This is a genomic window from Neorhizobium sp. P1_A6 (genome assembly GCF_056406795.1).
Map to the genome: position 1 here is coordinate 1 of NZ_JBFTZM010000021.1, position 54,971 is coordinate 54,971.

61 protein-coding genes and 1 pseudogene (1 of these 62 running past the window's edge) are annotated in these 54,971 nt (G+C 62.3%); 35 read left to right on the forward strand and 27 right to left on the reverse strand.

The window, feature by feature from the left end:
• Positions 1-161 precede the first annotated feature (161 nt).
• Positions 162-1,778 carry a citramalate synthase gene (gene cimA, locus AC1D3C_RS26870; protein WP_477485022.1) on the forward strand — a complete coding sequence of 539 codons (1,617 nt, stop codon included), beginning with the start codon at positions 162-164 and terminating at the stop codon, positions 1,776-1,778.
• Positions 1,779-1,875: 97 nt separating this feature from the next.
• Here cimA and AC1D3C_RS26875 read toward each other — a convergent pair whose 3' ends face one another.
• A complete protein-coding gene (locus tag AC1D3C_RS26875) occupies positions 1,876-2,868 on the reverse strand; it encodes a phosphotransferase family protein (protein ID WP_477485023.1) in 993 nt (330 codons plus the stop codon).
• 190 nt (positions 2,869-3,058) lie between these two features.
• On the opposite strand from AC1D3C_RS26875, the gene rsgA reads away from it, so the two are divergent.
• Together rsgA and AC1D3C_RS26885 are read left to right on the forward strand one after the other, a co-directional pair.
• On the forward strand, positions 3,059-4,081 hold the full coding sequence (rsgA, locus tag AC1D3C_RS26880) for a ribosome small subunit-dependent GTPase A (protein ID WP_477485024.1): 1,023 nt from the start codon (positions 3,059-3,061) through the stop codon (positions 4,079-4,081).
• Between the two features lie 227 nt (positions 4,082-4,308).
• Complete coding sequence (locus AC1D3C_RS26885) at positions 4,309-4,467, forward strand: hypothetical protein (RefSeq protein WP_172729950.1); 159 nt, start codon at positions 4,309-4,311, stop codon at positions 4,465-4,467.
• Between the two features lie 56 nt (positions 4,468-4,523).
• On the opposite strand, the gene AC1D3C_RS26890 is transcribed toward AC1D3C_RS26885, so the two are convergent.
• The 4 genes from AC1D3C_RS26890 to AC1D3C_RS26905 form a co-directional block, all read right to left on the reverse strand.
• On the reverse strand, positions 4,524-5,213 hold the full coding sequence (locus AC1D3C_RS26890) for a pentapeptide repeat-containing protein (RefSeq protein WP_477485025.1): 690 nt from the start codon (positions 5,211-5,213) through the stop codon (positions 4,524-4,526).
• A 96-nt stretch (positions 5,214-5,309) separates the two neighbouring features.
• The gene (locus tag AC1D3C_RS26895) at positions 5,310-5,594 is read right to left on the reverse strand and encodes a YciI family protein (protein WP_038541598.1); all 285 of its coding nucleotides are present in this window, start codon (positions 5,592-5,594) and stop codon (positions 5,310-5,312) included.
• 27 nt (positions 5,595-5,621) lie between these two features.
• Positions 5,622-6,215, reverse strand: a complete 594-nt coding sequence (locus AC1D3C_RS26900; RefSeq protein ID WP_477485026.1) for a TetR/AcrR family transcriptional regulator — start codon at positions 6,213-6,215, stop codon at positions 5,622-5,624.
• A 186-nt stretch (positions 6,216-6,401) separates the two neighbouring features.
• Entirely contained in the window at positions 6,402-7,274 is an 873-nt protein-coding gene (locus AC1D3C_RS26905) for a protein-L-isoaspartate O-methyltransferase family protein (protein WP_477485027.1), read from the reverse strand.
• A gap of 152 nt (positions 7,275-7,426) precedes the next feature.
• Between AC1D3C_RS26905 and rarD the strand changes: the two genes are divergently transcribed.
• Both rarD and AC1D3C_RS26915 read left to right on the forward strand, forming a co-directional pair.
• Entirely contained in the window at positions 7,427-8,341 is a 915-nt protein-coding gene (gene rarD, locus AC1D3C_RS26910) for an EamA family transporter RarD (RefSeq protein ID WP_038585275.1), read from the forward strand.
• A gap of 20 nt (positions 8,342-8,361) precedes the next feature.
• The gene (locus AC1D3C_RS26915; protein ID WP_038541588.1) at positions 8,362-8,691 is read left to right on the forward strand and encodes a DHCW motif cupin fold protein; all 330 of its coding nucleotides are present in this window, start codon (positions 8,362-8,364) and stop codon (positions 8,689-8,691) included.
• Between the two features lie 17 nt (positions 8,692-8,708).
• Here AC1D3C_RS26915 and AC1D3C_RS26920 read toward each other — a convergent pair whose 3' ends face one another.
• Positions 8,709-9,326, reverse strand: coding sequence for an LOG family protein (locus AC1D3C_RS26920; RefSeq protein ID WP_038541585.1), 618 nt, complete (start codon positions 9,324-9,326; stop codon positions 8,709-8,711).
• Positions 9,327-9,483: 157 nt separating this feature from the next.
• Here AC1D3C_RS26920 and AC1D3C_RS26925 point away from each other — a divergent pair, with 157 nt between their 5' ends.
• From AC1D3C_RS26925 to AC1D3C_RS26945, 5 genes are all read left to right on the forward strand, one after another.
• The gene (locus AC1D3C_RS26925; protein ID WP_477485028.1) at positions 9,484-11,316 is read left to right on the forward strand and encodes a LysM peptidoglycan-binding domain-containing protein; all 1,833 of its coding nucleotides are present in this window, start codon (positions 9,484-9,486) and stop codon (positions 11,314-11,316) included.
• A gap of 648 nt (positions 11,317-11,964) precedes the next feature.
• Entirely contained in the window at positions 11,965-12,651 is a 687-nt protein-coding gene (locus AC1D3C_RS26930) for a hypothetical protein (protein ID WP_477485029.1), read from the forward strand.
• 340 nt (positions 12,652-12,991) lie between these two features.
• Complete coding sequence (locus tag AC1D3C_RS26935; RefSeq protein WP_477485030.1) at positions 12,992-14,881, forward strand: ABCB family ABC transporter ATP-binding protein/permease; 1,890 nt, start codon at positions 12,992-12,994, stop codon at positions 14,879-14,881.
• 42 nt (positions 14,882-14,923) lie between these two features.
• On the forward strand, positions 14,924-15,064 hold the full coding sequence (locus AC1D3C_RS26940) for a hypothetical protein (RefSeq protein WP_477485031.1): 141 nt from the start codon (positions 14,924-14,926) through the stop codon (positions 15,062-15,064).
• 98 nt (positions 15,065-15,162) lie between these two features.
• Positions 15,163-16,185, forward strand: coding sequence for an LLM class flavin-dependent oxidoreductase (locus AC1D3C_RS26945; RefSeq protein WP_477485032.1), 1,023 nt, complete (start codon positions 15,163-15,165; stop codon positions 16,183-16,185).
• 138 nt (positions 16,186-16,323) lie between these two features.
• On the opposite strand, the gene AC1D3C_RS26950 is transcribed toward AC1D3C_RS26945, so the two are convergent.
• Positions 16,324-17,169, reverse strand: a complete 846-nt coding sequence (locus tag AC1D3C_RS26950; protein ID WP_477485033.1) for an SDR family oxidoreductase — start codon at positions 17,167-17,169, stop codon at positions 16,324-16,326.
• Between the two features lie 93 nt (positions 17,170-17,262).
• On the opposite strand from AC1D3C_RS26950, the gene AC1D3C_RS26955 reads away from it, so the two are divergent.
• From AC1D3C_RS26955 to AC1D3C_RS26970, 4 genes are all read left to right on the forward strand, one after another.
• Entirely contained in the window at positions 17,263-18,189 is a 927-nt protein-coding gene (locus tag AC1D3C_RS26955; protein ID WP_477485034.1) for an AraC family transcriptional regulator, read from the forward strand.
• A gap of 117 nt (positions 18,190-18,306) precedes the next feature.
• The gene (locus tag AC1D3C_RS26960; protein ID WP_038548987.1) at positions 18,307-19,005 is read left to right on the forward strand and encodes a phosphatidylserine decarboxylase; all 699 of its coding nucleotides are present in this window, start codon (positions 18,307-18,309) and stop codon (positions 19,003-19,005) included.
• Positions 19,006-19,021: 16 nt separating this feature from the next.
• The gene (gene pssA, locus AC1D3C_RS26965) at positions 19,022-19,861 is read left to right on the forward strand and encodes a CDP-diacylglycerol--serine O-phosphatidyltransferase (RefSeq protein WP_038541566.1); all 840 of its coding nucleotides are present in this window, start codon (positions 19,022-19,024) and stop codon (positions 19,859-19,861) included.
• A gap of 173 nt (positions 19,862-20,034) precedes the next feature.
• Positions 20,035-20,163 carry a hypothetical protein gene (locus AC1D3C_RS26970; RefSeq protein WP_255759033.1) on the forward strand — a complete coding sequence of 43 codons (129 nt, stop codon included), beginning with the start codon at positions 20,035-20,037 and terminating at the stop codon, positions 20,161-20,163.
• A 6-nt stretch (positions 20,164-20,169) separates the two neighbouring features.
• Here AC1D3C_RS26970 and AC1D3C_RS26975 read toward each other — a convergent pair whose 3' ends face one another.
• From AC1D3C_RS26975 to AC1D3C_RS26985, 3 genes are read right to left on the reverse strand one after another with little or no spacing between them, the layout of a single operon-like run.
• A complete protein-coding gene (locus AC1D3C_RS26975; protein WP_477485068.1) occupies positions 20,170-20,787 on the reverse strand; it encodes a LysE/ArgO family amino acid transporter in 618 nt (205 codons plus the stop codon).
• Between the two features lie 40 nt (positions 20,788-20,827).
• The gene (locus AC1D3C_RS26980) at positions 20,828-21,595 is read right to left on the reverse strand and encodes an SOS response-associated peptidase (protein ID WP_477485035.1); all 768 of its coding nucleotides are present in this window, start codon (positions 21,593-21,595) and stop codon (positions 20,828-20,830) included.
• Between the two features lie 44 nt (positions 21,596-21,639).
• Positions 21,640-21,966 (reverse strand): YnfA family protein, encoded by a 327-nt coding sequence (locus AC1D3C_RS26985; protein ID WP_477485036.1) that lies wholly within the window; start codon positions 21,964-21,966, stop codon positions 21,640-21,642.
• Positions 21,967-22,132: 166 nt separating this feature from the next.
• Between AC1D3C_RS26985 and AC1D3C_RS26990 the strand changes: the two genes are divergently transcribed.
• The 10 genes from AC1D3C_RS26990 (at position 22,133) to AC1D3C_RS27035 (ending at position 28,142) form a co-directional block, all read left to right on the forward strand.
• Positions 22,133-22,411: a type II toxin-antitoxin system RelE/ParE family toxin gene (locus AC1D3C_RS26990; RefSeq protein WP_038585245.1), complete on the forward strand. Its 279-nt coding sequence runs from the start codon at positions 22,133-22,135 to the stop codon at positions 22,409-22,411.
• A gap of 15 nt (positions 22,412-22,426) precedes the next feature.
• Complete coding sequence (locus AC1D3C_RS26995; protein WP_477485037.1) at positions 22,427-22,744, forward strand: HigA family addiction module antitoxin; 318 nt, start codon at positions 22,427-22,429, stop codon at positions 22,742-22,744.
• 35 nt (positions 22,745-22,779) lie between these two features.
• Positions 22,780-23,196 (forward strand): NUDIX hydrolase, encoded by a 417-nt coding sequence (locus tag AC1D3C_RS27000; protein ID WP_477485038.1) that lies wholly within the window; start codon positions 22,780-22,782, stop codon positions 23,194-23,196.
• Between the two features lie 47 nt (positions 23,197-23,243).
• Positions 23,244-23,675: a TIGR02301 family protein gene (locus AC1D3C_RS27005; protein WP_477485039.1), complete on the forward strand. Its 432-nt coding sequence runs from the start codon at positions 23,244-23,246 to the stop codon at positions 23,673-23,675.
• Positions 23,676-23,776: 101 nt separating this feature from the next.
• A complete protein-coding gene (locus AC1D3C_RS27010) occupies positions 23,777-24,034 on the forward strand; it encodes a hypothetical protein (protein WP_007752665.1) in 258 nt (85 codons plus the stop codon).
• A gap of 40 nt (positions 24,035-24,074) precedes the next feature.
• Positions 24,075-24,824, forward strand: coding sequence for a hypothetical protein (locus AC1D3C_RS27015; RefSeq protein ID WP_477485040.1), 750 nt, complete (start codon positions 24,075-24,077; stop codon positions 24,822-24,824).
• A 305-nt stretch (positions 24,825-25,129) separates the two neighbouring features.
• Positions 25,130-25,972: a CAF17-like 4Fe-4S cluster assembly/insertion protein YgfZ gene (gene ygfZ / locus AC1D3C_RS27020; protein ID WP_477485041.1), complete on the forward strand. Its 843-nt coding sequence runs from the start codon at positions 25,130-25,132 to the stop codon at positions 25,970-25,972.
• A 35-nt stretch (positions 25,973-26,007) separates the two neighbouring features.
• The gene (locus AC1D3C_RS27025) at positions 26,008-26,592 is read left to right on the forward strand and encodes a YfbR-like 5'-deoxynucleotidase (protein ID WP_477485069.1); all 585 of its coding nucleotides are present in this window, start codon (positions 26,008-26,010) and stop codon (positions 26,590-26,592) included.
• A complete protein-coding gene (locus AC1D3C_RS27030; protein ID WP_477485042.1) occupies positions 26,589-27,113 on the forward strand; it encodes a tyrosine phosphatase family protein in 525 nt (174 codons plus the stop codon). Before AC1D3C_RS27025 ends, AC1D3C_RS27030 begins: the two co-directional genes overlap by 4 nt.
• 120 nt (positions 27,114-27,233) lie before the next feature.
• The gene (locus AC1D3C_RS27035) at positions 27,234-28,142 is read left to right on the forward strand and encodes a mechanosensitive ion channel family protein (protein ID WP_477485043.1); all 909 of its coding nucleotides are present in this window, start codon (positions 27,234-27,236) and stop codon (positions 28,140-28,142) included.
• An 87-nt stretch (positions 28,143-28,229) separates the two neighbouring features.
• Here the strand turns inward: AC1D3C_RS27035 and AC1D3C_RS27040 are convergent, their stop codons facing one another.
• Positions 28,230-28,922, reverse strand: coding sequence for an RES family NAD+ phosphorylase (locus tag AC1D3C_RS27040; RefSeq protein WP_038585220.1), 693 nt, complete (start codon positions 28,920-28,922; stop codon positions 28,230-28,232).
• Positions 28,919-29,308, reverse strand: coding sequence for an MbcA/ParS/Xre antitoxin family protein (locus tag AC1D3C_RS27045; RefSeq protein ID WP_038585217.1), 390 nt, complete (start codon positions 29,306-29,308; stop codon positions 28,919-28,921). Before AC1D3C_RS27045 ends, AC1D3C_RS27040 begins: the two co-directional genes overlap by 4 nt.
• Positions 29,309-29,442: 134 nt before the next feature.
• On the opposite strand from AC1D3C_RS27045, the pseudogene AC1D3C_RS27050 reads away from it, so the two are divergent.
• The 4 genes and pseudogenes from AC1D3C_RS27050 to AC1D3C_RS27065 all read left to right on the forward strand — a co-directional run.
• Positions 29,443-29,883, forward strand: a pseudogene (locus AC1D3C_RS27050) (HIT family protein); the annotation flags it as partial.
• Between the two features lie 189 nt (positions 29,884-30,072).
• Positions 30,073-32,862 (forward strand): DUF2339 domain-containing protein, encoded by a 2,790-nt coding sequence (locus AC1D3C_RS27055; protein WP_477485044.1) that lies wholly within the window; start codon positions 30,073-30,075, stop codon positions 32,860-32,862.
• 20 nt (positions 32,863-32,882) lie between these two features.
• Positions 32,883-33,521, forward strand: a complete 639-nt coding sequence (locus tag AC1D3C_RS27060) for an HD domain-containing protein (protein ID WP_477485070.1) — start codon at positions 32,883-32,885, stop codon at positions 33,519-33,521.
• A 12-nt stretch (positions 33,522-33,533) separates the two neighbouring features.
• Positions 33,534-34,385, forward strand: coding sequence for an MOSC domain-containing protein (locus tag AC1D3C_RS27065; protein ID WP_477485045.1), 852 nt, complete (start codon positions 33,534-33,536; stop codon positions 34,383-34,385).
• 248 nt (positions 34,386-34,633) lie between these two features.
• Here the strand turns inward: AC1D3C_RS27065 and AC1D3C_RS27070 are convergent, their stop codons facing one another.
• Positions 34,634-35,857 (reverse strand): MFS transporter, encoded by a 1,224-nt coding sequence (locus AC1D3C_RS27070; protein ID WP_477485046.1) that lies wholly within the window; start codon positions 35,855-35,857, stop codon positions 34,634-34,636.
• A gap of 158 nt (positions 35,858-36,015) precedes the next feature.
• Here AC1D3C_RS27070 and AC1D3C_RS27075 point away from each other — a divergent pair, with 158 nt between their 5' ends.
• The gene (locus AC1D3C_RS27075) at positions 36,016-36,633 is read left to right on the forward strand and encodes a TetR/AcrR family transcriptional regulator (RefSeq protein WP_477485071.1); all 618 of its coding nucleotides are present in this window, start codon (positions 36,016-36,018) and stop codon (positions 36,631-36,633) included.
• Between the two features lie 256 nt (positions 36,634-36,889).
• On the opposite strand, the gene AC1D3C_RS27080 is transcribed toward AC1D3C_RS27075, so the two are convergent.
• Positions 36,890-37,753, reverse strand: coding sequence for a hypothetical protein (locus tag AC1D3C_RS27080; RefSeq protein ID WP_477485047.1), 864 nt, complete (start codon positions 37,751-37,753; stop codon positions 36,890-36,892).
• A gap of 5 nt (positions 37,754-37,758) precedes the next feature.
• Positions 37,759-39,162 (reverse strand): AAA family ATPase, encoded by a 1,404-nt coding sequence (locus AC1D3C_RS27085; RefSeq protein WP_477485048.1) that lies wholly within the window; start codon positions 39,160-39,162, stop codon positions 37,759-37,761.
• Positions 39,163-39,892: 730 nt separating this feature from the next.
• On the opposite strand from AC1D3C_RS27085, the gene AC1D3C_RS27090 reads away from it, so the two are divergent.
• Entirely contained in the window at positions 39,893-40,792 is a 900-nt protein-coding gene (locus AC1D3C_RS27090; RefSeq protein WP_477485049.1) for a DMT family transporter, read from the forward strand.
• A gap of 103 nt (positions 40,793-40,895) precedes the next feature.
• Positions 40,896-42,155, forward strand: a complete 1,260-nt coding sequence (locus tag AC1D3C_RS27095; protein WP_477485050.1) for an MFS transporter — start codon at positions 40,896-40,898, stop codon at positions 42,153-42,155.
• A 19-nt stretch (positions 42,156-42,174) separates the two neighbouring features.
• Here AC1D3C_RS27095 and AC1D3C_RS27100 read toward each other — a convergent pair whose 3' ends face one another.
• On the reverse strand, positions 42,175-42,549 hold the full coding sequence (locus tag AC1D3C_RS27100) for a GFA family protein (protein ID WP_477485051.1): 375 nt from the start codon (positions 42,547-42,549) through the stop codon (positions 42,175-42,177).
• Positions 42,550-42,577: 28 nt separating this feature from the next.
• Positions 42,578-43,330 (reverse strand): DNA repair protein RecO, encoded by a 753-nt coding sequence (gene recO / locus AC1D3C_RS27105; RefSeq protein WP_477485072.1) that lies wholly within the window; start codon positions 43,328-43,330, stop codon positions 42,578-42,580.
• Between the two features lie 187 nt (positions 43,331-43,517).
• On the opposite strand from recO, the gene AC1D3C_RS27110 reads away from it, so the two are divergent.
• The gene (locus tag AC1D3C_RS27110; RefSeq protein WP_051899676.1) at positions 43,518-43,907 is read left to right on the forward strand and encodes a hypothetical protein; all 390 of its coding nucleotides are present in this window, start codon (positions 43,518-43,520) and stop codon (positions 43,905-43,907) included.
• Between the two features lie 10 nt (positions 43,908-43,917).
• On the opposite strand, the gene AC1D3C_RS27115 is transcribed toward AC1D3C_RS27110, so the two are convergent.
• The 7 genes from AC1D3C_RS27115 to AC1D3C_RS27145 all read right to left on the reverse strand — a co-directional run bounded on the left by AC1D3C_RS27115 (position 43,918) and on the right by AC1D3C_RS27145 (position 48,489).
• Positions 43,918-44,415 carry a PAS domain-containing protein gene (locus tag AC1D3C_RS27115; RefSeq protein ID WP_038541494.1) on the reverse strand — a complete coding sequence of 166 codons (498 nt, stop codon included), beginning with the start codon at positions 44,413-44,415 and terminating at the stop codon, positions 43,918-43,920.
• Positions 44,416-44,582: 167 nt separating this feature from the next.
• Complete coding sequence (gene era, locus AC1D3C_RS27120) at positions 44,583-45,539, reverse strand: GTPase Era (protein WP_038541491.1); 957 nt, start codon at positions 45,537-45,539, stop codon at positions 44,583-44,585.
• A gap of 10 nt (positions 45,540-45,549) precedes the next feature.
• A complete protein-coding gene (rnc, locus tag AC1D3C_RS27125; protein ID WP_038541489.1) occupies positions 45,550-46,269 on the reverse strand; it encodes a ribonuclease III in 720 nt (239 codons plus the stop codon).
• Positions 46,266-47,015 (reverse strand): signal peptidase I, encoded by a 750-nt coding sequence (gene lepB, locus AC1D3C_RS27130; RefSeq protein ID WP_038541486.1) that lies wholly within the window; start codon positions 47,013-47,015, stop codon positions 46,266-46,268. The genes rnc and lepB overlap by 4 nt, the downstream gene beginning before the upstream one ends.
• An 83-nt stretch (positions 47,016-47,098) precedes the next feature.
• Entirely contained in the window at positions 47,099-47,500 is a 402-nt protein-coding gene (acpS, locus tag AC1D3C_RS27135) for a holo-ACP synthase (RefSeq protein ID WP_037080909.1), read from the reverse strand.
• A gap of 40 nt (positions 47,501-47,540) precedes the next feature.
• Positions 47,541-48,101, reverse strand: a complete 561-nt coding sequence (locus AC1D3C_RS27140; RefSeq protein ID WP_046600223.1) for a DUF2062 domain-containing protein — start codon at positions 48,099-48,101, stop codon at positions 47,541-47,543.
• Between the two features lie 232 nt (positions 48,102-48,333).
• Positions 48,334-48,489, reverse strand: a complete 156-nt coding sequence (locus tag AC1D3C_RS27145) for a DUF3563 family protein (RefSeq protein WP_065814410.1) — start codon at positions 48,487-48,489, stop codon at positions 48,334-48,336.
• A 288-nt stretch (positions 48,490-48,777) separates the two neighbouring features.
• Here AC1D3C_RS27145 and AC1D3C_RS27150 point away from each other — a divergent pair, with 288 nt between their 5' ends.
• A complete protein-coding gene (locus tag AC1D3C_RS27150; RefSeq protein WP_477485052.1) occupies positions 48,778-50,256 on the forward strand; it encodes an FAD-dependent oxidoreductase in 1,479 nt (492 codons plus the stop codon).
• A gap of 2 nt (positions 50,257-50,258) precedes the next feature.
• Here the strand turns inward: AC1D3C_RS27150 and AC1D3C_RS27155 are convergent, their stop codons facing one another.
• The 3 genes from AC1D3C_RS27155 to rpoZ form a co-directional block, all read right to left on the reverse strand.
• Positions 50,259-50,696 carry a VOC family protein gene (locus AC1D3C_RS27155; RefSeq protein WP_477485053.1) on the reverse strand — a complete coding sequence of 146 codons (438 nt, stop codon included), beginning with the start codon at positions 50,694-50,696 and terminating at the stop codon, positions 50,259-50,261.
• Positions 50,697-50,867: 171 nt separating this feature from the next.
• Positions 50,868-53,084, reverse strand: a complete 2,217-nt coding sequence (locus AC1D3C_RS27160; protein ID WP_477485054.1) for a RelA/SpoT family protein — start codon at positions 53,082-53,084, stop codon at positions 50,868-50,870.
• A gap of 158 nt (positions 53,085-53,242) precedes the next feature.
• Complete coding sequence (gene rpoZ, locus AC1D3C_RS27165) at positions 53,243-53,650, reverse strand: DNA-directed RNA polymerase subunit omega (protein WP_037080919.1); 408 nt, start codon at positions 53,648-53,650, stop codon at positions 53,243-53,245.
• A gap of 289 nt (positions 53,651-53,939) precedes the next feature.
• On the opposite strand from rpoZ, the gene AC1D3C_RS27170 reads away from it, so the two are divergent.
• Together AC1D3C_RS27170 and AC1D3C_RS27175 are read left to right on the forward strand one after the other, a co-directional pair.
• Positions 53,940-54,515: a LabA-like NYN domain-containing protein gene (locus AC1D3C_RS27170; RefSeq protein WP_477485055.1), complete on the forward strand. Its 576-nt coding sequence runs from the start codon at positions 53,940-53,942 to the stop codon at positions 54,513-54,515.
• A gap of 98 nt (positions 54,516-54,613) precedes the next feature.
• Positions 54,614-54,971: the beginning of a bifunctional transcriptional activator/DNA repair enzyme AdaA gene (locus AC1D3C_RS27175; RefSeq protein WP_477485056.1), read on the forward strand. 707 nt of this gene lie beyond the right edge of the window; only the first 358 of its 1,065 coding nucleotides appear in the window; the start codon lies at positions 54,614-54,616; its stop codon lies off the right edge, out of view.

Genomic DNA, 54,971 nt, shown 5'->3' on the forward strand with positions numbered 1-54,971 from the left:
TTTAGGATTGCAGCAGCCGGCTCGAATGCGGCCATCTCTTGCGGTCATTGTTTGGGGAAGGCCGTGCATCCTTCGATCTCCCCCCTTGAGGGGGAGATGCCCGGCAGGGCAGAGGGGGGTGATGCCGCCAACAGCATAATCTTGCTCCAGGAGGAGCACCCATGACACGTGAACGCATCTATCTCTTCGACACCACGCTGCGCGACGGGCAACAAACCCCCGGCGTCGATTTTTCCGTCGAGGACAAGATCGCCATTTCCAACCTGCTGGACGAGTTCGGCCTCGATTATGTCGAGGGCGGTTATCCCGGCGCCAACCCGACCGATACCGCTTTTTTCTCGGAGAAACGCACGGCGAAGTCGAAATTCGTCGCCTTCGGCATGACCAAGCGGGCTGGCATCTCCGCCTCGAACGATCCGGGGCTGGCCGTGCTGCTGCAGGCGAAAAGCGACGCCACCTGTTTCGTTGCCAAAAGCTGGGATTACCATGTGCGCGTGGCGCTCGGCTGTTCGAACGAGGAAAACCTCGAAGCGATCCGCGACAGCGTCGAGGCCGCCCGCGGCGCTGCCAAGGAAGCCCTGGTCGATTGCGAACATTTCTTCGACGGCTACAAGGCCAATGCCGAATATGCGCTTGCCTGCGCCAGGACGGCCTATGAAGCGGGTGCGCGCTGGGTGGTGCTCTGCGACACCAATGGCGGCACCCAGCCGGGCGAAACCCGCGCCATCGTCGAGGCGGTGATCGCGTCGGGCATTCCCGGCACCTCGCTCGGCATCCACGCCCATGACGATACCGGCCAGGCGGTGGCCAATTCGCTCGCCGCGATCGAGGCGGGCTGTCGGCAGATCCAGGGGACGCTGAACGGCATCGGCGAGCGCTGCGGCAATGCCAATCTCGTGACGATCATCGCGACGCTTGCCCTGAAGGACGCTTACGCCACACGGTTCGAGACGGCGATCGATGCCGAGCGGTTGACCGGCCTCACCCGCCTCAGCCACGCCTTCGACGAGCTCTTGAACCGCTCACCGAACCACCAGGCCCCCTATGTCGGCGCTTCTGCCTTCGCCACCAAGGCCGGCATCCATGCCTCGGCGCTGCTGAAAGATCCGCGCACCTACGAACACGTGACGCCGGAAAGCGTCGGCAACCTGCGCAAGGTCATGGTCTCCGACCAGGGCGGCAAGTCGAACTTCATCAACGCGCTGAAGCGCCGCGGCATCGAGGTCGGCAAGGATGATCCGAAGCTCGACCAACTGATCTCGATCGTCAAAGAACGCGAGGCGACCGGTTATGCCTATGAGGGCGCCGATGCGAGTTTCGAACTGCTCGCCCGCCGCACGCTCGGCACCATTCCGGAATTCTTCTCGGTCGAAGGTTTTCGGGTGATGGTCGAGCGCCGGTTCGACTCGCATGGCAAGATCAAGATCGTCTCCGAAGCGGTGGTGAAACTCGTCGTCGACGGCCAGACGCTGATGTCGGTCGCCGAGGGCGACGGCCCGGTCAACGCGCTCGACCGGGCGCTGCGCAAGGATTTCGGCAAATACCAGCACGAGATCGATGACCTGGTGCTCGCGGACTTCAAGGTGCGTATCCTCAACGGCGGCACCGAGGCGATCACCCGGGTGCTGATCGAATCCACCGACGGCGACGGCGTGCGCTGGTGGACGGTCGGCGTCTCGGAAAACATCATCGACGCCTCGTTCCAGGCGCTGATGGATTCAGTCATCTACAAGCTGATGAAGAACCGGCAGCTGGCAGGCAAGATCGCGGCGGAGTGAGGTTGGGAGAGCGAGGCTAATGCCGCCTCGCCATCTCCCGACAGGCGCTACCAGGCGCCGTTCTGAACTCCGCCGCGCCGCGCTGGTCCGGCGTCGTTCAGCTCACCGCAGAACCTCGGCCGGCCATCTCGCCCAGGTCCCGGAGAAGACCGCCGGGGCCGGTCTCGGCCGTCGCATCGACGCCGAGCTTGGTCAGCCAGCACCACATGCTGGTCCGATGGAAAAGGGTGTAGAGCCACAGCGACCGGTCGATATTCGGATGATCGGTCCTGCCATAACCTTCGAGGATCGGCCGATGGCTGCGCGGGTCTTCGTGCGCGGAACAGAACAGGGCCTTGGCCAGATCGAAAAGCCTGTCCCCTGCCCGCGCATTGCCGAAATCGACGAGCCCGCTCAGCCGAAGACCTCCGGCACCGTCGCGCAACGCGAGCACATTGCCCTGATGGAAATCGTCGTGGCAGAGCACGGCACCGCCGCTTTCCGCCAGGAGATCGAAACTGCCTTCGGCGAGGCGCTGCAGGTTTTGCCCGAGCTCCGCATCGCCGCCGAGATCGCGAAAACGTCGGAACACGTCTTCGAACGCCGCCGTCATATAGTCCGCATTCATCAAGCGCGGCTTGTCGACCCCGTTGCCGCGAATGTAGCCATAGGCGGGCATCGGCACTGCGTGGACCCGCCTCAGCAGCTCCCCCATTTGCCGGTAAGCGCTGTCGATATCCGGGGCGATATCCGGCTCGGCCATCCAGTGACGCAGCGAACGACCGGGCAGAAACGTCAGCAGAGCGTAGCGCAAAGGCAGGAGCGTGCGCGTGTCGTCGACCCGCAGCCACCTGGGGACGGGTGGCGTCAGCCCTTCGAGCCAGCCTGCCACGAGGCTCTCCTTCGACGGCAGCCATTCGGGCTCATCCGGATAGATTTTCAGGACGAGCGGGCCGTGGTCCGATCCAGCAAGGTCGATCCGATAGACCTCAGTACTGCCACCATCGAGCCGGCTGAAACTGCCGGCGGCAAAACTGCGATCAAGGCTCTTGACGACCCGATCGACGGTTTCGCTGTCGAGTTCCAAGGTCGTTCTTCGTAGCGGTGCCATTTCCACTGTCCAATGATTGCTATATTGCGTTACGAACTATCGACACCGTTGGAGCGCGGATGAATATCCTCCGTCAACCAGCGGCAGCAAGTCGAGCGGTCGCGACAGGGCGGCTCCTCCATAGAAGCACACGATCTCAACCTGCGGAAAGCCTACCCATGACGGCGTCCCCGAATTTTCGTACCGAACCTTGACCGGCTCCAACCCACCCTCATCGCTTGAACTGCTCGGCTGGTCCGATTTCTTTGCGGCTCAAGTCGAGCCGGGCGAGACCGAACTCCTAGTCCGGCGCATTGCCTCGGTTCATCGGGCACGCATCGACGCAATCGACGTCAGCGGACCGGTCGGGATCGAACTTCCGCCCAATAGCAATACCGCGGATTTTGCGGTCGGCGACTGGGTTCTTGCCGACCCGCTGACGGGCATGCTCGTGCGCCGGCTCGACCGAAAGACCGTGTTTCAACGGCGCGCGGAAGGCGGGCACGGCCAGCAGCTTGCCGCAGCCAATGTCGATACGCTGTTCATCGTCACCTCGTGCAATGCCGATTTCAACCCCGGACGGCTGGAACGCTACCTGATCATGGCCAACCAGGCCGGGACCGATCCGGTGATCGTGCTGACCAAGGCCGATACCGTCGAAGATGCAGGCCCGTTCGTGCAGCAGGCCAAGGCGCTGCAGCGCGACCTGCCGGTGGTTGTTTTGAATGCGCGCACAGCGGATGCCGTTGCCCTGCTGAAGCCCTGGTGCGGCGTAGGGCAGACCGTAGCGCTGGTGGGCTCCTCCGGCGTCGGAAAGTCGACGCTGGTCAACACGCTCGCCGGTCATGCGTCCGACACGATGCAGAAGACCGGAAGCATTCGCGAACGTGATGCAAAGGGTCGTCACACCACGACGGCACGATCGCTGCATGCGATTGCCGGCGGCGGCTGGGTGATCGATACGCCGGGTATTCGGACGCTCTATGTCAGCGACGTTACCGACGGCATCGATACGCTGTTTGCCGAAATCACCGATCTGGCGCCGAATTGCCGGTTTCGCGATTGCACCCACGCCCACGAACCGGGCTGCGCCGTGCAGGCGGCCGTTGCCAAAGGCGAACTTTCCGCCGATCGCCTGGAACGCTGGCGCAGCCTGCTTGCGGAAAACCGCGACAGAACGCCCGTGCTGAGCGGGCCGAAGGGCAACAAGATCGTCCGCAAGAAGAAATACTGAAGGTTTCGCGCGGGAATACCGTCCCTGCAGGAGTTGGCAGGCGGCCCCGAATCCTGTGACCCGATCCGGGCCATTGTATTTCAGGGGCTTTCGTACCATATAGACGGCACATTGAGGTAGCCGCTCGCGGTCATGACGCAGCAGCGCCTGGCAACCAACCCCCTCACCGTTTCATTAATCCAAAGAGGCTTCGGCATCCTGCCGGAGCATCGAGATCGGAGACGTTCATGTCTGATAAAAAAGCAAACACCGCGGACCAGCCTTACCAGCCTATCCCCTTCGCCAAGAAACATCGCATTTCGGTTGAAGATGCGAAGGCGATCATCGAAAAGCACGGCGCAGACCGGAAGTCGGCCGACAAGGAAGCACGGCGCGTAGCCGTCTAGTCCTTCTCGCCTGCAAGACGACTGGAAGAACCGGAGACTGAGGATGCCGCACCCGGCTATTGAACCTTCAGTCCCAGTTCCGCCAGGATATCTCCGGCCTGCTGCCGCGAGATCGTCGCTCCCTTGAACTTCCTGGCGTCGATCAGCTTCAGGCCGCCGAGGTCCGCGCCGCGCAGATCGGCCCCTTCGAACCTGGCATCGACGAGCCCCGTGTCACGCAGGCTGCAGCCGTCGAACACGACGTCGCGAAAATCGCATTTCGACAGATCGGCCATGCCGAAATCGACCCGCTCTATCCGGGACTTCCGGAACGACAGTGCGGGGAGCCTTGCCTGCGCCAGGATGGTTTCCTTGAACGACAGGCCGAGCGAGGCGATCCGCGTCAGGTTGGCACCGGTCAGCTTGCAGCCGACGAACCGGGTGTCGTTCATTTTGGCTTCCAAAAAAGCGGCGTTGTTGAAGTCGCAATTCCGGAATTCCACCTCCGCGAGGTTCGCGCCTGAAAAATTGGCGAACGGTCCCCGGCATCCCTCGAATTTTGCCCCTTCGAGGTCAGCGGCCCGCAGATTGACGGTGGTCATCCTGCAGTTTCTGAATTCCCAGCGCTGGAGATCCAGGCCCGACAGGTCCGCTTCCTCCAGAATGCAGCCGTTCAGGATCACCGGACCTCCGGCGGCCGTAAAGCCAAGCGCCTCCGCGCGTCCGATCCGCTGTTCGGAAACCTCGATGGGATCCTGCTCCGCCATGACGTTCGCCTCCGCCGACATTCGTTTCGCGTGATTGACCAGAGATTCGGCTTGGAGACAATCGACGCGCATACGAGATGATGGCGCCCCTGGTGTCTAGGCCTTCAGGAACGCAAGCCGGTCATCCACACGGCCAGGTACGATTTCCTGAATGTCAGCGCTGACAACGCCTTCGGCAACGAAAGGATCGTCCGTCACACGCATTTCGAGGTCGGCCCTTGTGGTATTGTGGACCAACACGGATCCGCCTGCATTCGGCTGTAGGCTGCCGACCAGCAGAAAAACACCGTCATCGAAGCCCTTCCTGATCCAGGCGTTGTGTCCTTCCATGAATTGCGGGGCCCTTGCTTTGTCGGCGAACTTGAGGGTGACGATGAACATGCCGGTTTTCCTTCAGACGGTTAGCGATCAAACGGATTGAGGAGCGACTGGCCGCTCCGAGATATGCGCCTCCAACCACGTCTGCATGGCGTCCACTTCGCGGCGGATGAAGGTTTCGTCGCGGAACGCCGTAGCGAGCGCCGATACACCTTGGCTTCGCATCAGGAGATGTAGGGAGAGCGCGTCGGCATCGGTTTCCCGACCCAGAGCGCAGAACTGGCGAGCGAGCCACTCGCGGAACAGGGTGAAAAGTGCGGCGGCGTCGGTTTTGGCGACATGATCGAGCTTGGCGAGTTCGTTGCAGAGCGATCCGACCGGGCAGCCATACGCCATGATCTTCGTTCGGTTGACGATGAGGATATTGATAAAGCTTCGGATTCTGTCGGCAGCTGTCCCGCCTTCAGCCTCCCATGCCTCCAGCATTCTCTGCGTGTTGGCGATACGAAGGGCGATCACCGCGTTGAGAATTTCGTCCTTCGTCTTGAAGTGGTAGTAAAAATTGCCGCGCGACAGGCCCACGCATTCGGCGATATCGGCAAACGACGTTACGTCGTACCCGCGCTCGTAGAAGAGCCGATCAGCGGCGTCTACGATCTGATTGCGTGTGTCCATGCCCTTCAACGTGGCAATCCTGTTTGCTGTTGCCCGGGTGCAAAGCGATGGCTTCACGGATTAGGGCAATTGTCCTAATCCTCTTGTAGGACAGTTGACCTAAAATGATCAAGTCCCTGAGCCGGAGATTTTCAATCCATTGCTATGTTCGTTTCGGGCACCCTAGGACCAAGAACTTTGGCGCGGCTGACGCCCTCACACCTCCTCGAAACTCAGCCCCCAATCCTCCTCGCCATACCACTCGCCCTCCCGGGGCGGCTCCCGCCAGCGCAGGCTGCGCACCTGATAGCCCCGGCGGGAACGGAAGGCTTCGGCCAGTCCCTGGTGGCGGCCCGGCGGCACCGGTTGCTGGCCCTCGGCCCAGACGAAGGAAACCGGCTGCAGGAATCTGGCTCCGAAACCTTTTGCGCGGTGGTCGATCAACAGAAAACCCGCGCGGCCGGTAAAGCCGCTCCGCCGGCCGTTGTCGATTGCCGGGAAGCCGAGCGGGAAGAGCGTGCGCCCCGAGACCGCCAGATTATCGATCCAGGCGGCCGGCGGGTGGTCGAGCGCGAAATTGGCGTAGATCACTTCCGCATCCTCCTTCGGCCATTCTGTCGCATCGCCGCGGACGAGTTCGATATTTGCGTAACCCGCCAGGTTCTGCCGCGCCTTGTCCGCGAGGGCTTCGTCGTATTCGACGGCGACCACCCGGCCCGACGGCCCCACCAGCTCGGCAATGATCGCCGTGTAATATCCGGTCCCGGCGCCGAGATGAGCGACGGTCTCGCCGTCGCGGATGCCGAGCGCGTGAAGGGCCCCGGCATGCAGCGACGGCATGCCGTTGTTGACGCCGCGCGCCGTGTCCAGGCCGACCAGCAGATCCTGGTAGAGAACCAACGGATCGGTGGAGGCGAGCTCGCGGTAGTTGCGAAAGTCGTTATAGACCCAGGGCGGCGGGCCGACGAATTGTTCGCGCGGCACCTTGGCGAAGGCGGCGAGGAGCCGCGCGTCTGCACTCACGCCGGCCTTCGCCAGGATCTGACGGGCGTAGATCTGCCGGTGCAGCGGCGGGTTTTCGAAATCCATCCAATTCCTCCGTTCTGACAAGCGATCACTATCGCAAGCCAAGCCGACAGAATCGCGACAAACGATAGGTTCTTCAATGAAATGAATTGGTCCGGCTCAACCTATTCGTTTAAACGGGGGATAACCAGAACAAACATACCGGAAACACCCGCATGACCACCGACATCGCCCCGGCGACAATAGCGAAGAACGAGGATACCCCACGCGGTTTCGCCTTCGGGCTGACGGCCTATTTCCTTTGGGGCTTTCTGCCGTTCTATCTAAAGGCTGTTGCCCATATTCCTTCGCTCGAAGTGCTGGCGCACCGGGCCATCTGGTCGGTGCCGGTTGCCGGAATCGTTCTCCTCATCCTGCGTCGCACCGGCGATCTCAAGGTGGCGGTGCAGAACCCGCGCATGCTGGCCATGGCATGCCTGACCGCCCTGATCATCATGGCGAACTGGGGCATCTATGTGTGGGCGGTCGCCGCCGGCCGGGCGCTCGATGCGGCGCTCGGTTATTTCATCAATCCGCTGTTCAGCATCTTTCTCGCAGCCGTCCTGCTCAAGGAAAGGCTGGCGCCGGTTCAGCTTGCCGCGATCGGCCTCGTGGTGGTGGCGGTGGCAATCCTCACCTATGACGCGGGCGGATTGCCCTGGGTATCGCTGGCGCTCACCGTCACCTGGGGGTTCTATGCGCTGTTCCGGAAAACCCTGCCGATCGGTCCGAACCAGGGTTTCTTCTTGGAAGTGCTGCTGATCAGCATTCCCTGCCTGCCCTATGTGATCTGGCTGGAATCGACCGGACAGGGCCATCTCCTCAATTCGACCGGATGGGACACGTTCATCCTAATGGCCGCCGGCATCATCACCGCCGCCCCGCTGATGATCTATGCCAATGGCGCGAAACTCCTGAAGCTCTCGACCATCGGCATCATGCAATACATCGCCCCGACGATGATCTTCCTGATCGCGGTTTTCGTTTTCCACGAGCCGCTCAGCCTCGTGAAGCTCGGGGCCTTTGCGCTGATCTGGGTAGCGCTCGCCGTCTACACCTGGTCGATGCTGAAACAGACGCGCGGCCGATAATCCCTTTCCGGAGCATAAGAATGCAGATCAGCGACATTCCGTTCGGCACGACCGACTGGAGCACGGTGCCCAAGACCGAACACAAGGGCGACACCGGGCTCGCGACCTGGCAGACATGCCATTTTGGGAAGATCCGGGTGCGGATGGTGGAATATACCCCGGGCTATCTCGCCGACCACTGGTGCGTCAAAGGCCATGTCCTGCTCTGCCTCGAAGGCGCGCTGACGACCGAACTCGCCGACGGCCGGGTCTTCGTGCTGAAGCCCGGCATGAGTTACCAGGTGGCTGACGATGCCGAGCCCCACCGCTCCTCGACAGCGGTCGGTGCAAAACTCTTCATCGTCGACTAGAGCTTAAGCACAGGCGCTCAAAGCCTTGAAATGACAGCCTCCTCGCCGCCGGACGGCGGGCGGTCCTCGCCCTGTTCGAGGATCGCCGGAACGATCTCCTCGACATTGGCGATGACAAGCGGCTGGACCAGATGCGCGCGGTGGATGAAACCCTGTTCGCGCATGTGGGTGATGAGGTCGAGCATCGGATCCCAGAAACCGCCGATATTGGCAAATGCCATCGGTTTCTGATGCCGTCCGAGCTGCGCCCACGTCATGATCTCGACAATCTCCTCCAGCGTGCCTATGCCGCCCGGCAGGGTCACGAAAGCGTCAGCGCGCTCGAACATCTTGTGCTTGCGCGCGTGCATGTCCTCCGTCACAATCAGCTCGTCGAGCTGGCCGAGCGAATGGCGCGTGGCCTCCATGTCGACCAGGAATTCGGGAATGATGCCGGTGACCTGACCGCCGTTCGACAGAACGCCGGCCGCGACCGCACCCATGATACCCTTGGTGCCTCCGCCATAAACAAGCCGAAGCCCATGGGCGGCGATGGATTTTCCGAGCGCACGGCCGGCCTCGATATAGGCGGGATCGCGTCCCGGCTGCGAACCGCAGTAAACGCAGATGGATCGAATCGGCACAGTTTTCTCCATAAGGCATTTCAAGTGGAGGGCCAAAGCGAGCCCCGGTCGTCAAAATTGACGGGAAATGCCCGGAAGAGCAAGGGTTTATCGTGTGAAAAGCTTGTGAATGCGGGAGGAAAAGGTTAATCCGAATATGCGATGGCTATAGCTGTCGGGAGAGGCATTGATGATGAAAAACCGCGCCGGCTGGCTGGCTCTGATCGTATTGGCTATCGCATCGCTGCTGATGGTGTTCTTCGTGATGCCTGCGATAAACAAGGATTCAAAGCCGATCGGCGACGCGATCAATGCCGCAGGCAATGCCGTCAAGGACGCGGTGACGGAACCACAGCAGACAGCCAAGGCGCCTGATGCCGCAAAGCAGGCAGACCCGGCTGCAGCGCCGCAGACGGCCCCGCCCGCAGCGGGTTCCCAAACGACCTCAAACCAGACGCCCCCCACTCAGGCTGCCGCGGCGATGGCGCCGCCCTCCTTCGACGTGCTGCGGGTCGAGCCGGACGGTTCGACAGTGATCGCCGGCCGCGCCGCACCCCATTCCAAGCTCGAAGTTACCGATGGCGCCACGGTCGTCGCCAAGGTCGATGTCGGCCCGAGCGGCGATTTTGCCGCCATCCTCGACAAGCCGCTGCCGCCCGGCGACCACCAGCTGGTGCTGAAGGCCACCGGCAAGGACGGCAAGGCCACCGTTTCGGAAGAAACAGCGACGGTTTCCGTGCCTGCCGACAAGAACGGCAAACTGCTTGCCATGGTCACCAAACCCGGCAAGGCAAGCCGCCTGATCGCCACACCGACCCCGGACGCCGCAGGTCTCCCTTCCATGGCTGGGGCGCAGCCGGCCGTTCCGGCTCCCCAGGGCGCGACTTCGGCCGCGACCAACCCGGCTCCCGCCGGCCCCGCTCCAGCGCCTGCCGCACCCTCGTCCGCGCCGTCCACCTCGGTTGCGACGCTGCCGGCACCGCCCTCCGGCTCATCCACTCTCGCGTCTTCCGCACCGAACATCCCGGTCTCGGCGCCCGCCTCCTCGGGAGCGACGGCGCCTGAACTGCGCGTCACCGCCGTCGAGATCGAGGGCAACAAGATCTTCGTCGCCGGCAGCGCGAAGGCCGGCACCTCTGTGCGCGGCCAGGCCGACGGTCGGCCGATCGGCACCGCCCAGGCAGGCCAGGACGGCAGTTTCGTCATCGAAGGGGCGATCGACCTTGCGGTCGGCGACCACCGGATTGGCGTCGAAGCGCTCGGAGCCGGCGGCCAGGTTCTGGTGCGGGTCGAAGTGCCCTTCAACCGCCCCGCCGGCGATCAGGTTGCCGCCGTAGCGGCGCCGCAGGCCCCCAATAACGGCATGTCGGCGGCCGACAGCGGCGCCTTCGACAAGCTGCGCAACGAAACCGTACGCGCCTTCAACCTTCTGCGCGCGCTCTACGACAACGGTCGCGTTCCTTCGGCGGAACAGATGGTCGCCGCCCGATCCGCCACCTCGATCGCGCTGAAGTCGCTTTCCGAATACCGGCTGCAGGCCGACGCTGCGGCCTCCGCCCGCGTGCTTGCCGAAACCACAGCCCAGAATGCTGCGGCAGCGGTTGCTGCCCTCGACGCGCTTCCCAAGGATGTCGCAGGCGTCGGTGCCGGCCTGAAGCGGATCGGCGACATGATCGCCCGCGCCGTCGGCCCGATCCTTTCCCGCGAACTGCACGGCGTCGAAGTGGCCACCGCCGCCCCGATGACCGCAACCGATGCCAGCGGCGCCCGCACCATCCAGCAGGAGGCGCTGACGCAGAGCGAACGCAGCTCGGTCATCATCCGCCGCGGCGATACCCTCTGGCAGATCTCCCGCCGCGTCTATGGCCAGGGCGTGCGCTATACGACGATCTACCTCGCCAACGAGGCCCAGATCCGCAACCCCGACGTCATCCAGCCCGGTCAGATCTTTGGCGTGCCGGACGAGGCTCGGCCGGACGCGGAAGAACTCCACCGCCAGCGAATGATGCACCGCCGGTCGTAGGGGCGGGAAGGGATCTTTGATCGGGGACGATTTTGCCCTTCGATGAAAAACACACCCAACCCCATCAGCCCCTTACCCATGTTCACGTCCCCGTCCATCCCCGCCTCCCGAACCCGCGCCATAATCACCCCCGTCATCGGATGGGAAATCGGGTTCGCGAACCGGCATCCTCCTCAAGGGTTTTCGAACCCCGGTTTCCGGTGATGGCTGTCGAACGTGGTGGAACGGGAACTGACAACTCCCGGAAAGCTGCAGGAAACGGTCGGGGCAGGCGGAAAGCCTGAATACGCAATATCCTGAAATAGCCCGCCTGCCCCATTCCCAAACCAAAACCGCGCCGGACAAGACGTCCGGCGCGGCCAAAGGTGCTTGCGGTTCGAAATCGCCGCCGTCTGGGCCGCAGGCACCGCCTGCCATGCCAGGCATGCTGAGTCGCGCTGCCAGCCGCCTTCTCCCGCCCCTCGCGATGCCGCCTAGTCACCGCCATATACCCGGCATCGTCCGGAAACGCTCGTTTCGAGAGCCAAGCGCCCGCCGGCTCCGGTTCGGCCAGCCTCGCGCAGGTTAGGAGGAATAGCGCGGTGGTCAGGCGGCGTGCTCGCATATTATCTCCGGCTCTGATCCATGCCGCGCGGACAGGAGAATAAAATGGTTTCCAGCATTAATTCCATTCGGATTTGGTCTTCTCAGGCAGCTCTCAACGCATTCAAGGATGTCTCCGACAACAGGACACCCGGCAGCTCGACGTCCGGCTCGTCCTCTTCGTCGCTCGCCGACATGCTGTTTCCCGGCAGCAACGGTGGTGACGACTATGAGGACGACAAGATCGCGGCGCTGATCGCTTCGCTGCAGCGGACAATGAACGGCACCTCCCCGGACGAGACGGCCGGCGACGGTTCGGTCGGCGACATGTCCAGCAAGGCATTCATGAAGGCGCTGCAGGAGAAGTTGGACGCGCTGAAGGCGAGCCCCGACAGCAAGGCGATGGCCGAGACGATGCAGAAGGCGCTCTACGCCGGCACGCTGAAGATGACCGACGCGGTCGCCGGCGACCAGATCACCGCCTGGGACATGACCGACGGCAAGCAGACCTCGACCGGCGTCACCTCGGTCGATAAATCCGACTGGACCCAGTTCCTGAAGGACCGCCTGACGCGGGACGACGGCGGCAAGTTCGTGCGCAACCCCGACGGCAGCTATATCGAGAAGGCGACCGGGGCCAGCTCCTATTTCGGCATGGTCGGCGAGGCCTACTATTACATTTCCTGGCCGACGCCGGCACCGACCAAGCCTGCGGCCGGGACGACGCCCGCCGCCTCTACCAGCACCAAGTGACACGACAGGCCGAGGGCGGGCGAAAATCCCGCCCCCGCCTCCCTGCCGTCCTCAGAACTTTCACGAAACCGTCATTGCAACATCCGCCGCCGGACCTTATGTGCGGGAGGCGTTTTGACGCGCCCGTTATCGGGACAGTCGTATTTGGGAACGCCCCTCATCCGCCTGCGTCCTGCGGACCCCTCTGCCGTTTGAACGGGAAGAAGGACGCAAGCTGCCGGCTTTCTGCTTCCCCCAGCGATGGTGCGGGACGGCTTGAGGCCAGCGGCTTCTCCTGCCGAAGGTCGGAGCGAGAGGCAATTCCATATGCGGCTGACCCGCGCCCGCTCCGGAGACATCGATGGCGAATACCAAGAAGACCATTTCGGCGGATGCCAGCAATCCGCTCGGCACGCTCGTCAACCTGTGGCCCTATATGTGGCCCGAGGGCCGCGCCGATCTGAAGGCCCGGGTCATCTGGGCGACCTTCTATCTGTTCCTCGCCAAGTTCGTACTGCTGACAGTGCCCTATTTCTTCAAATGGGCGACCGATGCGCTGAACGGCAAGCTGGACATGGCAGGCATCCTGCCGGCCTTCCTGCTCGGCGCCGTGGTGCTGGTCATCGCGCTCAATTTCACCCGCATCCTGCAGGTCGGCCTCAACCAGCTGCGCGACGCCCTGTTTGCCTCTGTGGGCCAATATGCGGTGCGCCAGCTCGCCTACCGCACCTTCGTGCACATGCATCAGCTGTCGCTGCGCTTCCATCTGGAGCGCAAGACCGGCGGCCTGTCACGGATCATCGAGCGCGGCACCAAGGGCATCGAAACGATCGTCCGCTTCACCATTCTCAACACCGTGCCGACGCTGCTCGAATTCCTGCTGACGGCCGTGATCTTCTGGGTCAGCTACGGCTTCTGGTATGTCGCGGTGACGGCGATCACGGTGGCGCTCTACATCTGGTTCACGGTGAAGGCCAGCGACTGGCGCATCGCCATCCGCCGTTCGATGAACGACAGCGATACCGACGCCAATACCAAGGCGATCGATTCGCTCCTCAATTTCGAGACGGTCAAATATTTCGGCAACGAGGAGATGGAGGCCAAGCGGTTCGATTCGTCGATGRCGCGTTATGAAAAGGCCGCGACCGACGTGTGGACCTCGCTCGGCTGGCTGAACTTCGGCCAGGGCGTGATCTTCGGCCTCGGCACGACCGTGATGATGGTGATGTCGGCGCTTGCCGTGCAGCGCGGCGAACAGACGATCGGCGACTTCGTGTTCGTCAATGCGCTGCTCTTGCAGCTTTCCGTGCCGCTCAACTTCATCGGTTTCGTCTACCGCGAAATCCGACAGGGGCTGACCGATATCGAGCAGATGTTCGAGCTCCTCGAAGTGCAGCCCGAGGTCGTCGACCGGCCGGATGCCAAGCCGCTCGACATCGCCCAGGGGGCGATCTCCTTCAAGGACGTGCATTTTTCCTATGATGCGGCCCGGCCGATCCTGAAGGGCGTCTCCTTCGACGTGCCGGCCGGCAAGACGGTGGCGATCGTCGGGCCATCCGGTGCCGGCAAGTCGACCATTTCGCGCCTGCTCTACCGGTTCTACGACATCCAGGATGGCTCGATCACCATCGACGGGCAGGACGTGCGCGAGCTGACGCAGCATTCGCTGCGCGCGGCAATCGGCATGGTGCCGCAGGATACCGTCCTGTTCAACGACACGATCGCCTACAACATCCGCTACGGCCGGCCAACGGCCAGCGAGGAAGAAGTGCTGGCCGCCGCCGACGTGGCGCAGATCGGCCATTTCATCAGCGCCCTGCCGGACGGCTTCGAGACCAAGGTCGGCGAGCGGGGCCTGAAACTGTCCGGGGGCGAGAAGCAGCGCGTGGCGATTGCCCGCACCGTCCTCAAGGCGCCGCCGATCCTGATCCTCGACGAGGCGACCTCCGCGCTCGACACCACGACCGAACACGAGATCCAGTCGGCACTCGACGTGGTCTCCAAGAACCGCACGACGCTGGTGATCGCCCACCGGCTTTCGACCGTCATCGGCGCCGACGAGATCATCGTGCTGCGCGACGGCCGGATCGCCGAACGGGGCACGCACAACGCACTGCTCGAACAGAACGGGCTCTACGCCTCGATGTGGAACCGCCAGCGCGAAGCGGTGCAGGCGGAAGAACAGCTGCGCAAGGTGCGCGAGAGCGACGACCTGGGCGTCGTGCTGCGCGGCGTCCCGGCGGCGGAATAGGCCGGTGGCGGGCACGAGCTCCGAAGCAGGAAGATCTCAACGATGAAACGATACCTCACTCCCCGCATGCTCGTCCTCGGCTCGGTCGCGATCGTCTACATGCTGGTTCTGGCCCTCTTCGGCTCGCCGCTGCTCGCCTTCACTACCTGGATGGGCTGGGTCGATCCGCAGGCCGCGCGGTAAGCGGACGCACTGTTCACAGGGCGGTGACTGTTCATGCCGCGATCGGGATGCCATCTAACGTGTAACTTCAGACACAATAAATTCACGGTGGTAACGCAATGAAAAAGATCGGCTTTCTCTCCTTCGGGCACTGGACCCCCTCGCCGCAGTCGCAGGCGCGCTCGGCATCCGATGTCCTCCTGCAATCCATAGAACTGGCGGTGGCTGCCGAGGAGCTCGGTGCCGACGGCGCCTATTTCCGCGTCCACCATTTTGCGCGGCAGCTCGCATCGYCCTTCCCGCTGCTTGCTGCTGTCGGTGCACGCACCAAGCGCATCGAGATCGGCACCGCCGTCATCGACATGCGGTATGAAAACCCGCTCTATATGGTGGAGGACGCGGGCGCCGCGGACCTGATCTCCGGCGGGCGCCTGCAACTCGGCATCAGCCGCGGTTCGCCGGAACAGGTGATCGACGGGTTCCGCTATTTCGGCTACCAGCCGGCGGAAGGCGAGACCGATGCGGATCTCGGCCGGCGCCATGCGGAAGTGTTTTTCGACGTGTTGCGCGGCGAAGGTTTCGCCAAGCCCAATCCGCGGCCGATGTTCCCCAACCCGCCCGGCATGCTGCGCCTGGAGCCGCATTCGGCGGGCCTGCGCGACCGCATCTGGTGGGGTTCGAGCTCCAACGCGACCGCCGTCTGGGCCGCCAAGCTCGGCATGAACCTGCAGAGTTCCACCTTGAAGACCGACGAGAGCGGCAAGCCGTTCCACATTCAGCAGGCCGAGCAGATCCGCATCTACCGCCAGGCCTGGAAGGAAGCCGGCCATGCCCATGAACCGCGCGTCTCCGTCAGCCGCAGCATCTTCGCGCTGATGAACGACACGGACCGCGCCTATTTCGGCGGCAGCGGCGACAGCCAGGACCAGATCGGCAATATCGACCCGCAGACCCAGGCGATCTTCGGCCGCTCCTATGCCGCCGAGCCCGACAGGCTGATCGACCAGCTGAAGGCCGACGAGGCGATCGCCGAGGCCGATACGCTGCTGCTCACCGTACCGAACCAGCTTGGTGTCGAGTACAACGCGCACGTGCTGGAGAGCATTCTGAAGCATGTGGCGCCGGGGCTGGGGTGGCGGTGAGATAGTCTACATTGGCAGAATGCGGTTGCCGAAAGCTCCAGCGCCCCCCTTGTGGGGATGTCGCTGGAGCCGGCAGAGGGGCGGTGATGCGGCAGGCACGGCGGCCCGGGCGGGATTGGCCTGCTATAGCCTCAGCGATCAGTTCGGCATTTCAAGCCAGGCGGTGTGTCCGGTCAACCGGTGCATCCCGGCACGATATTCATCCTCCGAGGTCGACCAGCGCAGGCGGGCATATTCTTCCACATCCGGGCCGACCTGATAGCGAAGGCGGTCCGTCGCATCGACGGTCGCCGCATAGATCGCCTCGACCACCGACTGCTCTTGCGTCGAAGCGAACGGGTAGTTGATCATCGACTGCAGCATGTGGTCGAAATAGGGTTTGTAGCTTTCCGGCAGCGGAGCCGCCTGCGATGCGGCCATGCCCGTCGTCGTGAAATTGGTGCTGCGCATCGCGCCGGGCTGGATCAGCCGGACCTTGATGTTCTGCGACGCCAGTTCGTAGGAGAGCGACTCGGAAAGGCCTTCGACGGCCTGCTTTGAGGCACTGTAGAGCGATAGCAGTGGCATGGCTGCGATCCCGACACCCGAACCGACGTTGACGATAGTGCCGCCGTTTCGCCGGTGAAGATGCGGCAACGCCGCCTGGATAACGTTCATCATGCCGAAGACATTGGTCTCGAAGATCTGGCGGATCGCCTCCGCCGGCGTCGCCTCGAAGATCGAGACCATGGTGATGCCGGCATTGTTGACGACCGCGTCGAGGCCGCCGAAGCGCTCTACGCCGGCCTGGATTGCGGCCTCTATGCTTGCCGGATCGGCGACGTCGAGGGCTGCGACCAGAATGCGGTCGGGATACTGATTGGCAAGATCCGGGTCCGGCCTGCGCATCGTCGCGATGACGTTCCAGCCCTTTCCCGCGAAATGGCTGGCGGTCATCTTTCCGAGGCCCGACGAGCAGCCGGTAATGAGAATGGTCTTGGTCATGATCTGGCTCCAATGTGTTGATGCGCCTTCACTAGACCAGTCGATCGGGACATTCTATAATGGAAACTCCGACAATTATTACGGATCGTCCCGATGGATGCCCTTGCCGACGTCATCAAGCTGCTTCGCCCGTCCACCCTTCTGCTCGGCAGCATGTCGGCCAGAGGGAGGTGGGGCGTTCGCGTGCCGGAACAGTCGGGGCCGACCTTCTACTTCATCACGGAAGGCCGGTGCTGGTTCAGGACCCATGACGACGCCCCCGTCGAGCTGCAGGACGGAGATTATATTCTCTCGGCTAGACCGCTTTCGGATTCGTTCCTCAGCGATATCAACGCGCAAACCGAGCTGTCGGACGATGCCTTCAAGGCCCGCCACACCGTTGACGGCGAGATCCGTGTTGGCGAAGAGGGATCGGGACCAGCGACGCGTGTCCTCGGCGGCCTCATCCAATGTGATCCCGCCAATGCAGACCTGCTGATCGGGCTTCTGCCGCGTCTCGTGCATGTGCAGGCCACGGAGCAGACTGGTGCCCGATTGCGGGCGCTGGTCTCGATGATCCTGGAGGAAGCCGGCGACACACGGCCCGGGCGCGACGCCGTCCTCTGCCGCCTGATCGAAGTCATGCTCATCGAGACCCTGCGCCGCGAGGCGGCCTGGGCGCCCAATGCGGGCCTGCTGGGAGGGCTTGCCGATCCGCAGCTCGCCCAGGCGCTCGGCCATATCCATGCCGATGTCGCCCGCGGCTGGACCGTCGGCGAGCTGGCAAGACGGGTCGGCATGTCGCGCTCGGTCTTCGCCCGCCGTTTTTCCGAGACCGTCGGCGTCGCCCCGGTCGAATATCTGCTCGGCTGGCGAATGGCTCTGGCGAAGGACGTACTGCTGCGTGGCCGCGGCACGCTGGAGGAGATCGCCGAAACGGTGGGCTACAAGTCGGCAAGCGCCTTCAGCACTGCCTTCAGCAACAGGGTCGGCTGTCCGCCGAGCGAATACGCATTGCATCTGCAGGCCGGGCGGAAATGAGGACCGGCATTTTTTGCCAGCATATCCGCGCTGCGGTTTCGGCGATACGGAACCGCATTGCCGCAAAAACGGTTTCGCTGTAGTCAGGTGACCCTGACCATACGGGAGAAAACGTTGATCAACCTCTTCGACACCATCCGCAACACGCTCGTGCCGATCCATAAGGAAGGTTACATCTTCGTCGCCGCCTTCTTCATCGCCTCGCTGATCCTCGGTTATATCGCCGAGCCGCTGTTCTGGGTCGGCCTGGTGCTGACTTTGTGGTGCGCCTATTTCTTCCGCGATCCGGAACGGGCCGTGCCCCAGGATGACGACCTGATCCTCAGCCCCGCCGACGGACGCGTCAGCCATGTCGCCATGGTGGTGCCACCCACCGAGCTGCAGCTCGGTTCCGAGCCGATGCTGCGCATCTCGGTGTTCATGAACGTCTTCGACTGCCATATCAACCGCTCGCCGGTGCGCGGCCAGGTGTCCCGCATCGAGTATCGCCCCGGCCAGTTCGTCAATGCCGAACTGGACAAGGCGAGCGACGACAACGAGCGTAACGGCCTGGTGATCGACACCCGCCACGGCAAGGTCGGCGTGGTGCAGATCGCCGGCCTGGTGGCACGGCGTATCGTCTGCTGGGTGAAGCCGACCGAACCGGTCAATGCCGGCGAACGGTTCGGCCTGATCCGCTTCGGCTCGCGGCTCGACGTGTTCGTGCCGGCCGGCGGCCAGCCGCGCGTGTCGGTCGGCCAGCGCGCCATCGGCGGCGAAACCGTGCTTGCGGAATTCGGCTCCGCCAAGGGCCCGATCATCAGCCGCCGCACGTAAAGGGARCTAGAGCCTGATGGAGACGCCCGCCTCGCCGCCCTCGCCCCCTCATTCGCACGCGGAACACAACAGCCCGAACGAAGAGGCCCGCGGGCCGCGCCTGCGCGAAATTCCGCTCCGGCTGCTGGTGCCGAACCTGATCACGGTGCTTGCCATCTGCGCCGGCCTGACGGGCATCAGGCTCGCCTTCGAGGGGCGCTACGAGCTGGCGGTCGCCATGGTGCTGCTGGCCGCCTTCCTGGATGGCATCGACGGGCGCGTGGCACGGCTCCTGAAAGCCACGTCGAAATTCGGCGTGCAGATGGATTCGCTTGCCGACATCATCAATTTCGGCGTCGCGCCGGCGCTGGTCTCCTACGCCTTCCTGCTCGACCAGGCGCATTCGATCGGCTGGATCGCCGCCCTGCTCTACGCGATCGCCGCCGGCCTGCGCCTCGCCCGGTTCAACGTCATGGAAGACCGCAACATCAAGGCGGACTGGCAATCGGAATTCTTCGTCGGCGTGCCGGCGCCGATGGGCGCCATGCTGGTATTGCTGCCGGTCTATCTCGGCTTCCTCGGGCTCGAAGCGACGCCGATCTTCGTTTATGCAAGCGTTGCCTATACGGTGCTGATCGGCTACCTGCTCGTCTCCCGCCTGCCGGTCTGGTCCGGCAAGTCGAGCCGCATCCGCCGCGACCTGATGCTGCCGATCATGCTCGCCGTGGTGCTCTATGTAGCGCTGCTGATGAGCTATACCTGGCAAGTGCTGTCGACCACCGTCGTTGCCTATCTCCTCGTCCTGCCGTTCAGCGCCCGCGCCTGGCACCGTCGCTACGGCACGATTACAATCGAGGATGACAGTACGCATGTCTGAGTCTGCTCGAACTCGGTAAGCTGCAACTTCCGCGCAACAGTTTCCCACAAGATGACAGTTCCACGAATACCGGGCGGCAGTGCCAGCTTGCCGGCCACGATTCCGCCCGCTTTTATGGGAAAAGCCGCGATCGCAAAATGCAAACAAGAGATTCGCGTGTTGAGGAGACAGCCATGAGCACCGAGAAGAAAATCGAATCAAAACCCGAAATGACCACGCCCTACCGTCCGCTGGGCTTGAAGGCCGTGGTTGCAGCCGCCCTGATGCTGAACCGCAAGCCGAAGCTTACCCCAGCTGGCTGATCAGCTTCATTCGCCGCTGATAAAACTCCACAGGAGCCCCAGCGCGAGAAGGCCCATGACGATGCCGATGACGACATCCAGAACCCGCCAGGCGGCGGGTCTGGCAAACAACGGCGCCAGGAAACGCGCGCCGTAACCGAGCCCGAAGAACCAGACGAACGAGGCAATCGCCGCACCGGCGCCATAGGCCACCCGTTCCGCTCCTTCGAAGGCCGCAGACAGGCTGCCGAGCAGCAACACCGTATCCAGGTAGACATGCGGATTGAGGAAGGTGAAGGCCAGGCAGGTCAAGACCGCCGCCTTCAGCCCCATCGGTTCCGGCGCACCTGCCACCATCGCGCCAGGCTTGACTGCCCGGCGGAAGGCCATGAAGGCGTAGGTTCCGAGAAACACCGCACCGCCCAGCGTCACCACCGAGATCAGCACGGGAGATTGCGCGACGATGGTGCCTAGCCCGCCGACGCCGGCGGCGATCAGCGTCGCATCCGACAGCGCGCAGATCAGGCAGAGGATGAAGACATGGGAGCGGATCAGCCCCTGGCGCAGGATGAAGGCGTTCTGGGCGCCGATGGCGATGATTAGCGAAGCACCGAGTGCGAGGCCGGAAAGGCCGGCGGAAAACAGGTTCATGAAATTGTCCGTCTGAAGGAAGAGAGCCGAGGGGTCAGAAAAGCGACATCTGGGTCGAGTCGGGTTTCGGCTTTTTCGGCGGCTCCTCTTCCGGTTGGGCGACCACCACCGGTTTCTGCAGATCCGGCCCCATGTTGGCGACCTTGTTGACGAGATCGGAAACCGGCAGCGCCTCGAAGAAATCCTCCTGCACCGGCCGCATCAGGTCGGCCACCTCGCGCGGTTCCTGCGTCTTGCAGTCGAGCCAGCGGGAAAAGTCTTCGGGCTCGATGACGACCGGCATGCGGTCGTGGATATGGCGAATGCCGCCATTCGCGGCCGTCGTCATGATCGCGGCGGTATCCACCTCGGAACCATCGGCAGAAGACCAGGTCTCCATCAGACCGGCAAAGGCGATGACGCCGCCGCGCTTCGGGCGGATCCAATAGGCCTGCGGCTTGACGCCGCTTTCCTTCGGCGGCCGGCGCCATTCGTAAAAGCCGGTGGCAGGGATCAGGATGCGGCGATGGCGCATGGCGGCGCGGAAGGAGGCCTTGCCGATCGCCGTCTCGGAGCGCGCGTTGATCAGCAGCGGAAACTCCTTCATGTCCTTCACCCAGCCGGGGATCAGGCCCCAGCGGGCGAGGAAGGCGCGGCGCTCCGGCAGGTTGCTGCCCGGCTCACGCTTTTCGGACGACATGACGACGAGGATCGGCTGGGTCGGGGCGATATTGTAGCGTGCCGGGAAATCGTCGAGATCCGCCAGGCTAAAGAATTCCGAAATATCCTTGGGGGTCGCCGTCAGGGCGTAGCGTCCGCACATGCGAACTATGTGGCATTGGCTTTTCGAGGGGTCAAGCGCCGAGATCAGGCACTTCGCGGTCCAAACAGGATGATCGCCCCGCCGACGAGGCACACCGTGACGCCGAGAACATCCCATCGGTCCGGCACCCGGGCCTCGATAGCCCAGAGCCAGAGGATCGAGGCGAGGATATAGATGGCGCCATAAGCCGCATAGGTCCGCCCCGCCGCCTCGCTCGGCACCAGCGCCAGCAGCCAGGCGAAGACGATGAGCGACACAACGCCCGGCGCCAGCCACCAGACCGGCTTTTCCAGCCTGAACCACGCCCAGAAGGCGAAACAGCCGGCAATCTCGGCAAGCGCGGCGATGGCGTAGAGGGTGTAAGTTTTCATGGGAGACGTGGGCTTGAAGGAGATGGCATCTGGGGCACGTTTTCATATGATCGAAACGATGGAAACCGAAATCTGCGCGCTCTCTCATAACGCGGGCATGCACGGCCACATGTAAATTATTCGCTTACAGCCTTGACCTCGTGTAAGCAATATACTTACATGCTGCATGATCAGATCCTTCAGGAACAAGGCGCTGGCTGCCCTGTTCCAGAGCGGCAAGACGAGCAAGATCGACGCGAAGATGCACAAGCGCATCCTTGTGCGGCTGGACCGTCTTGAAGCGGCCGAGCGCCCGGAGGACATGAACCTGCCGGGGTTTGATTTTCATGCCCTGCATGGCCTTGATCCGACCCGCTATACCGTTCACGTCAACGGGCCGTGGTGCATCACATTCGAATTCGACGGCAAGGACGCCGCCCGTGTTGATTTCGAGCAATACCATTGAAGCGGCGGTTTAGGGATGAGATCGATGGCGGAATATGACGTGAAAAGGCCGATTGAACGTTGCCCGTCGCATCCCGGGGCGCTGCTTGATGAGATCATCCCCGCGACAGGCAAGACGAAGGTCGAGATCGCCGAACTGCTCGGTATCTCCCGCCAGCAGCTCTATGACATCCTGCGCGAGCGCAAGCCCATCTCCCCAAATGTCGCGGCCCGACTCGGGAAGATGTTCGGCGACGGTGCCGCTATCTGGCTGCGCATGCAGGCCGGCTATGACGCCTGGCACGCGGAACGCGAGGTGGACGTCAGCAAGATTCCCACTTTGAGCGCGGCGTGAAGCGTCCCAGCACATTGAACCGCAAAGACCGTAATATGCCCCAATCCCCCCAAGCCGCGTCCTCCGCCATTCTCGAACGCGACGGCCGGTTTCTGCTGATTCGGCGGATAAACCCGCCGTCGATGGATCTGTTCGCGTTTCCGGGCGGTCGGGCCGAGCCCGGCGAGACGCCGGAGCAGACGGCAGTGCGGGAATTTTTCGAGGAGACCGGCATTGCGGTGCGCAATCCCGTCCTCTTCGCCACCTACGACCTGAAGAGCGAGAAGCAAGGTGGGCAGCATTTCTTTCTGTCGGTCTTTCGCGTGGAGGCCGACCCCGCCAGCCAGGCGATCGCCGCCGACGATGCGGCCGATGCCGGCTGGTATACGCTTGAGGAGATCCGAGGCCTGCCCGCGCCGGCGAGCGTGCTCGAATGCGCCGAGAGGCTGGCGGCGGAGACCAATGCCCGCTAAGAAGGCTCGCTAAGACAGGCGCAATCGCGCCGCATCGGGACCCGTTCATGAAGCTCATTCAGCGACTTGGCTGCCTGACACTGCTGGCAATCCTCTCGGCGACGCCGCTTGCCGCCCAGTCGGCGAAACAGCAGCCATCCGCACCGCTACCGCCTCCCCCGGCGGCCGAGGAAAAGCCGGCGCCCTACGACGGGCAGCTGACGCGGCTGGCCGAAGTGCTCGGCTCCATCCAGTATCTGCGCGCGCTCTGCGGCGCGTCGACATCCGAATGGCGGGCCTCGATGCAGCAGTTGCTGGATGCCGATAGCGGCACCGAGCCGAAGCGCCGCGAGAGGTTGACCGCGGCCTTCAACCGGGGGTATCGGTCGTTTGCAGCCGTGCATACGTCCTGCACGGATGCGGCAAGAACCGCCGAGGAGCGTTATCGTATCGAAGGCGCAACACTTGCGACAGAAATCGCGGCGCGCTTCGGAAATTAGAGGATTATTTACCTCTTTTGGCGGGAGGCCGTGTCGTTTTGATAAAAGGCTGATAAAGTTTTTAACGGGCTAGTAATTAAACGGGCACCGAGGACGACAGAATGCAGACAGGCCGCAACGACATCGACGACATGATTGTGCATGAGAAGATGCAGGCTGCCTTGGAATATCAGAGCGAGGCATGGGCAGACGGCCGTGCCGACGGTATCGAGCCGGAAATCATTGCCGACGCAGCTCTGGTACTTGCCATGCGGGAAACCATCCGCATTCATGGAGAAATGGGCGCCGAAGCCATGCTTGATTCGCTCAAGAGCCGCATGCTCGCCGGCGAATTCTCCCCCGAGCGCACTGTTCAATAAACGATAGAGGTTTCCCGTGCGAAACGCGGCGGAAACGACGATGCCCAGACTCTCCATCCGCCTTTCGGCGGCAATCGTGCTTGGTGCCGCCATGACAATGGCGGTCGGCGGCCAGGCCCTGGCGCTGTCGGAGCTGCGCCCGAGCGTCGAGCCACAAGAACCGGAGCGTGGCCAGAGCCGCGCCATCGTTCAGGCTTTCGAAGGCACGACCCTGCCGCAGCCGGGTCCGGCGATCAATCGATCGGCACAGGCCGGCGACAGCAGTAAGACGACCGCTCCCCCGGCAAACCCGAACGCCGCCAAGCCCGCGCCGAGCGACGACAAGCCGGCGGAAATCATCCGCGACATGACAAAGCTGCCGGCGCCGGTCAAGCAGATGCGTGAAAAGCTCGTCGAGGCCGCGGCTTCGGGCGATGTCACCCGCCTGCGCGACCTGATGGGAACAGGGGCTACTCAGACGCAGGTGATGAACGGCGAATTCGAGGATCCGATCGAAACGCTGAAGAGTTTTTCGGGCGATGCGGACGGCCAGGAAATCCTCGCCATCCTGCTCGACATCCTTTCCACCGGTGCCGCGCATTTCGACGTTGGCACGCCGGAAGAAGCCTATGTCTGGCCCTATTTCGCCGGCAAGCAGCTTTCGAAGCTGACGCCGCCCGAACGGGTCGACCTTTTGCGCATCGTGACCGCCGGCGACCTCGCCGGCATGGAAGAGAACGGCAACTATAACTTCTTCCGCGCCGGCATCAGCCCGGACGGCAAATGGAAATTCTTCTCCGGCGGCGACTGAGCGGGCGCCTCGCGTTTTTTTCGCGTCAGTCGCCACCAGTGCATTTGCCGCACCGTCGCTACCCCCCTCTGTCACTTTCGTGACATCTCCCCCTCAAGGGGGGAGATCATGGGGGATTGCCGCATCGGGTTCGTTCCCACAATAACGTCCCCAAAAATAACATAGCGTATTGGACGCCAGGCGGCGCCCGCAGAGGGGGCTGCGGCGGCATAATCGGCCGCCACCGCATTTGCCGCCCGGTATGCCTTGCCGCCGTCCCTGCGAAGACTTAACTCTCAGTCTCAGAACAACCGGATAACCCGACCATGCCCGCCGCCTTTCTTCCCTCGCGAAGCCTGATCCGCCTTACCGGCAAGGATGCGCAGGATTTCCTGCAGGGGCTGATCACCACCGACATCGATTCGCTGCCGGAAGGTGAGGCTCGGCCGGGTGCGCTGCTGACGCCGCAGGGTAAGATCCTGTTCGATTTCCTGGTCTGGCGGGAGGGAGACGGTTTCCTCATCGAAACCGAGACGGCCCAACGCGAGGCGCTGATGCGGCGGCTGACGATGTACAAGCTGCGCGCAGCCGTGGATATCGCCGCCGGTCCGGAAGACGGTATCACCGTGTTCTGGGGTGATGATTCGGGCAAGGGCTCGGTGAAGGATGCGGCCTTCGCCAAGGCCGGAATCCCCCTTGCCCGCGCTCCCGGCAAACTGGACGACGGGCCGGAAGAGGCTTATCACGCGCTGCGAATCGAAGCCGGCATCTCGATCTCCGGTCACGACTATGCGCTGCAGGACGCCTTTCCGCACGACGTGCTGCTCGACCAGACGGACGGACTTTCCTTCCGCAAGGGCTGCTATGTCGGCCAGGAAGTCGTCTCCCGCATGCAGCATCGCGGCACGGCGCGGCGGCGGGTGGTGATCGTTTCGGGCGAAGCCGCCCTGCCCGCCTCCGGCACCGAGATCGTAGCCGGCGGCAAGCCGGTCGGCGCGCTCGGATCCGTTTTCGGAAACAAGGGGCTGGCGATCGTGCGCATCGACCGCGTCGGCGACGCCTTGTCACGCGGCGTGCGGCTTTCCGCGGGCGACGTGACTGTGAGCTTGACGCTTCCGGCCTGGAGCGGGCTCTCCTTCCCCGCCGAGGCTGAAGAGGCCGAGACGTGAGCCCAGTGGTGACGGCACCACGTGCCTGGCAACGAATGCTGTCGGGACGCCGGCTCGACCTGCTCGATCCCTCGCCGCTCGACATCGAAATCTCCGATATCGCCCACGGGCTTGCCCGCGTCGCCCGCTGGAATGGCCAGACGCGCGGCGACCATGCCTTTTCCGTCGCCCAGCACTGCCTTGTCGTCGAGGAAATCTTTCGCCGCTGCAACGAGGCCTGCACGCCCGACGCGCTGCAGATGACGATGCTGCACGATGCGCCGGAATATGTGATCGGCGACATGATCTCGCCGTTCAAATCGGTGGTCGGCGGCGGCTACAAGGCGGTCGAGCAGCGGCTGGAGGCGGCGATCCACCTGCGCTTCGGCCTACCGCCGCATCCGAGCCGCGAACTCAAGGCGCTGATCAAGAAGGCCGACACGATCGCTGCCTTTTTCGAGGCCACGGAACTTGCCGGCTTCTCGGTCACCGAGGCGCGGAAATTTTTCGGCCAGCCGCGTGGCATCACCCCCGACATGCTGACGATCCAACCGATGCCGGCGCTGACGGCGCAACAGCTTTTCCTCGACCGGTTCCATCAGATCGAGGCCGAGCGCAACGCCGTGGGCAAGACGCCATGACCACGATCGTCGTCTGCCCGCTCGGCTCCATCGCCGAGACAGCCGTCCGGCACAAGGCGCGCGAAATGGTGAGCCTGATCGCCGAGGGCCAGGATTTTCACCGGCCCGGCGTGATTTCCGCCGAGCGCCACTTGAAGCTGGCGATGAACGATATCGGTTTTGCCGGCACGGGAGGCCTGATCGCCCCGAGCGAGGCGCATGTGGAAAGCCTGATCGGCTTCGTGCGCGATTGGGACCAGTCGGCGCCGATCGTCATCCATTGCTGGATGGGCGTCTCCCGTTCGCCTGCCGCAGCGGTGATCACCGCGCTCTCGCTGCACCCGGAAGAGGACGATTTCGCGCTGGCTGCGAGGCTTCGCAGCGTCGCGCCGCATGCGACGCCGAATACGCGGCTGATCGAGATCGGCGACCGGTTGCTCGGCCGCAACGGCCGGCTGATCGCTGCCATCAAGGGGATAGGCCGCGGTACCGAGACTGATGGCCGGRCCTCCTTCATCTTGCCGCTAAAAACCTCGCCTTGAACCTGAAAGTTGAATTTTCCTAATTGTTTAGCTCGGAGCAAAAAAGCTCCACTTTTATCTTGACCTCGCGGCCTGCTGCGCCAATTAACGGCGAAACTAAAATCAGGAGCAGACCGCCGGATGGACCAGGCGTCGGAATTTGTTGTGGCTACCAGGGCGGCGCTCGCTCAGTTGAGCGCGCTGGCGGTGCAATATTCCTTCTCCGCCGTCGGTGCGATCGTTCTCCTCATTCTCGGCTGGATGGCCGCCGGCCTGATCAGCCGCTGGGCCCATCGCGGCCTGTCGCGCATCCACGGCATCGACGCGACGCTGTCGCAATTTTTCTCCAATATCATCCGCTATGCGATGCTGGTTCTCGTCATCGTCATGGTGCTCGGCCAGTTCGGGGTGCAGACGGCATCGGTGCTCGCGGCTCTCGGCGCAATCGGCCTTGCGGTCGGCCTGGCGCTGCAGGGTACGCTGCAGAACATCGCGGCGGGCATCATGCTCTTGGTCCTGCGGCCGTTCCGGGTGGGGGAGAGCATCGAGACTGGCAGCGTCACCGGCACGATCGTCGATGTCGGACTGTTTGCGACCGAACTTCGGACCGCCGACGGCGTCTATCGGCTGGCGCCGAACTCGACGTTGTGGAACGTGCCGATCACCAATTACAGCCGGCTGAAGACGCGCCGCAACGAGATTTCGGTCAGCATCGGCACCGACCGCGACATCGGCCGCACCCAGGCGAAGCTGATGGCGATCGCCAGCGGCGACAGACGGGTGCTGAAGGATCCGGCGCCGACCGTCTATGTGGCCGAGTTCGATGCCGGCAGCGCCAAGCTGACGCTGCGCTACTGGACGAAGAGCAGCGACTGGTGGGAAACCGGACGCGATCTGACCCGGGACGTCAAGCTCGCTTTTGATAAGTTCCTTGGCGACAAATCGCCGGAACAGATTCCAGACCCTCAGGTAGAAACCCGCGACGTCACCGGTGAGAGCGGACCTCCGGCTCCTCACGGTGCGGACGAACCGGTTACGCAGCGGACCTGAAGGAAAGGATGCATCGGGGCCGGCTTTTCACGAGGAAGCCGGCCCCGATGCCCAAATTTTTTACGAGAACCTGCTCGGCGATCGCCGTCACACGGCTTTGAGGTCGTATTCCTCACTGCCTGACCAGACGATGTCCCAGGAAGCGCCCGGACGGACGTTGCGGATGGCCGTCGGTTCGAAGGCGACGAGACAGCGGCCCTGATCGTGCCGTACCGACGGATAGATCAGTCCATCATGCCCGTCGCGCCTCAATCTTTCGGCGAGCGCCTGCCCCTGGGGGTAGCCGATCGCGGGATCCGGATCGAGCGCCGGGTGTTCCCTCTCGTCGGCGATGTCCGGATACTCGCCGATAAAATCCGCCAGCAGTTCGACATAACGCGCCGTTTCCTCAAAGACGCCGATGAACCGCAGTTCCCGCGTCTTGTGGAAGGCGACCTCGGCAATCGACGTCATCGTGTCCCAGCTGCAGTACCAGGCGCCGCGGTTTTCGTCGTTGAAGCGGTTTCCGCCTTTTCGCGTATAGGTGAAGGCGGCGTTGATATGGGTGTTGCCGTAGACCTGCAGGTCGTGCTTGCGGCGTTTCCAGGCAAGCTCGCGGCGGTCGAGATAGAGGTTCAACCCGCGCTCGGCGGTCAGCCGCGCGCTGGTCATGCCCTCGATCTCGGCAAGGATCGCCAGTTCCTCGTCGCTATCCACCAGGCCGCGCAGGCTCGGCGGCTTGTGGTAGGTCGCCGGGATCAGCCGCACAAGGGCCCGGTCGCTGACCGAAGTCACGATCACGCGCCGCCCCGCAGGGCATCGAGGTAGTTTCGGACCGCGAGGAATTGCGGCAGCCCCTCGTCGATCAGCGTATCGATGGGGCGGGTGCCGCGGAACAGCGGCCCCTCGTTCGGCAACGTCATCCATCTGGAAGCAATCGGATCGCTGAAATAGAGTTTCAGCGCCTTGTAGATGCCGATGACGGCGCTGAGACGCAGCATCTGGTCCTTGGTGAGGCCTCCGGAATACCCGGGTTTTCGTGCACGTTTCCAGGTGCTTTCCGACATGTCCGCGAGGGCCGCCGCCTCATTCACCGGCACGCCCCACTCGGCGACGACATTGCCAAAGGCCTTCAGCGCAACGGCCGTCAGCTGCTCCGCTTTCTCTTTTCTGGCTGCGACTTCCATGGCAAGCTCCTGCTTTGCCTTGAAGTTAGTCCATTTGCACTGAATGTAAAGGTCATATGAACCTTTTTGATACATTGCTGGGATTGACGCTATTGCTATCGCTTGCGGGAATTGTCTGCAGAAGGTCCGTCTAGATGCCCATTCCTCCAGAGCTCCATGTCTTCGAGACCGAGCATTGGCTCGTCAATCACCGCACCAATTCCGCCCTTCCCGGTTATCTGATGATCGGCTCGAAGCGCTTTGTGAATGATCTCTCCGAGCTTGCGGAGGAGGCGTTGCTGGAACTCGGCCCGCTGATGGCGAAGGCTCAGAGGGCGCTGGGCCGGGGCCTGAACGCGGAGCGGGTCTATATCGGACGATACGGCCATATGCCGGGCCATTCGATCCATTTCCACGTGATCCCGATCTACGGCTGGGTGGAAGCACTTTTCTGGCAGGACGATCGCTACCGGATGCTCAACACTTTCGCGGAAGGCCCGGGCGAGATCGCCACAGATGGCGCAGAACTGACGTTCTTCGTCTGGCGGGAATTCTGCGAACGGTCGGGACCGCCGCCGATCCAGGGGCCGAGCGTGAGGTCGTCGAGCACTTGCGGGGTGTTTTCCAGGCCGGATGACCGGCGCGGATGGGACACGGCCATTGCGGCACGGGACCGTGACCGACACTCGACCGGCGCCCGATTGGTCGTGGAACACGGCTCTTCCCTTCCCTCGGCCGGTAATTGTATAACCGGTTGATTGAACCCTTCACCCGCGAGCGTGCCGATGATCGAAATCCTCCTCCTGCTGCTGGTGATCTTGATGGTGGGTCTTTATCGCAAGACATCGACCCGAGTGGCAGCGCTCGAAAAGGAGCTGGAGGCGATCAAGGTCGGACTGCTTTCCACGCAGCCGGTTTCCACGGCGGCACCCGTGGCTGCCCCGGCGACGGTTCCCGCTGCGGCGGCTGTTATCGCCACCGAAGCGGTGACCGAAGAACCGGCAGTTCGGGCAGAACCGGTTGCGGCAGAGGCCGTGCCGGAAGAGACGATTGCGGCAAGCGTGGCCGCCGAGGACGTTGCGGCCCGCGAAGAGGCTCCCGCACCCGTCGCGACGACGACACGGACACCAACGCCCGCAAAACCGAAAAACCGCGAAAACCTCGAAAGCTATCTCGGCGCCCGCTGGCCGGTCTGGGTCGGCGGCGTAGCGCTTGCCTTCGGCGGTATCTTTCTGGTGCGCGCTTCGATCGAGGCCGGGCTGCTCGGACCGGGCGCGCGCCTCGTGCTTGCCTGCCTGTTCGGCCTCGTGCTGATGGCCGGCGGCGAGATCGTTCGGCGCCGGGCAATGCCGCAGGTATCCGACCGGTTCGGCAATGCAATGATCCCCGGCGCGCTGACGGCGGCGGGTGCAGTGACGCTGCTGGGCGCGATCTATGCGGCCTACGGCGTCTACGAATTCATCGGTGCGACGCCGGCCTTCATCCTGCTCGCGCTCGTCTCCTTCGCAACCATCGGGCTGTCGCTGTTGCACGGACAGGCGCTCGCCGGGCTCGGTCTGCTCGCTTCGCTGCTGACGCCGGCCCTCGTCGCCAGCGAACAACCAAACGCCAACGCGTTGTTCATCTTCCTCGGCCTCACCTGGGTCGCGGTCAACGCGGCCTCGCGCTTCCGTCGCTGGACCATCGTGCCAATGCTCGCCAATATCGGCATCGGGCTGTGGGCGATCGCCTACACGTTCGGCGCTAATGATTTCGACCCGATGCCCCCGACGTTGACGCTGATCGTGATGATCGCCGGCACCGGCTTCTTCTGGCCGGGTGCCGTCTATGGCGCCGACCGCGTGGCAAAGAGCGGCTGGAGCGGGCTGCTGGGCCGCCAGCCGCTGACCATCACGCTCTCGGTCGCGATCATGTCGGTTCTGCCGGCGCTCGCCATGCTGGTGGCGGATTCGGTCACCGGCATCGCTCCGTATTTCGCCTCCGCTGCCGTGATCGCGGCACTCGCAGCACTCGGCGCCAGCCGCGCCTATACGGTTTGGCCGGCGATGATCGCCGCCAGCGGGGCGGTGCTGAACCTCTTCGTCGTGGCGCTTTTGCTCCTCGATACCTATGTGCCGCAACCGGTCGGCAACGAACCGCTGCCGGTCGTGACCTACGCGACGGAAGTCGGCGTCAGCCTGCTGCTCGGGGCGGTCTTCACCCTGCTCGGCTTTGCGTTCCTGAAGCGCTTCCGCAAGACCGAACCGGAATTTTCGATGGTCTGGAGCGTGCTGATGTCCGGCGTGCCGGTGGCGCTGGCGACCATCAGCTTCCTCAATTTCGGCAATCTCGGGCACGACTGGACCCACGGGCTTTACGGCCTCGGCCTCGGCCTCGTGCTGCTGGCAGGCGCCGAATGGCTGTTCCGCGAGCGTGACGAGACGAGCGATGGACGCATCGACTGGGCGGCCAACCTGGTCGTCGCCGGATCGTTTGCGGGCTTCACCTTGGCGCTGCATGCTTTGACCAACGGCATCGTCACCACCATTCTCGTGTCAGTGCTGGGATTTGCCTATGTGCTCGGCATGCGGGTTCGGCCGTGGCCGGCGCTGCCGTGGATGATGGCAGCGGCGATCCTGATCGTGTTCGGCCGGATCGCCTGGGAACCGACGCTGATCGGCCAGAACAGCCTTGGCACCACGCCGTTCTTCAACGCGCTTCTGCCGGGCTACGGCATTCCGACGCTGCTGGCGATCGTGACGGCCTATCTGCTGAAGGACTCTTCGGATTTCCGCATCCGCAACCTCATGCAGGCGCTTGCGTCGCTCGCCTCGCTGATGACGGTCGCGGTTCTGGTGCGCCATGCGATGAACGGCGGCGTACTCGACGACCGGGTGCCGACGCTCGGCGAGCAGTCGATCTACACGCTGCTGACGGTCGGTTTCTCAGGGATCTTGATGACGCTCGATTTCAAGCGCCCAAGCCCTGTCTTCCGCTGGGGTTCGATGATCGCCGGGGTGCTCGCCACCGCCAATGCGCTGTCGCTGCATGTGTTTGGCCTCAACCCCTATTTCAGCGGCGAAAACACCGGCGCCTGGCCTTTCTTCAACCTGCTGCTGCTCGGTTATCTCCTGCCAGGCCTCGCCTATGCGCTGGTCGCCTATTACGCCCGCGGGCGGCGGCCGATGCCTTACGTGATCATGCTGGCGCTGGCCGGCGCAGTGCTCGGCTTCCTGTGGGCGACGCTTTCGGTGCGGCGTTTCTGGCAGGGCCAGAACATCGCCGACTGGAAGGGGTTCATGGCCGCCGAGACCTATACCTATTCGGTGGTCTGGCTGCTGATCGGCGTGGCGCTGCTGGCGATCGGCTCGAAGCTCGACGCCAAGAGCCTGCGACTTGCCTCCGCCGGTCTCGTGCTCGTCGCCGTGGTAAAGGTGTTCCTGGTCGACATGTCGAACCTCGAAGGGATTCTTCGGGCGCTGTCGTTCATCGGGCTCGGCGCGGTGCTGATCGGGATCGGGCTTTTCTACCAGCGCATTCTGGTGAACAAGAGCGGTGAACCCGCCGCCATTGATTCCCAGGAACCCGTTTCGTGACCGTTTCGCTTGTCGCTTCCTTGGCCGCCGCCTTTTCGCCTTTCGAGGCGCTTGCCGAGGCCCTGATTCCGCATGCGACCGAGGGCGACGACGGCTCGCACGACATCGCCCATATCCTGCGTGTCTTCCGCAACGCGATGCGCATCCATGCCAAGGAAGGCGGCGACGGGCGAGTGCTTGCCGCCGCCGTGCTGCTGCATGACTGCGTTTCGGTGGAGAAGAACTCGCCGCTGCGGGCACAGGCCTCGCGGCTGGCGGCGGAGAAGGCCGCGACCGTCCTTGCCGATGTCGGCTGGCAGGAGGCAGATATCGTGGCCGTCGCGCATGCGGTGACGGCGCACAGCTTTTCGGCCAACATCGTGCCCGAGACGCTGGAGGCCAGGATATTGCAGGATGCGGACCGGCTGGATGCGATCGGCATGGTGGGGGCGGCGCGCTGCTTCTATATCGCCGGGCGGATGGGGTCCGGCCTCTACGACCCGGCCGATCCGCTCGCCAGACACCGCCCGCTCGACGACAAGGCGTTTGCGATCGACCATTTCGAGGTGAAACTGTTCAAGCTCGCCGACGGCTTCCAGACGGCGGCAGGGCGGGCTTTTGCCTCCGAGCGGCATGAGCGGCTGCGCCAGGTGCTCGACCTCTTCATCGACGAGATTTGAAGGAGACTTCCCATGCGGATCAGCGAACTCAACGTCTATCCCCTGAAGAGCGGCCGCGGCATCGCGCTTGACGAAGCGGAGATCACGGCCGCGGGCATTCCCGGCGACCGGGAGATGATGGTCGTCGATCCGACCGGCATGTTCATCACCCAGCGGGAACTGCAGCCGCTTGCCAGGCTCGAGGTCTACCCGGAAACCGATGCCATGCGCTTCGCGATGGAGGACAAAGGCGAGATCCGCGTCGCCCGGCCGCCGGTCGACCGGCGCATGGAGACCGTGGTGTGGAAATCCAGCGTCAATGCGGCGCTTGCCGACGATGCGGCCAATGCGGTGCTGTCGGAATGGCTCGGCCGCGACATCCGGCTGGTGTTTTTCGACGAGCAGGCCCGGCGCGTTGCAAGCCCGGAATGGGCGGGCGACAACTCGCCGGTGACCTTTGCGGATGGCTATCAGGTGCTGGTGACCACGACCGGATCGCTTGCCGCGCTCAATGCGAACATGGCGGCCAAGGGCGAAGGCGCGGTCGGCATGGAGCGGTTCCGGCCGAATATCGTGCTCGACCACGACGAACCCTGGGCCGAGGACGGCTGGACCGGCATCGAGATCGCCGGCATCCGCTTCGATTTCGTCAAGCCCTGCGCCCGCTGCATCATGACCACGCAGGACCAGCAGACCGGCTCGCGCGACGTGCCGGACCCGATCCCCGCCATGGGCCGCATCCGCATGTCCGCCGACCGGCGCGTGCCCGGACCGCTGTTCGGCTGGAACGCCGTGCCGCGCGGCACCGGGCGGATCAGGATCGGCGACGTGGCGACGGTGGTTGGCGAACGGGCGGAGGCCTGGGCGATCAAGCGGCGGGCTTGAGGGGCTGACGGAAACTGGTCGCGGCGAAGGCTCTGGAGATGATTGCCGGGGTAGCCCCTCATCCGCCTGCCGGCACCTTCTCCCCGCGCGCGGGGAGAAGGACGTATGCTGCACCGTCGCTACTCCCCCCTCGCCCCGCGTGCGGGGGTCCGGAGGACGGGTCGAGACCCGTGGCTCGACCCCGTTGGTCGCCGAGCGTAGCGGAGGCGGGGTGAGGGGCTGCTCCCCGCGGAAAATCATCAAAGAGATCACTCAGCAGGATTGAGCGCCCCTGCCCCCGGCACCGCCTGCCGATCCGGCCGGCTCAGCAATCCATAACCGGCGAGCATCGTGGTGAGCGCCAGCGCGCCGCCGGCCACCGCGACCCAGAAGCCGTTGGAGGTGCCGTAGGCGTCGATCGTCCAGCCGGCGAGCGAGGAGCCGGCGGCAAAGCCGATGCTCATGCCGGTCATGGCATAGGTGATGCCTTCCGTAACCTGCGAGGAAGGAACGATGCGTTCGATCAGGGTCATGGCGCTGATGAAGGTCGGCGAGATCGCCGCACCGGCAAGGAAGATCACCGCCGTCAGCCCCCAGAGGCTGCCGACGAAAGGCATGGGCAGCGTGGTGACGGCGGCAACCAGGCTTGCAAACAGCAGCCGGCGGGCCAGCGACGACTTGAACTTGATGGCGCCGAAGACGATGCCGACCACGAAGGAGCCGGCGGCATAGGCAGACAGGATATAGCTGGCGGCACCCTTGCTGCCCATCGCTTCCGAGAAGGCGACGACCGAGACTTCCGCCGTGCCGAAAATGATGCCCATGCCGGCGCAGAGCACGACCAGGAACCACATGGCAGGCAGCCGCATGACCGAACCGCCGCCTTTCATCCGCTGCGGATCGACCTTCGGTTCGGTCGATTTCTGGACCACGAACAGTGCCGTGCCGACGGCGAGGAACGCGGCTGAAGCGAGCACGCCGGCTTCCGGGAAGAGCGCGACGCTGAGGCCGATGCCGAAGACCGGGCCGCAGATATAGACTAGCTCGTCGATGACAGATTCGAAGGCGAAGGCGGTGTGCAGTTCCGGCCGGTCGCGATAGATCTCCGACCAGCGGGCGCGCACCAGCGCCATCATGCTCGGCATCAGGCCCGCGACGAGGGCGAAGGCAAACAGCGTCCAGATCGGCCAGCGCATCCAGGCAGCGGCCGCAAGGCCGATCAGGGCGAAAAAGGTGACGAACGTCGTCGGCAGCAGCACGGCCGACTGCCCTTTCGCATCCACCCAGCGCGACACTTGCGGGGAGATGAAGGCGTTGGCGAGCGCAAACGTGGCCGAGACCGCGCCGGCCAGCCAATATTCACCATGCGTCTGGGACAGCATGGCGACGAGGCCGATCGTCGTCATCGGCAGCGGCAGCCGCGCCACGAAGGCAGCGGCGGAAAAACCTTTGGTACCCGGCCTTGCGAATATTTCGCGATAGGGATTGGGCATAACCTGCTCCTTGGGTTATTTTGAATGAGGACTTACATACGCCGCGTATGTGAGGTAAATAGCCGCATACGTTTCGTATGTCAATTAACATACGGAGCGTATGCGAATAATTTGGAGTCCGCATGGCTGAGAAGATGGCAGACAAGATCGTCACCGATATGGCTCCCGGCACGGGCCCGAGGAGCGCCGCCAGGCCGCGCAAGGAAATGATCGCCGAAACGAAGGCCAAGCTGATCGCCGCCGCAAGGCACGCCTTTGCGCGCCAGGGTTATGCCGAGGCCTCGATGGACGATTTCACCGCCGGCGCCGGGCTGACGCGCGGGGCGCTCTATCACCATTTCGGCGACAAGAAGGGCCTGCTGATGGCGGTGGTCATGCAGATCGACGCGGAAATATCAAACCGTCTCTGCGAGATCTCAAGCCGGGCCGACAATACCTGGCGCGGCTTCGTCGACGAATGCGTCGCCTATATCGAAATGTCGCTGGAGCCCGAAATCCAGCGGATCATGCTGCTCGACGGACCGGCGGTACTCGGCGATCCGTCGCAATGGCCGAGCCAGAGCGCCTGCATCCGCACCACCACCGCAAGTATCCAGAAACTGATCGACGAAGGCACGATCCGCCCCGTCGACGCCGAAGCCACCGCCCGCCTCGTCAACGGCGCGACCTTGAGCGCCGCACTCTGGATCGCTAGTGCCGAGGACCCGGAGGCGGTGTCGAAGAAGGCGGTGGAGGCGTTTCTGACGCTGGTTTCGGGGTTGTTGGTGGAGAGGTGAGTGGGGTACTGGGGCTTATCTTTGCGAACATTGTTTGTTGCGGCAGTTTCGCGTCCGCAAGGCTCGAATTTCACAATCGGACAGTCAAGACAAAGCCACCTTTCAGTGATCGAACCTTATCGGTCCGCTTAGGGCTGGAAGCGGAGGCGAAATATTTATCTCATACCGGTTCATCACTTTCCGAAGGGCTTCTCGCTAGGTTAGAACTGTACTGCACCAGACCAAGCACAATCAATCGATGACAGCTCGTGATTTATCAGAGCTGTGATCCAACCCAAGAATATTCGCATGCCGCTACATGCGCCGAAAGCGGTTGATACAAATCCATCAACTTGAAATCATCCTGCACGGCGGAAATCCTTATAGTTCTATTGAGATTCGTCGGTGAGCATTCCCCAGCGTCGCACGCGTTATAGTGCCTCGACAGCGCGTGATGAAGAACATCAACGAATTCTTTACTGCATACGATATCTGCTGCTGGGCGCGTTTGCATTATATTCGATACGACTGACACGACAGAAGCGTGGTTATTTAGTACCGTCTTCGACTTCGCAAACATGTATCTAACCGCCTCGCCGATATTGACTGCAAGGCTCTTGTAGTTGAGAAATCGGCCGTACTTCAAATCGTCAAAGTCAAGATTTGTGCCTTTATTATCATTGGAGTATATCCTTATTGCTCCAATACATGCCGACGCGCTGCATATCTTTGAGAATTCCAATGAAGACGTTGCATTGTCCAGTGGTTTCTTCAGAAATTCCGAGAGTATGCGTTGAAATATCCTGTTCTCAAGTAATTCCATCTCTATATCATATCGTTTTGTCACTAATAGAAGTACACCTCTCGTTAATCTCGTAGAAATGTTGTCGGTGTCTCGGTCGCGTATGAATATCGAACCTTCATCGATACCCTTCTGCGGATCCATCTTATATACGTCCATCAGTATTTCCTTGCCATCGCAACTAAGAATATTTGAGCGTGGCAAACCTAGTGCATTTGCGAAAACATCTACATCGGTATCTCCCTCAACGATCAGCAAAATTTCTTTCTTCGCGCTTCGCATTGCGAGCAGAGTCGCAGCTTTGCTAAGGGCGGTTAGGTGTTTATCTACGGAATTCATTCAAGTTAATCCGCCAAGTCTACAAGAAGGTGCTTGAAGCCTTGAAAAATCTGAGGTGAATGCGTGGCAATTATGCTTTGGAACGGATTAGCTGACTGTATCCGTCTGAGGTCCGACATAAACTCGAGCTGCCAAACAACGTGCAGAGAGATCTCAGGTTCATCAATGAGCACCAGAGATTCACTCGGAGTTTCGAAGATCAGTTTGAACAGCATGATGAATTCGTGCTTCTCCCCTGAACTTAAACCTTCCAACGTCAGCGGGATGCCATCTCGTGAAACTGACGCTCCTTGGTCGCGGCTAATCGAGAGCGCTTTTGGTTTAAGTTTGTTAGACATCAGTTCTCGAAAAACGGAAATTTTCGGGAAAATTTCGTCGTAAGTCCTCAGCTTTTTCTGGGAGTCTTCGACATATATTTGAAGTGCATCCACAACCTTGGGAAGCAAATCGTCATCTGTCGATATTAGATTGTCCGCTTGCTCAAAAAGTATGCCCGCCTCGGTAAGAGCGGCGCGTTGTTTTTCAATAGCTATCAGACTTCTTTTGAGGCCGTCCGCGTCGGGGCTAGTGCCTTCGCGAGCACGGGCTATTAGCCGGTTAGGGAAGGAGCGGTCTAATGTTTGCGATGTAGCTGCGTAGTCCGAATAATTCTTCTGCAGCAGCCTCGACAGATCGGCTGCCTGCCTGAGTATCTCCTCCTGAGGTGCAGTTTTCTCGCCGTCTTGAGGAGACGGCTTCGAATACAGCAAGCGCTGTGTTTCAATAAACACACATCCGATGGGGTTTACTCCTGGCCACACAGTGGAAGGTGCCGCCGCCATCAAAAGCTCTCTAACACTGGGGTCAGCTGCTATCTCATGATAGTATTTCGTCAACGCTTCGGCTGTGGGGATAATCTCCCCTTCACGCAGATCCCTGATCATTGTGGGAGACTCGGGAGATAAGAAGGGCACCCGCTCCAGTGCCCGCAAGAGTATACGGGGATTCAAATTCTCTAACTGCAGTGGGCTCTCAATGATTTCCTGTCCCGCAGAGTCATATCGCTTCAGGGAAACCCATGATGGGACACCATATGAGTCGCGGAGCCGAGGCCAGTCTGGGTCGAAACCAGCGGCCCTAGGACGGCGCCGAGCCTGGAAACGTGCTCGCTCGTCATCAAGGCTCCTGTCGAATTTCCATTTAGTTCCGTTCTGGAACGTAATTTCAAGCGTTGTGAAGGTATGCGACGCGGCCCGCCTTAAGTTCAAACTCACGCAATCCTTCAGGAGTGATAAGAGAGCGGTCTTGCCGTAACCATTAGGTGCGATAATGATGATTGTGTCCGCGTCTTCAGGAAACTTGACATCATAATCGAACACGCCCTGCAGACCTTCGACCGCAATTCGCTTAATCTTTTTCGCCAGGTTCAATTCGGCACCTCTAATAATGCTGCCAGCTCAGACTTTAGTACCTAAGGGAAGCTCTTACCTCGTTGGCTTTGAGAAACCGTAACGACTGATCGTGTTGCGTGCTCTCTCAGCCTCCATGGAAGGCAGCGTATCACACATTTACTACTTTGAAGTACACGTGCACCGTCTTTGAGCAGCAATCATGAGGCGTGCATCTTAGCGGCGTAGCCTCCGCTGAGCGTGCCGTGTTCGAGAAATTTTCGTCTCATCTCGACTCAGTATGGCACGAGCGTGCTGCAGTCCCGTGTCAGCGGGTGAGCTCCATATACAGGAAGGCCGCAGATACTCGTTCCTTATTCCATGCCGTATTATCCTATGCGATGCAAAGACATAGAAGGGGGACATTGTGTCTCCCTTGAAATCCCATGAAGCTCGGTTTCTAGGGCTTTTAAGCAATGGTGGGCGCTCCCTCCGGACCTACCAAGCAATTTCATATCGCTCTTAAAACAGGACATGGAGAACGTCCGCTACCGCCATCTTGGAAGCCAAAAGTCGACAGCCTGCTCCCGCCCCCAAAGCGGCCACTACGGCCACCCCACTCCCACTCCCCCGCCCCACGCATGGCAGCTATTCGCAAATTCACGTTGTCCGGCCCCTTGCCGAACGGTCACAACCGGGTCATCACCATACGCTGACTGATCCCCATGCGCCGGTCGGGTTTCCGGGCGGCACCCCGAAAGAGACTGCCTTCATGACCCCTCGGTCCACCGGCCTCATCTGCGCCATCGCGGCGGTGACGATCTTTTCGCTGCAGGACGGGATTTCCAAACATCTGGGCAGCGCCTATCCGCCGATCTTCATCACCATGATCCGCTACTGGGCGTTCGCGGGCTTCGCGTTTGCGTTGGCGAGCCGGTCGTCGGGCGGCGTGAAGGTTGCGGCGAGCGCCAACCGGCCCTGGCTGCAGGTTGCCCGCGGCGCGCTTCTGGCCGTCCAGATCGTCATCTCGATCTTCTCCTTTTCGCATGTCGGGCTGGCAGCCAGCCACACGATGTTTGCGGCGACGCCGCTGGTGGTCGCCTGTCTTTCGGTGCCGTTTCTCGGCGAAAAGGTCGGCTGGCGGCGGTGGACGGCGATCGGGGTCGGCTTTATCGGCATCCTTCTGATCGTCAACCCGCTCAACGCCACCTTCGATGCCAGGATCGTCATTCCGATGGTCGCGACGCTGATGTTCGGGCTCTATTCCGTCATGACCCGGCTTGCCAGCCGCAACGACACATCCGAAACGGCGTTTTTCTATACCGGCGTCGTCGGCGCGGTGACGATCACGTTCGTCGGTCCGTTCTACTGGACGCAGATCACGCCTGCCGACTGGCTGTGGATGGTGGTGCTCTGCATCACCGGCATGAGCGGGCATTACCTTCTCATCCGCGCCTTCAACCTGCTCGATGCGGTGGTCGTGCAGCCGATGACCTATATCCAGTCGGTGCTGGTCTGCCTGATCGGCGTCTTCGTGTTCGGCGAGGTGATGACCGCCAACATGATCCTCGGCGTCGCAATCGTCATCGGCGCCGGCATTTTTACCATCTGGCGCGAGGCCCGGCTCGGGCGCGCGACCCCGCCGGCGATCGATCCGCCGGGCACGCCGTAAGGGGCGTACCATCAATCCCGGTGATGGATTGATTGAGCAAAAGTTGTTTTAACACCGCAAGCGCGCGCGGTATGTTTTGCTCCTTGTGTTCGAGGAGGTCCGCATGCCCACGTCCGCATCGCCATCCGTGCGCCCCTCGGGGCGGAGGCCGGCTTCCATGCCCTGGCTGATCATCGTCGCCGGTGCCCTGATCGCCATGCTGACCTTCGGCCCGCGCTCGGCCATGGGCTTCTTCCAGCTGCCGATGCTCCACGATACCGGCTGGGACCGCTCCACCTTCGCGCTCGCCATGGCGATCCAGAACCTTGCCTGGGGGCTCGGCCAGCCATTGTTCGGGGCGCTTGCCGACAAATACGGCACCGGGCGGGTGCTGACCCTTTCCGGCCTGCTCTACGCCTGCGGCCTGATCCTGATGTCGACCGCCCATTCGGTCCCGGTGCTCTATGTCAGCGGCGGCGTGATGGTCGGGCTTGCGGTCGGCGCCGGCTCGTTCGGCACCATCCTGTCGGCCTTTGCCCGCAACGTAACGCCCGAACAGCGGTCGGTCGCCTTCGGCATCGGCACGGCTGCGGGTTCGGCCGGCATGTTCCTGTTTGCGCCATTGAGCCAGGCGCTGATCAGCACCTACGGCTGGTCGGACAGCCTCGTCTACATCGCCTTGCTGATGCTGCTGGTGCCGGTGCTTGCCTATCCCTTGCGCGGCAATTCCAGCTCCGGCACCCAGTCGCAGTCGGAGATCAAGCAGACCGTCGGCGAGGCGCTGCGCGAAGCCTTCGGCCACCAGAGCTATCTTCTGCTGACCTCCGGCTTTTTCGTCTGCGGTTTCCAGGTGGCGTTCATCACAGCGCATTTCCCGGCCTATCTCGGCGATATCGGCATCGCGCCCGCTTACGCGGTGATCGCCATGGCGCTGATCGGCTTCTTCAACATCATCGGCTCGTTCGGCGCGGGCATGATCGGCCAGCGTTATTCAAAACCCTATTTCCTCGCCTATATCTATATCGCCCGGTCGATCGCGGTCACCGCCTTCCTCCTCCTGCCGCAGACACCCGCCTCGGTGATCGTGTTTGCGATCGTCATGGGGCTTTTGTGGCTTTCCACCGTGCCACCGACCAACGGGCTCGTCGCCATCATGTTCGGTACGCGCCATCTCGGGCTCCTGGGAGGCATCGTTTTCCTGTCGCACCAGGTCGGCTCGTTCCTCGGCGTGTGGATGGGCGGTTATCTCTACGACCGGTTCGGCTCGTACGATCCGGTCTGGTGGCTCGGCGTGGCACTCGGCATCTTTGCCGCCGTCGTGCATTGGCCGATCCAGGAAAAGCCGGTCGACCGCGGCTTGTTGCGGCCGCAGCCGGCGGAGTAACGCGGCTTCTTGCAGACGGTCACCCGAGCGCCGGCACCCAAGGATGCCGGTGCTGGTCGTAGACGGCCTGCGAGGGTGCCGGGAAGCCGGGATCGGCGAACGAGCCGACACCGACCGCGATCAGATCCGGCCTGCGCTGCGGCTCCCAGAACACCGTCGATCCGCAATCCGGACAGAAATGCAGGTTGACCGCAAAGCCGCTGTCCCCCAGGCGGGCGTAGGCGGTGCTTCCCCCCTCGATGCGCACCTGGGCGCGGTCGAAGAAGGCGCCGATGCCATAGGTGCTGCCGGTCCGTTTCTGGCATTCGAGGCAATGGCAGAGCGAGACCTTGACCGGCTCTCCTTCGCAAATGGCCCGCAATTTGCCGCAGGCGCAGGTGGCTATCCGCTCCATGGGTTCCTCCTTCAGCTGGATTTCTCGTTCAACCGGCCTGGCGTTCCGTATCCTTCGAAAGCGCCTTCAGCGCCGCCTGGACGAAACCGTCACGGGCGGCGTTTTCCGTCAGGCCGCGGGGTTCGTAGACGTGGCGATGCAGGAAATAACCGGTGAGCCGGAAGGCCTCCGCCATGCTGTCGCGGTCGGCGGCCGAAGCGGCGCCTTCGCTCAAGAACCCCGGCAGTGCCAGCATCCGGTCGGCATAGGGCATGCCTGCCTCGCGGGAAACGGCGCGGCCGGTTTTCGGCGAGACGTAAACGAGGTTTTCGCGTCCGCCGGTCGCCGCGCATTCGGTGAGGTCGAGGCCGAAACCAAGGTCGTTCAACACCGCGAGCTCGAAACGCACGAAAAGTTCGCCGGCATCGGAGGGGTCGTCGAAGGCATCGAGGATGATGTCCAGCGCTTCGAAGAGATGCGGATGCGGATCACGCTCCGGCAGCAGGCGCAGCAGCGCGCCCATGGCCTGGACGCCGTAGACCGCGGTCGCCGTCTCCATCAGCTTGGCGGCGCGCAGGCGGATCGGTTCCAGCTTGAACTCGCCGAGATGTTCGTCGAGCCGCGCGCGCCAGACGGCTTCCACCCGGTTTCCGGCCTGCAGCACCGGTTGCATCGCCCGCGAGCGGCCGGAGCGGACGAGGCCGAGATGCCGGCCGCGGTCACGGGTCATCAGCTCGGCGATGACGCTCGTCTCGCCGTGGCGCTTGACGCCTATGATGATCGCTTCGTCCTGCCACTGCATGTATCTGTTCAAGATCCTTCCGAGCCGATTCAACAATAGAGCATAAGTCCTTCGGACTGAATCGGTTTCTGCTTTCCCCGGTCGACGGCAAAGATGCAGGTGTCCATGGGCTTGCCTGGAACAAATCGGCCTCCATTTGGATTCCTGTGCGAAATTCGCACGTCAAATACGACCTTTGGGAGTCTCCATGAAACACGCCCTTTTTGCCGCCCTCCTGGCCGCCTCGCCTGTCGCCCTTGTCGCTCCCTCGCCCGCTGCGGCGCAATCGCCACAGCTCGAACAGGCCTGCATCTCGGTCGCCAAGAATTTCCTGCTGGTGCCCTCGCTGAAGACGGGTATCGTCCAGTCCTTTCCGGAACTGGACCCGCCGGGCGCGCGGCTGACCTATTCCACCCGCGAGGAGCCCAAGCCGACCGATTTCAGCAACGAGATCGAATGCGAGTTCGACAAGGGGCAGCCGCCCTTCCGCTTGCAGCGCTTCTGCATTTCCGACACCTGCTACGGCCCCAACGAACAGGACCAGGACCGTCGCCGCCGTTACCTGGAGGTCAGGGCGCTGATGGACCGGCAGAAGTGAGGCGGGGAACCTATTTGCCGAGCACGTTGAGCGCCGACGTGAGATAGCGCGCGGCGAGCATCTGGCGGCGTTTGGTGGCAAGCCAGAGAGCGGCGCGGCAATGGTGCTCCAGCGGATCGGTCGCCGCAGCCACCGTGGGCTGGATCATCACGGTGCCTGAATAGATATACGGGACACCCTCGGCATCGCGCAGACACCGACCATTCGCCGCGACGTCGATCCGGCGCCCGTCCGGATGGGTGACGCGGTAGTTTTCCTGGTATGCGAATCCTGTGACGATCGCATCGTGGATCGCCTTTGCGACCCGCTGCCTATCGCCCTCGTTGATGTAGCGGATGACCCTCTCGATCGGGGCGCCGGCAGCCAGTTCCTGATCCGAAACGCCGAATATGGAGGCAATCACCTGATCGCCATACACCTTGTTTTCCGGCACGATCCAACTGTAGAAGCCGACGGAATTCGGATCATCCGAGCCCGTGCCTTCATCTGCTGATCCGCCATCCGACATTCATGACTCTCCGCGCCATTTTGCCGATAAATTGGATCTTCGGCTCAACGTTAGCAAGTCATTATAATGATGGATAAAAATCGCTAACGAGATACTCCGTCCGTGGGTATCGCTCGCGGCGGTTGACGCCGCCACGTGGCGGCGCTGGCGGATGTGGCAGCGTTGGTTCAAGACTTCGGGAATTCCAGGCCCATCTCGCGAAAACGCTCGGGATCGTCGCCCCAGTTCTCGCGGACCTTGACGAACAGGAAGAGGTGGACCGGCTGTTCGAGGATTTCGGAGAGTTCCTTGCGGGACGCGGTGGAGATTGCCTTGATGGCGTCGCCGTTCTTGCCGAGCGCGATCTTCTTCTGGCTGTCGCGCTCCACGTAGATGACCTGTTCGATGCGCACCGAACCGTCCTTGCGCTCCTCCCATTTCTCCGTTTCGACATGGCTGGCGTAAGGGAGTTCCTGGTGGAGGCGCAGGAAGAGCTTTTCTCGGGTGATCTCGGCGGCCAGCTGGCGCATCGGCAGGTCGGAGATCTGGTCTTCAGGGTAATACCAGGGGCCTTCCGGCAAGGTTTTGGCAAGGTAGTCCATCAGGTCGTCGCAGCCGGAGCCTGTCGTTGCCGAGACCATGAAGGTGCGCTCGAATGGCACGGCTTCGTTGGCGGCGGCGGCGAGCTTCAGCAGGTCCTCGTGGCGGACGCGGTCGATCTTGTTCAAGACCAGGATTTTCGGCTGATGGACTTCCTTCAAGCCTTCGAGGATTGCCTCGGCGTCGCCGCGGATGCCGCGTTCGCTGTCGATCAGGAGAAGGATCAGGTCGGCATCCTTGGCCCCGCCCCAGGCAGAGGTCACCATGGCGCGGTCGAGCCTACGGCGCGGCTTGAAGATGCCGGGCGTGTCCATGAAGACGATCTGGGCGTTGTCGTGGATGGCGATGCCGCGCACGATGGCGCGCGTCGTCTGCACCTTGTGGCTGACGATCGAGACCTTCGCGCCGACGAGCCGGTTGAGAAGCGTCGATTTGCCGGCATTGGTGGGGCCRATCAGCGCCACGAAGCCGGAATGGGTCGGGCCACCAGCCTGGGTTTGGCCGGCTTCGTTCTCTTCACCGGGAATGTTGTCGTTTTCGGTCATAGTGTCCAATTCATTGTTCGGCAGCGGGTTTCTGCCACACGCCTTCGCGCTCGAGCATCTTTGTCGCGGCCACCTGTTCGGCGGCGCGCTTGGAACGGTCCACGCCGGTTTCCGGCGCCACGCCGGTTACCTCGACGGTTACCGTGAAACGGGGATCATGATCCGGTCCGGAGCGTTCGTCGACCCTGTAGGCGGGCGTCAGGCCGAATTTCGCATGCGCCCATTCCTGCAACTCGGTCTTGGCATCGCGCCGCGCGCCGTCGGCGCGGGTGGCGCGGGCTTCCCAATACCTGATGATGAAACCGCGGGCAGCTTCCAGCCCGCCATCCAGATAGAGCGCGGCGATCAGGCTTTCGACCACGTCGGCGCGCACATTCATCATCCGCTTGCCGGTCAGCTTCTTGACGTCGGCGCCGGTACGGATGAACCGGTGCAGTTCCAGTTCGTCGGCAACAACGGCGCAGCTATCGGCGCTGACAAGCTGGTTCAGACGCACGGAAAGCTCGCCTTCGGCGGCAGTGCGGAACGTTTTGAACAGCAGTTCGGCGACGCAGAGACCGAGCACGCGGTCGCCCAGGAATTCCAGCCGCTCGTAATTGGCACTCTTGGCCGACCCGGTGCTCGCATGGGTGAGCGCCCGGTCGAGCCATTGCTTGTCGGCGAATTCATGACCTATGGCTTTTTCAAGCTGGCCGCGTTCCTCCGCCGAAAGCGTCTTTGACTTCATCACCGGACGACCTTGAAAATCCGATCCCAGCGCATGTTCGTCGGCCATTTCCAGATCTCGCGGAACGAGGTGTCGTTGCCGAGCGAGAAGAAGATGACGCTGGCGCGGCCGACCAGATTCTCGGCGGGCACGTAACCGACGTCGAAACGGCTATCGAGCGAGTTGTCGCGGTTGTCGCCCATGAAGAAATAATGATCCGCCGGAACCACGAATTCCTGGGTGTTGTCGCCGCGCGAAACCGGCGAATGGTCGAGCGTGTCATAGGTGACACCGTTGTCGAGCGTTTCGCGGAAAACCGGCACGTCGGTGCCCGGATCGAGGCTGTAATCGGAGGTAAAGGCGCCGTCGCCCTGTTTGGGGACCGGCTTGCCGTTGACGAACAGCACGCCGTTGGTGACCTGGACGCGGTCGCCCGGCAGGCCGATCAGGCGCTTGATATAGTCGACATCCGGATGGCTCGGCAGGCGGAAAACGATGACGTCGCCACGCTTCGGCTGGTTGAATTCCAGGATACGGCCGGAGAACAGGTCGGGCGAGAACGGCAGCGAATATTTCGAATAACCGTAGGCGAACTTGTTGACGAAGATATAGTCGCCGACGAGCAGGGTCGGCATCATCGAGCCGGACGGGATGGTGAAGGGCTGGAAGAGTACGGTGCGGATCACCATCGCCAGCAGCAGAGCCTGGATGATGACCTTGATGTTTTCCCAGAGGCTGTTCTGCGACTTCGTCTCGGCTTTGTCGGACACGTTTGACGTCTTTCTGTTCGGCGCGGCTGTTGCCAGCGGTTTTGCGTTCTCTAAACCCTTCGCAAAGCGGCGGCAATGGTCGATTAGGCTGCGAGGCGCGCTTCGATCACCACAAAGGCTTGCGCATAAGGGTATTCGTCGGTGATCGTGATGTGAATAACCGCTTCGTGACCCGCCGGCATCATGCTCGCGAGACGTTCGGCGGCGCCATTGGTGAGCACCATGGTCGGCCGTCCGCCGGGCAGGTTGACGACGCCCATGTCCTTCCAGAACACGCCGTGGGCAATGCCGGTGCCGAGCGCCTTGGAGCAGGCTTCCTTGGCGGCGAAACGTTTGGCATAGGAGGCGGCGCGGTTCTGGCGGCGATCGGATTTCGCCCGCTCGATCTCGGTGAAACAGCGATGGGTGAAGCGCTCACCGAACCTCTCGATGGATTTTTCCACGCGTCTTATGTCGATGAGGTCACTGCCCATGCCGATGATCATGAAATCTTCCTCACGGCGCCAGGCCGGTTCTCGTCAGTCTTTATACTGACTTGAGGGCTCCGGCCCGTGCCGTCAAGCGTTCCAGCCGCCGGTTGCGGAAACTGCGCACGCCCAGATAGGTGACTGCGTAGAAAACCAGGCCGCACAGGATGCCCGGCGGCAGGGAGCCGATCAGCATCGGCTCGAGGATCGGCCGCCAGAGCTGCGAGAAATCGAGATGGTGGAACAGCCGGCCGAGATCGAGATGGTCATGGCCGGAGGCTTCGTTGCCGAGCAGGGTCTCGCCGATCTTCCAGGTGAGCGGCCAGATGATCGGACAGGTGACGGGATTGGCAAACGTGGTGCCGAGGGCTGCGGCGATCATGCTGCCGCCGAAGAGATAAGCGAGCGGGATGGCAAACAGGATGTGGAGGCCGAGGAAGGGCGTCCAGGCGCTGACCACGCCGATCGCGAGGCCTGCCGCGACCGCGTGCGGCGAGCCGCCGATGCGCATGACCTTCAGGCGATAATAATCGAGGACGCGGCGAAAGCCCTTGGGAGGCAGGACGGCACGGCGCAGTCTTTCACGAAATGCAAGCGGTGTACGGCGGCGAAACGGCATAGGGGCGCATCTGGTTCGGCAGCGGGATATTCATCCGTCGGCTGCGGGAATCTTCGATCGAACAGGCTTTAGCCCAAGCCGAAGATGATGGCGAAAATTTGCCCGTCTCGCATGAGACAAGGTTTTCGCGGAGGTGATCAGGCCTTCGGCCGCATCGAGGCGGCACGGGAAGACCCACATCTGCCGCGCGGCGATATTCCGCGCGAACGGGTGGCTGATCGGAACGTGTCGCTTAGAAGGACGACTTGCGGAACATGCCGCGGTCGACCTGGCGCATGCGGAATTCAAGGTCGATCCGGTCCTTGGATTCGTTCAGATAGGCGACTTCACGGTCCTGGGTGGAGGGTACGCGGAAAGCGCGAGCGAACTTGCGTACTGAGTCAAACATGATGTTTTCTTTCTCTCTTATATTGCACCGCACCAATATATGACGCGGCATCGCACTTTACCAACGCCGCAACTGCTGGTCAGCCCTGCGTGGGAAGCATGGCGGGTTAATCCGGATGCGCAGGAAATAGGCGTCTGGAAGAAGCCGCCGGGAGCCGGGCTTCATCATCTAGCGTGAATCGAGAAAGCTCTATCGGCGTATTGGTGTCTTTTCCAGGCTGCTTTTCCTTGGCTAAATCACCTTCGGGATCGTCGGGCGTGACGGCCCGCAGAAATCAGGGAGGATGCCATGACTGATCAGAAGGTTTCGGTGAAGGAGATACGCCAGAACGAGAACCGCTTCCTGAGCTCCGATATCTTCGAATCGGGGCACTATGTCTTCCCGCGCCGCAACGGCGAAGGCGTTCTCCGGGAGGAGGCCCGCGACGTTCCGGTCTATCATCGCTGCGACGTACTGGTCGTGGGCGGCGGACCATCCGGAACCGCCGCAGCGCTCGCCGCTGCGCGAACCGGGGCAGAGGTCGTGGTGCTGGAGCGCTATAACCATCTCGGCGGGCTTTCCACCGGAGGCGTGGTGATCTGGATCGACCGGATGACCGACTGGGAGGGACGCCAGGTCATTCGCGGCTTTGCCGAGGAGGTTCTCGGTCGCCTTCCCCCTGAAGCCGTCGCCGGGCCGGACAGGAGCCTGTGGGGGCAGCGGGACGCGGATCTCGCAAAATACTGGCGGCTGCGCACCTCCGCCTTTCATGGGATCGTTACCTGGGCGCCCACGATCGACCCTGAAAGACTGAAGCTGATCTCGCAGGAAATGCTGATCGAGGCGGGCGTGCGGATCGTCTTCCATTCCTGGGCAGCGACGCCGGTGGTCGAGGACGGCGCGGTAAAAGGCGTCATCTTCGAAAGCAAGGAGGGGCGCCAGGGGATCATGGCCAAGGTCGTGGTCGATTGCACCGGCGACGRCGACGTTTTTGCGCGCGCAGGAGCGAGTTTCGAGGCCGATATCGAGGAGGGCGACGTGCATCACTCGATGAATACCGGCTTCATGCTGGGCGGCGTGGACATGGAAACATGGCTGACATTCCGTGCCACCCAGGAACAGGCCTTTGCCGACTTCAACACGCTCGGGCGCGACGAGCTCGGCTTCTTCCAGACGCCCTATGTTTCCTGGCGCAACGACATCGCGCTGTTCCTCGGGCCGCGGCAATCGGGGCTTTCGGCGCTCAATGTCGACGACATGACCGAGGTCGAAATCCGCTCGCACCGGTTCATGCTGTCGCATTGCGAATTCTTCAGGAAACATGCGCCGGGTTTCAAGGACGCTTATATGCTGCTCAGCGCGCCGCAGCTCGGCGTCCGGCACACGCGGCGTCTGGCCGGCGCCGGCCGGGTCGAGCGCAGCCAGTGGCCGATCGGCGCCGTTCTGCCGGATGAAATCGGCGTCAGTCCCTCGGTCTCGCCGAAGTTTCCGGTGATCTCAGTACCCTACGGAGCGCTGGTGCCGGCAAGGCTGGACGGACTATTGGCCGCCGGGCGGCATATCTCCTGCGATGCCAATAGCCACGGTTTCATGCGCGAAATTCCGCAATGCTGGCTGACCGGACAGGCAGCGGGTGCCGCGGCGGGCATTGCGGCCAACCGTGGCGTGACACCGCGGAATGTGGACATTGCCGAGCTGCAGTCGACGTTGCGGGCTCAAGGCGCCTTCGTGCGGGATGCGAGCGAGGCGGCTGCGGCGGTGAGCCAGGCAGAGACGGTGCAGGGCTGATCTCAGGTGAGTTCCTGGGCCAGCCCGATCAGAAGCCCTCCGGGCCCACGGATATAGCAGAGCCGATACACGTCTTGATAGTCGACGACCTCGCCTACGAGCTCAGCGCCGCGCGCGCGGAGCCTTTCAAGCGTCTCGCCGATGTCATCCACGGTGAACATGACGCGGAGGTAGCCGAGTGCGTTGACCGGGGCGTTCCGGTGATCTTCGACGACCGGCGGCGTGAGGAAGCGGGAGAGCTCGAGCCGGCTGTGGCCATCCGGTGTGCGCATCATGGCAATCTCGACGTGCTGATTGCCCAGCCCGGTGACGCGCCCGGCCCATTCTCCCTCGATCGTCGCCCGCCCTTCGAGCTCAAGGCCGAGCTCGCGAAAGAAATCAATCGTCACGCCGAGGTCTTCGACGACGATCCCTACGTTGTCCATCCGCTTGAGCGCCATGTTTCCAATCTCCAATGTGTCGGTTCACTCTACAAGGTGTTCGCCTCGTCTGACAAAAGACGTTCGGGGCACACCAATACCGACAGCCATCCGCGCTGAATCGGCCGTTTCCACATCAGAAGCTTGAATGAGGGGCCGCCTCGAACCTACGGCCCCTTTTCAAACGGTCTCTCAGTCATACACCCGCTTGACGTTCGCCACGCAGTCGAGATCCTTCAGCTGGCTCAACAGCTGGTTCAGCTGGCGCAGGTCCCAGACCTCGACTTCCATGGTGATCTCGGAGAAGTCGGCGGCGCGGTTGCTGCCCATGGTCAGAGTGCGGATGTTGACGTCGAGATGAGCGATCGTCTGGGTGACGGTTGCGAGCGTGCCGGGCTCGTTCAGCGTGTTGACCTCGATGCGGGCGAGGAAGCGGGACTTGTTGGCCTCGTCGAGATCCCAGCGCACGTCGATCCAGCTTTCCGGCTGATCGTCGAACCGCTGCAGGGCGGACGCCTGGATCGGGTAAATGGTGATGCCCTTGTTCTTTTCCATGATGCCGACGATGCGGTCGCCGGGCACGGCGCCGCTCGGCGCGAAGCGTACCTGCAGATTGCCCGAAAGGCCGCGGATCGGCAGCGGATCGGGGCCTGCTTCCAGCTCCTCCGGCGAGACGCGCCGCTGGTTCGGCAGCTTGAAGATCATGCCCGAGGCGCTGCGCATGTTGAACCAGCCGTCGTCGGCGACCGGCTTCACGGTGACGCGCTCGTCCTTGTAATCCGGGAAGACGGCGCGCAGCACGTCGAGCGACGAGAGTTCGCCGCGTCCGACCGCGGCGATCGCATCCTCGACATCCTTGTGGGCCAGTCGATGCAGCGCCGGCTTGAGCGTTTCGCGGGTGAAAACCTTGCCGGCGCGCTCGAAGGTGCGCTCCAGGATCCGGTGGCCGAGACCGGCATATTGCTTTCGGATCGCCATGCGGGTGGCGCGGCGGATCGCCGAGCGCGCCTTGCCAGTGACGACGATCTCCTCCCAGGCAGCGGGCGGCACCTGCACGCCGGAACGGATGATCTCCACCTCGTCGCCGTTGTTGAGCCTCGTCACCAGCGGCATGATCCGGCCGTTGATCTTGGCGCCGACCGTGGTGTTGCCGATATTGGTGTGGACCGCGTAGGCGAAGTCGATCGGCGTGGCGCCGCGCGGCAACGCAATCAGCTTGCCCTTTGGCGTGAAACAGAAGACCTGGTCCTGGAACAGTTCGAGCTTGGTATGCTCCAGGAACTCTTCCGGATTGTCGCCCTCGGCCAATGACTCGATGGTGTGCCGCAGCCAGGAATAGGCGTTGGATTCCTTCGGCAGCAGCTCTCCGCCCCTGCCGTCCTTGTAGAGCGCATGCGCGGCGATCCCGTATTCCGCGATTTCCTGCATCAGCTGGGTGCGGATCTGCAGCTCGATGCGCTGGCGGGAGGGGCCGACGATGGTGGTGTGGATCGAGCGGTAGTCGTTCTGCTTCGGGTTGGAGATATAATCCTTGAAGCGGCCGGGCACGACACGCCAGCGCGTATGGACAATGCCGAGCGCGCGGTAACAGGATGGAATGTCGCCGACCACGATGCGGAAACCGTAGACGTCCGAAAGCTGCTCGAAGGAGAGCGACTTCGACTGCATCTTGCGAAACACCGAATAAGGCTTCTTCTGGCGACCCTTGACGAAGGCATCCTTGAGGCCGTTGGCGATCAGCAGCTCGCGCAGTTCGTCCTCGATCTTCTTGATCAGGCCCTCGTTGCGGGCTTCGAGATCGGCGAGCCGGCCGGTGACGGTGTCGTAGGCTTCGGGATTCATGTAGCGGAAGGACAGTTCCTCCAGCTCGTCGCGCATGTCCTGCATGCCCATGCGGCCGGCAAGCGGCGCATAGATGTCCATGGTCTCTTCGGAAATGCGCGCCTTCTGCTCGGCCTTCATGTGTTCCAGCGTGCGCATGTTGTGCAGCCGGTCGGCGAGCTTGACGAGAAGGACGCGCACGTCGTCGGAAATGGCAAGCAGCAGCTTGCGCAGGTTTTCCGCCTGCTTCGCCTTCTTGGAAACGAGGTCGAGGCGTTTCAGCTTGGTCAGCCCCTCGACCAGCCGGCCGATATCCTCGCCGAACAGTTCGTCGATCTCGGCGCGGGTGGCGGTGGTGTCCTCGATCGTGTCGTGCAGCAGCGCGACCGCGATGGTCGACTCGTCGAGATGCATGTCGGTGAGGATGGCTGCGACTTCAAGCGGGTGGGAAATATAGGGGTCGCCGCTGGCGCGCTTCTGCTGACCATGCTTCTGCATGGCGTAGACATAGGCTTTGTTGAGCAGAGCTTCGTTGGCTTCGGGTTTGTATTTCTGAACCCGCTCCACGAGCTCGTATTGCCGCATCATCCTGAAAAATGTCCTCGATACCGCTTCAGTGCCTGCGAATGGGCACCGGACGAAAAGAAAATGGCGCGCCAACCGGGAAGGTTGGCGCAGCCATCATAAAACATTCAAGCAGATTAGGGCGAGAGAATGAACGAAAACTTGCTAAGCAGGTGTTTCGCTTAGTAATCGTCGCTCTTTTCCGGCGGCACGAGGCCTTCGATGCCGGCGAGCAGTTCCTCTTCCGACATCTGGTCGAAGGTGACGGTCTCCGGAGCGTCGTCTTCCTCGTCGCGATCGGAGGCGACGGCAACGCCGCCGGCAGCAATCAGCGAAGCTGGATCGGGCTCGGGCTCGTCGACTTCGACATGCTTCTGCAGCGAATGGATAAGGTCTTCCTTGAGGTCGTCCGGCGAAAGCGTCTCGTCGGCGATTTCGCGAAGAGCGACGACAGGATTCTTGTCATTGTCGCGGTCGATGGTGATCGAAGCGCCCTGCGAGATCTGGCGGGCGCGGTGGCTCGCGAGCAGGACCAGTTCGAACCGGTTGTCGACTTTGTCAATGCAATCTTCTACTGTGACACGGGCCATTGCCTGTCCTTTGATCAGTGATTTTCGGAATTGATACGCCCGATACAGGCATTGCGCGGCAAATTCAAGTTTTTCCTGATAATTGACTTTCGACAAGTGAGGCCACGCCTTCTGGGGGTGCCGGCGAAATTCAACCCCAAGCTGCTTGGATTATTGCGAATCGTGCCATAAATGACAGTTATATGAATAGTTCGTAATGTAGTGGATTATTCCGGAGATTTGGCTCGGCTTATATTGACCAGGCCTCCACCTGCCAAGCAGGTTCATAAGAAAAGGGGATGGAGACCATATGTTTGACCCAAGGGAGAAGATTGCTCTCTTCATAGACGGCGCAAATCTTTACGCTGCTTCGAAAAGCCTCGGTTTCGACATCGATTACCGGAAATTGCTGAAGGCCTTTCAAAAGCGCGGTTATCTTCTTCGCGCCTATTATTACACCGCCCTGATTGAGGACCAGGAATATTCCTCCATCCGCCCGCTGATCGACTGGCTCGACTACAACGGATACAAGGTCGTCACCAAGCCGRCCAAGGAATTCACCGACTCGATGGGCCGCCGCAAGATCAAGGGGAACATGGACATCGAGCTTGCTATCGATGCCATGGAGCAGTCGGAAACCGTCGACCATCTCGTGCTGTTTTCAGGAGACGGCGACTTCACCACGCTCGTCGAAGCGTTGCAGCGCAAGGGCCGCAAGGTTTCCGTGGTTTCGACCATGGCGACCCAACCTCCGATGATCGCCGACGACCTGCGCCGGCAGGCCGACCATTTCATCGACCTGGTGTCGCTGAAGGCCGAAGTCGGCCGCGATCCGTCCGAACGCCCGGCCCGTCCGGCGGAATCGACCGAAGCCGCCGATCTCTGATCCGGCCCTTTGCCCGGATCGCTATCCGGCATATCAAAAGAAGAATAGGCGCCCGTTTTTCGGCGGCGCCTTTTTTCGTTCTGGGCTAGAAAGGCTTCATGCTTTTCGAACGCCCTTCCGACGATCTTCTTTACGATGCGCTGGTCGCCCGCGACGCCTCCTATGAAGGCTTTGCCTGGGCTGCGGTGAAGACGACCGGCATTTTCTGCCGCCTGACCTGCCCGGCCCGCAAGCCGAAGCGCGAAAACACCAGTTTCTTTGAGACGATCGCCGAATGCCTTGAGGCCGGCTTCAGACCCTGCAGCCGCTGCCGGCCGATGCTGAAACTCGGCGAGGCGGATCCGATGGTGACGCGCTTGCTGACGGCGCTCGATACCGAACCTTTTCGCCGCTGGAGCGAGGATGATGTCATTTCCTTCGGCATTGATCCGTCGACCGCACGGCGTGCCTTCAAGC

Bases quoted from the DNA above. Each gene is read 5' to 3' on its own strand.
- cimA (WP_477485022.1), top strand. From the start codon at position 162: ATGACACGTGAACGCATCTATCTCTTCGACACCACGCTGCGCGACGGG.
- AC1D3C_RS26875 (WP_477485023.1), bottom strand. From the start codon at position 2,868: ATGGCACCGCTACGAAGAACGACCTTGGAACTCGACAGCGAAACCGTC.
- AC1D3C_RS26885 (WP_172729950.1), top strand. From the start codon at position 4,309: ATGTCTGATAAAAAAGCAAACACCGCGGACCAGCCTTACCAGCCTATC.
- AC1D3C_RS26890 (WP_477485025.1), bottom strand. From the start codon at position 5,213: ATGGCGGAGCAGGATCCCATCGAGGTTTCCGAACAGCGGATCGGACGC.
- AC1D3C_RS26895 (WP_038541598.1), bottom strand. From the start codon at position 5,594: ATGTTCATCGTCACCCTCAAGTTCGCCGACAAAGCAAGGGCCCCGCAA.
- AC1D3C_RS26905 (WP_477485027.1), bottom strand. From the start codon at position 7,274: ATGGATTTCGAAAACCCGCCGCTGCACCGGCAGATCTACGCCCGTCAG.
- rarD (WP_038585275.1), top strand. From the start codon at position 7,427: ATGACCACCGACATCGCCCCGGCGACAATAGCGAAGAACGAGGATACC.
- AC1D3C_RS26915 (WP_038541588.1), top strand. From the start codon at position 8,362: ATGCAGATCAGCGACATTCCGTTCGGCACGACCGACTGGAGCACGGTG.
- AC1D3C_RS26920 (WP_038541585.1), bottom strand. From the start codon at position 9,326: ATGGAGAAAACTGTGCCGATTCGATCCATCTGCGTTTACTGCGGTTCG.
- AC1D3C_RS26925 (WP_477485028.1), top strand. From the start codon at position 9,484: ATGATGAAAAACCGCGCCGGCTGGCTGGCTCTGATCGTATTGGCTATC.
- AC1D3C_RS26930 (WP_477485029.1), top strand. From the start codon at position 11,965: ATGGTTTCCAGCATTAATTCCATTCGGATTTGGTCTTCTCAGGCAGCT.
- AC1D3C_RS26940 (WP_477485031.1), top strand. From the start codon at position 14,924: ATGAAACGATACCTCACTCCCCGCATGCTCGTCCTCGGCTCGGTCGCG.
- AC1D3C_RS26950 (WP_477485033.1), bottom strand. From the start codon at position 17,169: ATGACCAAGACCATTCTCATTACCGGCTGCTCGTCGGGCCTCGGAAAG.
- AC1D3C_RS26955 (WP_477485034.1), top strand. From the start codon at position 17,263: ATGGATGCCCTTGCCGACGTCATCAAGCTGCTTCGCCCGTCCACCCTT.
- pssA (WP_038541566.1), top strand. From the start codon at position 19,022: ATGGAGACGCCCGCCTCGCCGCCCTCGCCCCCTCATTCGCACGCGGAA.
- AC1D3C_RS26970 (WP_255759033.1), top strand. From the start codon at position 20,035: ATGAGCACCGAGAAGAAAATCGAATCAAAACCCGAAATGACCACGCCC.
- AC1D3C_RS26980 (WP_477485035.1), bottom strand. From the start codon at position 21,595: ATGTGCGGACGCTACGCCCTGACGGCGACCCCCAAGGATATTTCGGAA.
- AC1D3C_RS26985 (WP_477485036.1), bottom strand. From the start codon at position 21,966: ATGAAAACTTACACCCTCTACGCCATCGCCGCGCTTGCCGAGATTGCC.
- AC1D3C_RS26990 (WP_038585245.1), top strand. From the start codon at position 22,133: ATGATCAGATCCTTCAGGAACAAGGCGCTGGCTGCCCTGTTCCAGAGC.
- AC1D3C_RS26995 (WP_477485037.1), top strand. From the start codon at position 22,427: ATGAGATCGATGGCGGAATATGACGTGAAAAGGCCGATTGAACGTTGC.
- AC1D3C_RS27000 (WP_477485038.1), top strand. From the start codon at position 22,780: ATGCCCCAATCCCCCCAAGCCGCGTCCTCCGCCATTCTCGAACGCGAC.
- AC1D3C_RS27005 (WP_477485039.1), top strand. From the start codon at position 23,244: ATGAAGCTCATTCAGCGACTTGGCTGCCTGACACTGCTGGCAATCCTC.
- AC1D3C_RS27010 (WP_007752665.1), top strand. From the start codon at position 23,777: ATGCAGACAGGCCGCAACGACATCGACGACATGATTGTGCATGAGAAG.
- AC1D3C_RS27015 (WP_477485040.1), top strand. From the start codon at position 24,075: ATGCCCAGACTCTCCATCCGCCTTTCGGCGGCAATCGTGCTTGGTGCC.
- ygfZ (WP_477485041.1), top strand. From the start codon at position 25,130: ATGCCCGCCGCCTTTCTTCCCTCGCGAAGCCTGATCCGCCTTACCGGC.
- AC1D3C_RS27025 (WP_477485069.1), top strand. From the start codon at position 26,008: ATGCTGTCGGGACGCCGGCTCGACCTGCTCGATCCCTCGCCGCTCGAC.
- AC1D3C_RS27035 (WP_477485043.1), top strand. From the start codon at position 27,234: ATGGACCAGGCGTCGGAATTTGTTGTGGCTACCAGGGCGGCGCTCGCT.
- AC1D3C_RS27045 (WP_038585217.1), bottom strand. From the start codon at position 29,308: ATGGAAGTCGCAGCCAGAAAAGAGAAAGCGGAGCAGCTGACGGCCGTT.
- AC1D3C_RS27055 (WP_477485044.1), top strand. From the start codon at position 30,073: ATGATCGAAATCCTCCTCCTGCTGCTGGTGATCTTGATGGTGGGTCTT.
- AC1D3C_RS27065 (WP_477485045.1), top strand. From the start codon at position 33,534: ATGCGGATCAGCGAACTCAACGTCTATCCCCTGAAGAGCGGCCGCGGC.
- AC1D3C_RS27070 (WP_477485046.1), bottom strand. From the start codon at position 35,857: ATGCCCAATCCCTATCGCGAAATATTCGCAAGGCCGGGTACCAAAGGT.
- AC1D3C_RS27075 (WP_477485071.1), top strand. From the start codon at position 36,016: ATGGCTCCCGGCACGGGCCCGAGGAGCGCCGCCAGGCCGCGCAAGGAA.
- AC1D3C_RS27080 (WP_477485047.1), bottom strand. From the start codon at position 37,753: ATGAATTCCGTAGATAAACACCTAACCGCCCTTAGCAAAGCTGCGACT.
- AC1D3C_RS27090 (WP_477485049.1), top strand. From the start codon at position 39,893: ATGACCCCTCGGTCCACCGGCCTCATCTGCGCCATCGCGGCGGTGACG.
- AC1D3C_RS27095 (WP_477485050.1), top strand. From the start codon at position 40,896: ATGCCCACGTCCGCATCGCCATCCGTGCGCCCCTCGGGGCGGAGGCCG.
- AC1D3C_RS27100 (WP_477485051.1), bottom strand. From the start codon at position 42,549: ATGGAGCGGATAGCCACCTGCGCCTGCGGCAAATTGCGGGCCATTTGC.
- recO (WP_477485072.1), bottom strand. From the start codon at position 43,330: ATGCAGTGGCAGGACGAAGCGATCATCATAGGCGTCAAGCGCCACGGC.
- AC1D3C_RS27110 (WP_051899676.1), top strand. From the start codon at position 43,518: ATGAAACACGCCCTTTTTGCCGCCCTCCTGGCCGCCTCGCCTGTCGCC.
- AC1D3C_RS27115 (WP_038541494.1), bottom strand. From the start codon at position 44,415: ATGTCGGATGGCGGATCAGCAGATGAAGGCACGGGCTCGGATGATCCG.
- acpS (WP_037080909.1), bottom strand. From the start codon at position 47,500: ATGATCATCGGCATGGGCAGTGACCTCATCGACATAAGACGCGTGGAA.
- AC1D3C_RS27140 (WP_046600223.1), bottom strand. From the start codon at position 48,101: ATGCCGTTTCGCCGCCGTACACCGCTTGCATTTCGTGAAAGACTGCGC.
- AC1D3C_RS27145 (WP_065814410.1), bottom strand. From the start codon at position 48,489: ATGTTTGACTCAGTACGCAAGTTCGCTCGCGCTTTCCGCGTACCCTCC.
- AC1D3C_RS27155 (WP_477485053.1), bottom strand. From the start codon at position 50,696: ATGGCGCTCAAGCGGATGGACAACGTAGGGATCGTCGTCGAAGACCTC.
- AC1D3C_RS27160 (WP_477485054.1), bottom strand. From the start codon at position 53,084: ATGATGCGGCAATACGAGCTCGTGGAGCGGGTTCAGAAATACAAACCC.
- rpoZ (WP_037080919.1), bottom strand. From the start codon at position 53,650: ATGGCCCGTGTCACAGTAGAAGATTGCATTGACAAAGTCGACAACCGG.